We start from the raw sequence: 56,187 nt of genomic DNA, 5'->3' as shown, positions 1-56,187 counted from the left end.
ACCGTCAAGTGTGAAGAAAGTTCGTAAGCGGCGCAAAAGCTGGGTGTTTGCTGGATATGATCGGCGAATGAGTGACCCGTGCGTGACGGCCACCGTGCGGATCGGGGCCCGGCCCGACGAGGTGTACCGGCTCATCACCGACCTGCCCACGCTGGCCGAGCTGGCCGAGGAAGCGGTGGCGATGGAATGGCGCAAAGGCGACGCGGTGCGGCCGGGCGCGGTGTTCGTCGGCCACAACCGCAGCGGCAGCCGGCGCTGGAGCACCAAGTGCACGGTCACCGACGCCGAACCGGGCCGCCGCTTCGCATTCGACGTGAGCCACACCATCTTTCCGGTCGCCCGCTGGCAATACGACATCGTCGCGGCCGACGGCGGATGTGAGGTCACCGAAAGCACCTGGGACCGCAGGCCCGGGTGGTTCCGCAAGGTCGCCGGCAAGGCCACCGGCGTCAGCGATCGGGTGACCGCCAACACTGAGCACATCCGGCTCACGCTGCAGCGCCTCAAGCAGCGCGCCGAAACCGACTAGCCCACGAACCACCGGAGTGTTTCGATGACGCGACGCGACCCAGCCGTAGCCGTCATCGGAGCGGGCATGTCCGGACTGTGCGTCGCAATCACCTTGCTGCGCAACGGTATCAGCGATGTGACCGTTTATGAGAAGGCCGACGAGGTGGGCGGCACCTGGCGGGATAACACCTATCCGGGGCTGGTCTGCGACATCCCCTCGCGCATCTACCAATACAGCTTTGCCCGCAACCCCGACTGGTCGCACCTGTTCTCGCCCGGCGGCGAAATCCAGGCCTATTTCCGTGACATCGCCGACCGTTACGGGTTGCGGAGGCGGATTCGGTTCGGCACCGAGATCGTCCACGCCCGTTTCGACGACGGCCGGTGGGTGGTGCGCACCGCTGCCGGGGAGGGATTCAAGGTCGACTTCTTGATCTCGGCCACCGGCGTGCTGCATCACCCGCGACTGCCAACGATTCCGGGCTTGGATGCCTTCGGCGGCAATGTGTTTCACTCGGCGCGCTGGGATCACGGCGTCGACGTGGGTGGGCGCCGGGTCGCGGTGGTCGGCAACGGGTCGACGGGCGTGCAGCTGGTGTGCGGGCTGGCCGGGGTGGCCGGCCAGGTCACGCTGTTCCAGCGCACGGCGCAATGGGTGCTGCGGCTGGCCAACCCGCGCTACAGCGGCTTCACCGGGATCACCCGGCGCAAGATGCCGTGGCTCGACGGGTTGGCGTACCGCATCTACAGCCTGGGCTACGACTACTTCGCGGTCGGACTGACCAAGCCGGGCCTGCGCCGCAAGATCATGGCGGCGCTGTGCCGCGCCAGCCTCTGGGAAATCCGCGATCCCGAGTTGCGGCGGGCCCTGACCCCCGACTACACGCCGGCCTGCAAACGACTGGTGATGTCGAACGGCTTCTACCGGGCGATGCAGCGCGACGACGTCGAGCTGGTGACGGCGGGCATCGACCATGTCGATGAGCGCGGCATCGTCACCGCCGACGGGGTCCTCCACGAGGTGGACGTCATCGTGCTCGCCACCGGATTCGACACCCACGCGTTCTTCCGGCCGATGGAGCTGATCGGGCGTGACGGCATCCGCGCCGACGACGTCTGGCGCGACGGGCCGCGGGCCTACCAGACCGTGGCGCTGTCCGGCTTCCCCAACTTCTTCATGATGCTGGGGCCGCACAGCCCGGTGGGGAACCTGGCGCTGACGACGGTGGCCGAATCGCAGGCCGACCACATCGTGGGCTGGATCGAGCGCTGGCGCCGCCGTGAATTCGACACGGTGGAGCCGGCGGCCGCGGCGACCGAGCGGTTCAACGCGACGCTGCGCGCCGCGATGCCGGACACCGTGTGGACCACCGGCTGCAACAGCTGGTACCTCAACAACGACGGCGTGCCCGAGGTGTGGCCCCTCACGCCGGCCGAACACCGCCGGATGCTGGCGAACCCCGAACCCGGCCAGTACGACCTGCGCCGGCACGCCGCGGCCCGCTGAGGAACCGCGCCAAAGAACCCAGTACCGGCGGTTTCGCATATCTGGGTCGCGTCCCTATACTTGGGACGCGCCGCAAGGCGGGCGGCGCCCACTGCAAGACCGTGGTCGAGGGCTAAACGCCGAGGTAGGGGGCATGATGCTGACCATCGACGACCAGGCAGCGGGTCCGCACGACGCGTCGCTGGACCACGAGCGACTGGTGCTCGAGGCGCGCGATGTCGACTTCGACTGGTCGCAGCTGCCGTTCCACTACGTGCCGGGTGAGCCGTTCGCCACCCACGTCCTCAACGTGCTGCACCTGCTGCTGCCGGCCGGCGAAGAGTTCTTCGTCGAGGTGTTCAAGCAGACGCTGCCGCTGATCAAGGACGACCAGCTGCGGCTGGATGTGCAGGGCTTCATCGGCCAGGAGGCCGTGCATTCGCAGGCGCACGCGAAGGTGCTCGCCCACTTCGCCGCGCGCGACATCGACCTGACGCCCTACACCGGCCAGATCAAGTGGCTGTTCGACAAGCTGCTGGGGCCCCGGCCGCACTGGAGCGAGCGCCGCCGGCAGAGCTGGCTGCTCGAGCAGGTTTCGCTCGTGTCGGCCATCGAGCACTACACCGCCATCCTGGGGGAGTGGATCCTCGACTCGCCGGCTCACGACCAGATCGGCACCGATCCGGTGATGCTCGACATGCTGCGCTGGCACGGCGCCGAAGAGGTCGAACACAAGGCGGTGGCCTTCGACACCATGAAGCACCTACAGGCCGGCTATTGGCGGCAGGTGCGCGCCCAACTGGTCGTGACGCCCGCCATGCTGCTGCTGTGGATTCGCGGCGTGCGGTTCATGTACTCGCTTGATCCCCAGCTGCCGCCGCGCACCAAGCCGCGCTGGCGCGACTACTTCTCCGCCGCGCGCCGCGGCCTGGTGCCTGGCCCGCTGCGGTTCGTCCGCGCCATCGGCAACTACTACCGGCCCGGCTTCCACCCCTCGCAGCTCGGCGGGCTGGGGCTCGCCGTCGACTACCTGGCCGTCTCACCCGCCGCGCGCGCCTCGCACTGATGACTGTCACCTCGACCATCACTGCCAGCGACGGCGTCACGCTGGCCGTGCACCGGTACACCGACATCGACCCGGCGCGGCCGACCATCCTGGCGATTCACGGATTTCCCGATAACCACCATGTCTGGGACGGCGTGGCGCACGAGCTGGCCGGCAAGCCCTACAACGTCGTGGCCTACGACGTGCGCGGGGCCGGCGAATCCGCCCGTCCCGCAAAGAGATCCGGATACCTTCTCGCGCAACTGGTCTGCGATATCAGTGCGGTGATCGACAGCCTCGGCGTCGGGCCGGTGCACCTGCTGGCCCACGACTGGGGGTCGATCCAAGCATGGGCGGCCGTCACCGACGCCTCGGTGATGGGCAAAGTCGCTTCCTTCACCTCGATCTCGGGCCCGCACCTGACCTATGCCGGCGCGTTCCTGCGCTCGGCGCGCACCCCGCGCGCGGCGGCCCGCGTCATCCGGCAATTGATCTCGTCGGGCTACATCGCTTTCTTTTTGTGCCCGGGCGTGCCGGAGCTGTCCTTTCGCTCCCGGGTCGGCGTGAAAGTCGTTGAGGCTCTTGAGGGTATCGGCCGGTCGAGCACGCTCAGCCAGCGCCACGACACCAGGCGTTCGATCACCGATTATGTGCACGGGCTCGATCTGTACCGGCAGAACATGCCGGCGCCGATGTTGACGCCCGGCCGCCCGCTCCCCGAGACCTCCGTCGCGGTCCAGACGTTGGTTCCGCGCCGGGACGTCTTCGTGACCCCCGCGCTGCAGCGGTTCACCGGCGCAATCCCCAAGGGCGGCAGGGTGGTCGAGATCGAGGGTGGGCACTGGGTGGTGACATCACGCCCCGACGTCATCGCCCGGCTGACGACCGAGTGGGTCGACCGCAGCGTCGCCGGCGCGACCAGCGCCGGTGCGACCGAGGTGCGTGGCGAGCGGCGCGAGGTGCGCGGCAAACTGGCCCTGGTCACCGGCGGCGGGGCCGGGATCGGCCGGGCCACGGCGGTGGAGCTGGCCCGGCACGGTGCCCGCAAGATCGTGCTCGTCGATCGTGATCTGGCCGCGGCCAACGAGACCGCCGACGCGGTGCGCGCCGCGTGCGCCGACGCTCCGGTATACCAGGTCGACGTCAGCGACGAGGCCGCCATGAACGCCCTTGCCGCGCAGGTGCGCAACGAACACGGCGTGGTCGACATCCTGGTGAACAACGCCGGGATCGGCATGGCGGGCCGGTTCCTGGAGACGAGCTCGGCGAATTGGGAAGACATCATGGGCGTCAACGTCCGCGGCGTCATCTCGGGCAGCCGGGCGTTCGGGGCGCAGATGGTCGAGCGTGGCGAGGGCGGAACGATCATCAACGTGGCATCGGCGGCGGCGTTCCTGCCGTCGAAATCCATGGTCGCCTACAGCACCACCAAGGCGGCCGTGCTGGCGCTCAGCGAATCGTTGCGCGCCGACTTCGCCGACGAGGGGATCGGCGTCACCGCGGTGTGCCCGGGATTCGTCAACACCAACATCGCCAAGAACACCATCTACGCCGGGATGACCGCCGACCAGCAGGAGCGGGCGCGGGGCAAGGCCGACGCCGCCTACCGACGCCGCAACTTCACCCCCGAGGCGACCGCCAAGGCGATCGTCAAGGCCGTCAAGACGGGTCCGGCCGTGTTGCCGATCGCCGCGGAGTCACGCATCGGCTACGCGATGCGGCGGATCAGCCCCGGGGCTATCCGATTGTTCGCGCGCTTGGACATTCGGCAGAAGTAGGGACTGTTTCGGTGCCGGAAAGCATTTGGGCCAGCAGGCCCGCCGACCTGTACGGGCGGCGCCAGCACGACCGCTTCGGGTCGCTGTTGTGGGGCGTGCGGGCGGTGTTCGAAGGGTTCGCCTCGGTTTCCCGGTGGTCGCCGTCGCGGGTGCGGCCCGTGCAGCGCAAGATGACTGCGGTGGTGACCAAGCGCGAACTCGCCGCGCCGGACGTCGTCGCGCTGACCCTGGCCGACCCCGACGGGGGGTTGCTTCCGTCCTGGACGCCCGGCGGACACATCGACATTCTGCTGCCCTCGGGCCGGCGCCGGCAGTACTCGTTGTGCGGTCCTCCCGGCCGCCGCACCGATTACCGGATCGCCGTGCGCCGCATCGCCGACGGCGGAGGCGGATCCATCGAGATGCACGAGTCCTTCGACGTGGGCGACACATGCGAGTTCGAAGGGCCGCGCAATGCGTTCTACTTCGGCACCGCCGAGCGCGAGGTGTTGTTCGTCATCGGTGGCATCGGGGTGACGCCCATCCTGCCGATGATCCGGGTGGCTGCGCAGCGCGGCATCGATTGGCGCGCAGTCTATTCCGGCCGCAGCCGCGAGTACATGCCGCTGCTCGACGAGGTCGTGTCGCAGGGGCCGGATCGCGTGACGGTGTGGGCCGACGACGAGCGCGGCCGCTTCGCCACCGTGGTGGAGCTGCTGGCCGGAGCGGGACCGGCGACCGCCGTCTACGTGTGCGGGCCCAGCGCCATGCTGGAGGCCGTCCGGATCGCCCGCAACGAACATGCCGGTGCTCCACTGCATTACGAGCGGTTCAGTCCGGCACCCGTCGTCGACGGGGCCCCGTTCGAATTGGAGCTTGCGCGATCACGGCAGGTGCTCGCGGTGCCGGCGAATCGGACGGCGCTCGATGTCATGCTGGATCGGGATCCGACCACGCCCTACTCGTGCCGACAGGGATTCTGCGGGACCTGCAGGGTCAAAGTGCTTGCCGGACAGGTGGATCACCGCGGCCGTGCCGCGACGGGCTCGGAAGAAATGCAGGGCGGCATGCTGGTGTGCGTCTCGCGGGCCGACGGCGAGCGAATCGTCATCGACGCCTGAGGCGGCGCTGCCTTACGGCCGGGACTGTTCGAGGTAGGCGGCCAGCGCGTTGGTCAGGCCCCGGCGCGCCATGTCGAGGTCGGCATAGGAACCCAGCTGACGTTCCGACACCAGCCCGCGCATCGCGCCGGGGATCAGGGCGGCGACCTCGCGGACCCGATCCGGATCGACGGCCAAATCGGCGAACGCGTGCTGGCAGGTTTCCAGCCAGCTCTTGCCCCAGGAGAACAGCTCGGCGGCCGTGCGCGGGTAAAGCCGCTCGAGCTCGTCGGGATCACGCGGCAGCGCGGCCCGCAGGTTCTCGATCGCGCGTGAATCCGGCGAGGCCAGGCCGCGGTAGAGGGTTTCGATGATGGCGCCGACACGCTCGCGCAGCGGGGCGTCCGGCGAGACCGGTGTCGACAGCGTGGAGAACGTCGCGGCACGCCGTTCGGCGGTGCGGTGCAGCACCGCGGCCCAGAACCCGTCGGTGTCGCCGAACTGGTACTGCACCGCGCCCCAGGTCGCGCCGATGTCCTTGGCGATGCGGTTGGCCGACACCGAGCCGGGTTCACCGGAGGCCAGCGAGCGCAGCGCGGCCTCGAGCATGCTTTCGCGAGTCGCATGGCCCCGCCGATTCGGGCGCCGGCCCGCGACGCCGGCCGCGCTGCTCTGAGGGGTCATCCGCCGATCTTATCCATTGCGGCCGGGTCCGACGAGGAGTTTCATAGAGGGTACTTTGATTTTGGGGACGGGCGGCTTATCATTCGTACGCGAGGGAGGGCAGTTCACATGGCAGGGCTCGATGGCTAAGCCACCGTTGTCGATGAAACCGACCGGCTGGTTCCAGGTCGCCTGGTCCGACGAGATTGGCGTCGGCGACGTGCACACAATGAAGTACTTCGACCAGGAGATGGTGGCCTGGCGCGCCGCATCCGGCGAGCTCACGGTGATGAACGCCTACTGCGAGCACCTGGGCGCGCACCTGGGGTATGGCGGCAAGGTCGTCGGCGAGGTGCTGCAGTGCCCGTTCCACGGTTGGCAGTGGAGCGCCGAGGGTCGCAACGTCTGCATCCCGTACCAGGACCGGCCCAACCGCGGCCGCCGCATTCGGACCTACCCGGTGGTGGAGCGCAACGCGTCGGTGTACATCTGGCACGACCTGGAGCGCCGCGAACCCTACTTCGACGTGCCGGACGTGTTCACCGCGTTCGGCGACGGGAGCAGCGCGGACGACTACTACCCGCAGCAGCGGCTCTATCGCGAAAGCCTGGAACTGCACCCGCAATACGTGCTGGAGAACGGGGTGGACTTCGCGCACTTCAAGTTCGTGCACAACACCCCGATCGTGCCGGTGTTCACCCGCCACGACTTCGCCGAGCCGGTGTCCTACGTCGACTTCACCATCACGTTCGAGGGCGACGACGGGCAGAAGATCGAGGACGTCAACAGCGGCGTGCAAGCCATCAACGGCGGTCTGGGCATCGCGGTGACCAAGAGCTGGGGCATGATCGACAACCGCACCATTTCGGCGATCACGCCGATCGACGAGTTCACCTCCGATGTGCGCTTCATGGTCTACATCGGCCACACACCGCACAAGGACCCGGACCGCGCCGCCACCAAGGCGGACGAATTCGGGCGCGAGGTCATCCGCCAGTTCGAGCAGGACATCGAGATCTGGCGGCACCAGCGGTATTCGGACCCACCCGCGCTGGCCACCGACGAGTACGAGGGCTTCACCGCAATCCGCAAGTGGGCCAAGCAGTTCTATCCCGAGGCGTTCGCAACGCAGGAAGGCTCAAGGCAATGAGTACAGCACCGGTTCGCGTCTTTCAGGTTGGAAGCGGCAACGTCGGCACCGAGATGATCAAGCGGATCGCCACCCAGCCCGACATCGAACTCATTGGCGTGCACTGCTATTCGCCGGAGAAGGTCGGTAAGGACACCGGCGAGTTCGCCGGCTTGGCGCCCAACGGGGTGGCCTTCACCGGGACGGTCGAGGAGATCATCGCCGCCAAGCCGGACGTGCTGACGTTCCACGGGGTGTTCCCGGACGAGGACCTCTACGTCAAGGTGCTCGAGGCCGGCATCAACATCGTCACCACAGCCGACTGGATCACCGGCTGGCATCGCGACAAGAATCACCCGCATCCCTCGGGCAAGCCGGTGACCCAGCTGTTGGCGGAGGCCGCCGAGAAGGGCGGCGCAACCTTTTACGGGACCGGGATGAACCCCGGGCTGAACCAGATCCTGGGCGTGGTGTGCTCGGCCGACGTCGCCGACATCGAGAACGTGACCACCATCGAGTCCGTCGATGTGTCATGCCACCACTCCAGGGACACCTGGATCGAGGTGGGTTACGGCCAGCCGGTCGACGACCCCGAAATTCCGTCGAAGCTCGAGAAGTACACCCGCGTCTTCGCCGACAGCGTGTACATGATGGCCGACTGTTTCGACCTGACGCTCGACGAGGTCAAGTTCAGCTACGAGCTCGGCGCGTGCACCAAGGACGTCGACCTGGGCTGGTACACGCTGCCCAAGGGTTCGCTGGGTGGTAACTACATCAAGTACCAGGGCATGGTCGACGGCGTGCCGCGGGTCGAGACGCACCTGGAATGGCAGATGACCCCGCACACCGACCCGAGCTGGAACATCAAGGGCTGCTACATCACTCAGATCAAGGGCGATCCGTGCATCTACAACAAGCACATGATCTTCCCCAAGCCCGGCGTCGACCTGTCCAACCCGGACAACTTCGCCTCGATCGGGATGACCGTCACCGGCATGCCCGCGCTGGCCTCGATCAAGTCGGTGGTGGCGGCACCGCCGGGACTGATCACCAGCGCCGACCTGCCGCTGCGCGGATTCGCCGGGCGGTTCAAGAAGTAGGCCCGTCACGGCGACGCACCGTCGTCGAAGAGGCGTTCGGGATGGCGAAAGTCGTTGGTGCGCGCGCCGCGGTCCAGCTGCGGCGGCGGGATCCACTGGGTGCGGCCTCGTGGCGTTTTGCTTGTCCGCCAGCCTCTTCCGGCCAGCTTGTGATGCGGCGCGCAGGCGAAAGTGAGGTTGTTCGCGTCCGTCGTGCCGCCGGCCGCCCACTCAGCGCAATGATGCACCTCGCACCAATAGCCGGGGGCGTCGCAGCCGGGGTAACTGCAGCCGCGGTCGTGCGCGTACAAGACGATGCGCTGATCCGGTGTGGCAATGCGCCGCGACCGGCCGAGATACAGTGGGCGGCTAGAGTGCTCGTCGAATACGGCGAGGTAGTGGTAGGCGTGGCGGGCCATCCGGATCACATCGCGCATCGGTAGCAGCGTTCCGCCGCCGGTCACCGCGCGCCCCACGCCCGCCGTCAGTTCCTGCAGGGTGGTCGACACGATGACGGTCACCGGCAATCCGTTGTGCTGACCCAGTTTCGGATCGCCCAGCTGGCCTCGCACCAGGGCGTTGAGTGCGTCGTGTTGGCGCTGGGCGGGACTGCGCATGTCGCGGCGGGCGCGCTCATCATCGGGTTGGCCTGTAACGCAAGGCGTTTCGTCGTCGGGGTTGCACATCCCCGGAGCCGCAAACCTGGACAGCCATGCGTCGAGGTTGGCGCGCAGGTCGGGTGAGGCGACCAGCTTCCCGATGCTCATCCCATCGGGTCGTTGGCCGCACCAGCTGAACCCGCGCTGGCGTGCACGGTCGGCGTCGGAGAACTTTCCATCCGGGTTGATCCGCAGGGCGCACTGGTGTGCGAGCTTCTGCAACTGATCGGGGCGCAGCCGACGGGCCTGATCGGCCAGGAATCGCTCGGCGTCGTCCACCGTGGCAGCGGGGACCGAGTCCGGGAGATCCCGGACGAACGTCTGGATCACGCGCAGGTGCTGACCGTCGAGCAGCCCGTCGCGCCACGCCACGGCCGTAGCCGGCAATTGTGGCGGCAGCTCCGCGCCGGTGAGGGTCAAGTGCGGAGACAGCTCGGTGGCGTCGCGGAGCCGACGGCACGCCTCGGCATAGCTGATCCGCAGCCGGTCGGCGACCACTTTGTGCACCGGGCCGCCGATGTCGGCGGGATCCGCCGCCGCCAAACCGGCGATCAGGTCGTGGCTCACCGCGATCTGTCGCCGGCGCGAGGCCTCCATCCGTTCGAGCACGCGCAGCCGGACTGCGGGGCTCAGCGCGTCGAAGTCCAGGCCGCGGATCGCCGCATCGGCGGCATCCTGGGCATCCAGCGCGGCGGCCACCTCAGCGGGGACCTCGATCGAATGCATGTTCGAATGCTACGGGCGCGGCGCGACGAGGGAGGCGGATCGCGCCGCGGTTGTGGATGAACCTCGAACTGTGCACAGCGCGCCCCGGACTCGGATTGCGCGTGGGCGTCGGAGCGTTTTTCGCGACGGCGCTGCGGGTAACCACCCGTGGTGCGCGCGAGATTCGTCATTGCGCCAGCCGCGGTCGCCACGGCCATCGCCGCCATCGCCGCATGCTCATCTGCCACCGGTTCGGCCGACTCCACGCCAGACAGTGCACCGTTCCCGATCGGTCAGATGGGCGTGCCCGTGCATGTGCAGGCGGCCAGCGGCGCGACCGCCGACATCACCGTCAACAGCGCGACGTGGTTCCCGCCGGGATGCACCTCGCATTTCGCGAGTCCGACGCCTGGCTCCGCATGCAACGTGGTGGAACTGACTATCACCGCGACGTCCCACCGGTTCTTCAAGCTCGACCAGCACTACATGTTCGCCGGATACGGCGGCGGCAATCAGCCATGGACCCATCCCGACGACGCGCCCCAGCCGTCAACGCTTGCGGTCGACTTCCGCAGGCTCGACAAGATGCCCCCGCTGGTCACGGGCGGCCTACACGACGGGCAGACCGCGCACGGATTTGTCGGCTTCGCGATGCCGACGGCCGGCGAGCTGTACCTCACGATCAACGATCCCGAGCAGCCCGCGCCCTACACCGAAGCGGGCTTCATCGTCCACACCTGATCGCGCGAAACGTACGGTCGAGTCGCCACGCAACAACTCGACGCACACCGCGGCGCAGAAAACGTCCCGGTCTAGGGTGAAGGCCATGCGGGTAGGAGTGCTGGGAGCCAAGGGCAAGGTCGGGTCGGCGATGGTGGCGGGCGTGCAGGCCGCCGAGGATCTGAGCTTGTCCGCGGAGGTGGACGCCGGTGATCCGATGAGCCTGCTGACCGGGGGCAACACCGAGGTCGTCATCGACTTCACCCACCCCGACGTGGTGATGGACAATCTGAAGTTCGTCATAGACAACGGAATTCATGCCGTCGTGGGGACCACGGGCTTCACCGCCGAGCGGCTGCAGCAGGTGCAGGATTGGCTCGCCGACAGCCCGGGCACGTCGGTGCTGATCGCGCCGAACTTCGCGATCGGGGCGGTGCTGTCGATGCACTTCGCCAAGCAGGCGGCGCCCTTCTTCGACTCGGCAGAGGTGATCGAGCTGCATCACCCGCACAAGGCCGACGCCCCGTCGGGAACCGCGACGCGCACCGCGAAACTGATCGCCGAGTCGCGAAAAGACTTGCCGCCCAACCCCGATGCCACCAGCACCAGCCTGCCGGGCGCGCGTGGCGCGGACGTCGACGGCATCCCGGTGCACTCGGTGCGGCTGGCCGGGCTGGTCGCCCATCAGGAGATCCTGTTCGGCACCGAGGGGGAGACGCTGAGCATCCGGCACGACAGCATCGACCGGACCTCGTTCGTGCCCGGTGTGCTGCTGGCCGTGCGGCGGATCAAGGAACACCCGGGCCTCACGGTGGGTCTCGAGGCCCTGCTCGATCTGCAATGACCTGAATCTGCCATGACCTCTGCCATGACCAAAGCGCTGCGCACCCAATTGCTCGTCGCCTTCATGTGCGTCGCGCTGTTGGTGTACTTCGTGCTGTTGGGGCGCGTCGCCTTCGCGATGATCGGCTCCGGGCGGGTCGCGGCCGTCGGCCTCGGACTGGCGGTGTTGATCCTGCCGGTGATCGGGCTCTGGGCGATGATCGCCACCCTGCGCGCCGGATTCGCGCACCAGAAGCTGGCCCGGCTGATCGCCGCCGACGGAATGGAACTGGACACCAGCGCGCTGCCGCGCCGGCCGTCGGGCCGCATCCAGCGCGCCGCGGCCGACGAACTGTTCGCCGCGGTGCGCACCGAAGTGCAGGACCACCCCGAGGACTGGCGGCGCTGGTATCGGCTGGCCCGCGCGTACGACTACGCCGGCGACCGCCGCCGCGCGCGCGAGGCGATGAGGACTGCGGTCGAGCTGCAGGGCCGCCAGTGAACGAAACACCGCGCAAGACGCTGCTGATCGTGCACCACACGCCGTCACCGCATACCCACGAGATGTTCGAGGCGGTGGTTTCCGGGGCCACCGACCCCGACATCGAGGGCGTGGACGTGCTGCGGCGCCCGGCGCTGACGGTGTCGCCGGCCGAGATGCTGGCCGCCGACGGTTACCTGCTGGGCACGCCCGCGAACCTCGGATACATCTCGGGCGCCCTCAAGCACGCGTTCGACTGCGCCTATTACCAATTGCTCGACTCCACGCGCGGGCGACCGTTCGGGCTCTACCTGCACGGCAACGAGGGCACCGAGGGCGCCGAGCGTGCCGTCGACACCATCACCACCGGGCTGGGTTGGTCCAAAGCCGCGGCGACCGTGGTGGTTTCGGGCAAGCCGACCAAGGATGAGCTGCAGGCGTGCTGGGAGCTCGGCGCGACCGTCGCCGCACAGTTGATGGAGTGAGTGCCGTCTAAAACCGGTCAGGGCGAGGGTGTCTCACCGTGTTCCCGGAAGCTTGTCGAAGCGCCCGGAGTGGAGAACAGCGACCTCGGGGCGACCTGGGGCGACGCGGAGGGTTCCACGCTGTGCATCGTCCTGAGAAATGCCGAACCGGCCTGTGGCTCGGGGGTTTCCGATAAGACCTGCGAGGCTCTGGGCCGTGCCGATGAGGCGGTCGCGTCCAACCTCTGGATTAGCTCGCGGGGGAGTTCAATTGGTTCGTACTGGGTAGACCAATCTACATCGGGCGGAATCAGCTGCGACGTTTCTGTCCCACCGCCGATGGGGGTCCCCGCCAGTTCGGATCCGACGCCGCTGATTTGGCTCAGGGTGTAGCTGTCGGGCGCTAATCTCTGCATCGGCGGAGGCCAGGTTGAAGACGAGCCGTTGCCGTCGCCGTCCTGTGGACCGCTCTTGCTGCCGGTATCGCTTATGGGCGGAATCGGCGTATCCGGCGGGCGCTTGGTGCCGGCGTTGCCGCCGCCGTTGGGAACGCCGGTCGGCTGCCCGGTGTTCGATGGCTGCGTTGACGGTGCCATTGTGCCCGCCGCCTGCTCGAGGTATTGCCGCCACGCCTGAAGATAGCTGAACAGTTGCTGGGCATAGTCGGCCGGCGCGGGTGGCGCTGGTGACGTCGCAGCGGCGGACGGCGCCGGCGGCATGAACGGCGCGGTCGGCATCAACGGCATGAAGGGCGTGAACGGCGGCGCGAACTGACCTCCCGGCGGCGCGGTGGGAAACACGTTCGGGGCGTTCGGAAATGGTGACGCGGCTGCCATGGCCGTCCACTGGTCGAGAATCTGTCGCCAAGCCTGGAGGTAGTTGAGCAACTGCTGGTTGGAATCGGCTGTGGGCGTGAACATTTTCTGACCTCCCGTGAAGGTGGGAATAGGGGACGGAGGGGCACCGAACGAAAGCGCGGCCGGGATGTCCAGTGGATGCGGCAGTGACTGCTCGCAGAACTTCGAATCGATGTTGCGTAGCAGGCGCGTGTCGGCCGGCTCACGATTTTCGCAGTCGAACACGTAGCAATAGTCACCGGCTGGGGTCGGGAATCGAATCGGGCTCGACAGACCTTGATCGAGGAAGCCGAAGGGAAACTCCCAAGCGAGCGTGGTCTTCTCCCGGCGATCGCGACCACCCGATGCCACCCAGACGTAGTGGTCGAGGATGGCGTTGACGGCGTGACGTCCCGACTCGCACGCGGCCTCCATTGAGGTCATCCGGGTAAAGGTCTTGTTCCAAGTGCCCCCGAAGACCACCGAATTGTTGTGTACCTGATAGCCGCCGTGGCGGGCTTGCCAGACGTTCCGCAGCTCCAGGTCTTCGAGCCACCAGTCCTCGGGCGGTGCGCTACTCCAAGACGATCCGTGCGGGTTCCACGGGTCGCTGCCGGGCCGATTGTCCCAGTCGCCGATGATGGGAACGAGGTACGGCGTCTCGTTTTGAACCACGCGACCCTGGCCCTGACCGGGTCCGGCGGCCATTTTCAGGCCGCGATCCAGCGCGTACCACGCGGGCCACGGCATCGCCTCCGCCGCAAGGGATTCGTTGTTGCTCGTGAGGGCGGCAACGATCTGGCGCCACACTTCCGCGGCGAGTTCATCAGGAGCGCAGTCGCGGGCCGCCTTGCCCAGGTGCCGGGAGAGGGTATTGAAGTCCCCGACGTCGACGGACAGCACCGAAACGTGGCCGTCGCGGTCCAGAATCGGTTCCTTCTCCCAGAATCCATGCTGATTGATCGACGAGAGCGCCCACTCCGTGCCGGCGTAGAGCATGTGTCCTCGGAGCAGCTGGAATTCCGTGTCGAAGTAATACTGGATGCCGCACAGCGTTTGGAACCGATCCCAGGGCACTCGTCCGAGCTCGTCCATGTTGTAAGGATTCCGTCGCCGCGGGACCCGTGCCGAGGCGGGTTGCAGCGGACCGTCGGGTGGGGGTGCAGACGTAGTAAATCCGTCGAGCCTACCTACGGTGCCGCCTGTGCCCGCCGCGCGCAGCGGCGCGGTGATGGATTCGGCTGCGGGGGCATCGACGGCGACGACGGTGTAGTCCGGAGTCACCCGCGTACCGTCGGCGAACGTGATCTGCACGCGAGGTCGGAGATGGGGCGGCTGGCTCGGGTCGAAGGCGAAAGAATCGAGGCGACTCGCCACACCGCGCACGAAACGTACGCCAAGCGCGACGAGGTGGTGGTACCAGTTGTCGAACCACACCTCGGTGGTGGGACCGTTGAGTACCCCGTCGGCCTTATCGTCGTGGCGGTCCATGTTCAGGTACAGCTGAAGATAAGTGGTGATGTTGGTCCGTGCGTCCCCCCAACGCGAGTCGAAAGCGGCCAGGACCCTTGGCATCTCGCGCAAGAGCGCGTCGAAACTCGGCGAATAGGAGAATTGCTTGGTCCCGGTCGAGCTGTCGTACCCGACGAAGAAGTCGTAGGCGGAGAGGTTCTGCAATTCGATGGCGCGTCGCAAGGGGCTGGTGGCCAGATAGCGGAGTATCCGGCTCTGGAAGATTGCGAGATCTTCGGCGGTGAAGCCCAATCCGGCGATCTGGCTGAGGATGCCGAGAAACTCGGCAGGACTGCGGGGGAGTTCACGGGGAAAGACGAGGGAGGGCTTGCCGCCAACCGTCATGCCCTGGGTGATCACCCGCCGGACGTTGTCGTACACGGTGCGGGAAGTCGGCGTCCAGCCGGCCGTACCGCTGTATTGGTAGACCGGAATGCGCTGGAACATGTCCCAGGTGTGTAAGTAGTACGCGGGGAAGAAGCGGAAGCCGTGTTCACCCGCAACCGCTCGGCCGGGAGGACGCGGCTGGCCCCGCCGGCCTGGGAAGGGACGCAGCTGGGCTTGGCTTCCGCCTTGCGGGCCCACCGTCGAGTACTGAGACGCGGCGAGGCCGCCAATCTTGACGGGCGGGTATGTTCCGGCCGGCTGGGCTCCCAGTCCATTCCGTTCGTCGGGTCGGCCCTCGTACACCGTGACGACGAAGCCGCGCTCGGCGAGCTCGTGCGCCGCGGTGAGCCCGGCGATGCCCGCCCCGAGGACCGCCACAGTGGGACGAGGTTCGCCCGATCCCGGGGTGCAGATGCTCTCAGTCATGCTGCCCCCGAACGGAGTTCGGACAGCACGCCGGGCTGCGAGGGCGCCCGCACCGCCGCATGGACGTACGCCAGCAGCGAGTCGTGGGCCCGCTGGACGTCATCGAGCGAACCCCACACGCTCACCGCGCCCGCCTCCACGGCCGCCCCGAGCGCCACCCGGGCATCCAGCACGTCAAGGATGGCGGCGCGCGAGGTGATGATCCGGACGGATGGAGTCTGCGCCGCACCGTCGAACACCTGAAGTCGATCACCACCACGCAGGGAAAACACCTCACCGTCGACGTCGAGCTCGACCACCATCGGGCCGAGCTCTGCGACCAGCGCCCGGTAACTGTCGGGCACCTCGTCCTCGAGGTGCTCGACTGAACGCCGCAGTAGCGACGAAACCCGTTCAGCCATGGAGGAACTCGAATACTCCGGTACCGACGAAGTCGAAGTCTTCGCCATTCACTGTGCCGCTCGCCCGAACGGCGCCGTCGGCTTCGCAGAGCACAGTCGATCGGTCGAGGTGTACCTCGCTCGGTTGGGCCAGGCGGGTATAAGAACGCGAGCGGAACTCGGCGTGCACCTTGTCGCCAGCCCGCGTGGCGGTGATCTCGATCCGTTCCGGCACCCCCGGCACCTCGCCGTCCAGTAGCAGCCGCATCGGGGGCGGCAAGACGCAGTCGGCCGCGCGGTCGAGCAGGCCGTGGGTGCGCGCCTGCACCGCCGCGTGGCGAAATATCGCGGCGGGCTCGTCGTGGTGCCACACGTAGAGCGATCGGGACAGAGAGCGCTGCCGCCTCCCGTCGGTGATATGCACGGATACCATCGACCACGGGTCTCCGGGTCTGGCCGGCAAAATGGTGCCCCACGTCCAACCAAAGTCGTCGCCCCACCGGAACCGACCCCAGTTGTGGTCGTGATAGGCGAGGTCGTCCTCAAAACGGTGTTCTCGTCCGCCGATGCGCAGCCATCCGTCGGCGCGCAGCCTCGGTACGAAGAGCCAGCTGACGCGGCCTTCACCCGCCGGTTCGTTGCGGACCACGAATGGCCGGCTCGCCGAGATGAAGTGCAGTTCGCCCCGAATACCGTTGTCAGGCAAATCGATTGCCACGCGATAGCCGTCGGGCACGATGGTCATTCGGTTACCGCCGATGGTCAGTTCACCCAGATCGGCCGAGACGTTCAGAGCGCGCCCGTCGAACCGCTCGATGGCGCCGGTCCATGTCTCGTCGTGAGCGATGATGATGACGCGTGGTGCGAGCCGGACTTCGTCTCCGGCGAGCAGTTCATTGTTGAGGCTGAAGTTGATCAAAACCCGCACGTCCAGCCCGTGAATCACGAAGTGCTGCCACTCCTTGAAACCCGCGGGCCGGGCGGTGGCCAGCACCGGGGCGCGGAGGAAGTCGCTGCGGGCCAGGAGCGCGCTCATCGGAGCCACCGCGTACTCGGGTCCGGGGGTGGTGGCGTGGCACTCGGATTCGGCTGTGCGACAGCCGAATTGGCGAATCCCTCGATCGTCGCTCCGAGGCTCGCAAACCCGAGCAGAAGGTGCACGAAGTCGTCTGGGGCGCGGGGGTGCCCGGCTCGGCCTTCGCCGTCTGTGGCCAGGCTGTGCACCACCCGGGCGACGCCGGCAAGGCCGACCAGATAGCCGATGAAATCGCTTTGGTCTGCGAGAGCTTCGCGAGGATCGGTGAGCGTCATGCAAACCCCTCGGGCCGCAGGCGATTCAGAATCGAATCGTCGAGGCCACGCCCGACGACGGCGTCTGCCATCAGATCCACCCAGGCGTCGGGAACGGCATCGGGCGCGGCGGGACCGCCGAGAACGTTGAGGCTCACCATCTCCCAGACGCGCCGTAGGTTCTCCACCGCTTCCGAGGCGGCCAACGCGTCGCGTAGCCGTGCCCCGCGGGGTGTGCTTGCGTAACGGCGGCCCTCGGCGACGAGGAGGTCGTGCAGCCGTCGGGCGGCCGCGGGATTGCCGAGGACCGCTCGGCGCGCCCCCAGGAGTAGGTCGAACACCCTGCGCTGCATCTCGGCGGCTTCGTCCGGCGGGGGCGGCTGCAACTGCGGGGCTTGTTGTTCGATGAGGTCAAGAGTGAGCTCGCGGATCCGCTCGAGTTCCGCCAGCATGCCGAGCGTGGCTTCGGGGTTCATCGGGTCCGCCCGTGTACGTAGTCCACCAGGTCGGCCAGCATGTCTCGATGACGACTGTGCGGCAACCAGTCGAGCTTCGCGAGCGCCACGGCAGCCTTCTGGGCATGCCCGGCGGCGACGTCGCGGGCATGCTCGAGCGAGCCCACGCGGTGCATCAATTCATAGAGCCATTGAATGTCCTTGAGGGCCTTGGGCTCCGACGGATGATGCCCCTGCAGCCGGGCCTCGATCTCCGCCCGACCCGACTGGGACAGTTCACCGCGGGCGGTGAGGCGATCGAGCAGGTTGGTCAGCCCCAACTCGCCGTCGGCGCTCGGTCGGCGCTTGGCCAGAATCGCCACCGCCCGAACCTGGTCCTGCGGTTCGGCACTTCGCAAGGTGTGCAGCAGCATCAGGGTCCGCTTGCCCTCCCAGAGGTCGCCGCCGATCTCCTTCCCGTACTCCTGCGGGTCCGCCCGCAAGTTCAGCAGGTCGTCGGTGATCTGGAAGGCCGCTCCCAGGTGGCGGCCGAGGGATTCCAACGGAGGCAACCGCTCTGCTCCGGCGCCAGCGGCGATCGCGCCGGCGTGTAGCGGCGTGATGAAGGAGTACCAGCTCGTCTTGAGTTCCACCATCTTGAGGTAGTCGGCATCCTGGAGCCGCCACGTGTTGGACCGGACCCACTCGAGCTCCAGCGCCTGCCCGTCGACGGTCAGCCGGGTCATCTTGGCGACGGCCCGCAGGATGCGCAGGGCGGGTCCGAGCCCTACCCGCTCGACGTTGTCCAGTAGCGGTTGTAGCGACAGCGAGAGCATGGCGTCGCCGACGTTGACGGCGATCGGCACGCCATGGTCGATGTGCAGCGTGGGCTTGCCTCGCCGCCACCAGGATTCGTCCTCGATGTCGTCGTGGATGAGAAACGCGTTGTGGTACAGCTCGAGGGTCGCGGCGGTGGGCAATATGGCCTCGAGGTGGCCGCCGAGCCCAAGGCACATCGCGATGCTCAGCGCCGGTCGCAGCGCCTTGCCGCCGCGCAGCGGATAATCGAGGATCAGGTCGTAGAGGCCGTTCGACCCGCGTTCACCCGGACCGTAGAGCCGCTCGATCTCGCTGTCGCAGGCCTGCTTGCACAGCTCAAGGTAGTCGTCGAGTGGGTTGCCTGCGGTCGGGTTGATGCTGCCGTCAAGTCGGTTAGCCGTGTGCGACAGCGGCGAGGCCGGTAGCATCCGTGACCCTTGTTGCATAACTGATCCGCGCGTAGAGCTCGATTCCACCCGAGCTGTTTTCGCCGGCGACCGCAAGGCTGGGCAACACGCTGACCGCGAGGTCCACGGGCTCCTCACCGGGCGAGGCCTCCGGCGCCGCGCCCTGGGGGATCCGCCGCCGACGGCCGATGACGAGCAGCCGCTCCCCCGTATCGGGGGCTGAAGGGGGTGCGGTTTGGACGTTGTCGATTCGGTGTAACGCGTTGACATTCGCCACCATCATCAGCTGCTGAAGGATGTTGACGTACCCGCTGACGAATTCGTTGAGCTTGGTGAGCCCGAGCGTATTGGTAACGAGGCAGGAGGGCGCCCGATACCCGGCATCTTCGACGTGCACCCGGGAGGTCAGAAGCGGGGTTTGCAGGTCCTTTGGGTTGATGTTTGCTGCCGCGATGGTCGTCAGATTCGGTGCGGGGACCTTCCCGTAGATCGCTGGGATGACGTCTTGGTCAACCTGCTTGGCCAGGTCGACGGCCGCCGCGGTGGCCGCGGTGAGCAGCGCGTCGGGGGTCGGCGCGATCGCCTGCGCGAGCGATACGTCGATCTTTGAGCTCTTCGGCGTCAATGGCACAACATTTGGAGTTTTGACGATGCCATCGGAGACAAACATCTGACCAGGGTCGCCGGTGTCCCAGTGCGGGATGGCCTGCCAGGCAACGCTGCACTGCCCGAACGTCTCTTTGACTGCTTGATTGGCAAGGGCCAACCGTTCTGCACTCAGGTACATGGCCGCTCCTTGACCGCCCCCGGCTGTCGGTACAAATCATGTGACAAATACCACACGTCGCGCAATCGGTTCGGCAAAGTTCCGAAAGTGGGGTAGTGCGCTACTTGTTCAGGAGTGCGACCTCTTGACCAGGGGTCATTTCACCGCGCGCCATCGCGTCGCAGTGCGCCAGATGCAGCGGAGCGACGGGGTCTTCGGGCAGCAGCGCGCGGCATCGTTCGAAGGCGGCGCGCGCCGCATCGACGTCGCCCGCGTCGAAAAGGGCGAAGGCCTCGTCGAACGCGGGCTGCGCCGCGCGTTTCGCGGCGCGAAGTGCAGCCGAATCCTCGTCGTACACTTCGTAAATCGTCACCGGTCGACGTCGGTTGACCACCATGACGCGCTCCATGCGGCGGACGTTGAACCGCTCGGACGCCCCGAGGCGCTGGTACGTGTGATCAGAGATGAGCAAGGCGGAGCCGTAGCGCTTGTTGGTGCTCTCGATGCGCGCGGCCAGGTTCACCGCGTCGCCAATGATGGTGAGCACCATGCGGTTCACCCCGCCGACCAGCCCGACTCCGACCATCCCGGTGTTGATGCCGATTCCGGCCCGTAGTTCTTCGGATCCGGCTGCTTTTCGCTCTTCGTTGTGCGCGCGCAAGGAGCGCAGCATCGCCAGTCCTGCCCGAACGGCGTCGGGCTCGGATTCGAAGACAGCGACGATCTCGTCCCCGCGGACGTCTTGAATCATGCCGTTATAGCCGATGATTGGGAGCTCGACGGCACGCAGAAAACCCATCGCCAGGTTGCTCGCCTCGCCGACGTTCATGTCCTCGATCATGGTGGTGTAGCCCCGGATGTCGCTGATGAGCACCGTCATCTCGCGCTCGACCCGGTAGCCGTTGCGGACGCGGCGAAGGTCGTCGATGTCGAGGATGCGCAGCAGCTCGTTGGGCACGAATCTCGACTGTGCGTCCATGAGGGACTGTCGGTACTCGTCGGCGGCCCGCAGTCGGGCCTCGAGCTGGAAGTTCCACAGCGGCGCGGCGGCCTGGGCGCACAAGAAGGCGACCGCCTCCTGGTGCTCGGCGACAAAGTTGCCGTCCGGTGCGTCCCGCTCGGCGTAAATCACGCCGATTATTGTGTCGTGCAAGGTGATCGGAACGATGAGGACGGGCGGGGTCCGTGCCTGACGGTCGGCCGCGACGATGGCCGGAGAGCCGCCGTCCAGCACGCGGCGCACGATGTTCCTGTCATAAGACACCTCGGTCCATGGCCCGTCCACGATCGAAATCTCGCCGTGATCGTGGATGGCCCGGACGGCCAAGTTCTCCGCGTCGCCGGTGAGGAGCAGGACGCGGCCCGCACCAGTCGTGTCGGCGACCGAGCCCAAAATGATGTTGGCCAAGGCATCCGAAGTTCGCGCTCCCGACAGCGCGCGCAGTAGCTGATGCGCGCCGACAGGGTCGATCCCCGCCGAGCCTTTCTGGACGAGGTCGCGCCTGAGCAGCCAGGGGTGCTCGCGCGCCAGCCAGTCGGTGCGCACCGCGAAACCCAAAGTCAGCCAGCGCTGGTACGCCGACCCCAGCATGTGGTCCCGAAGCCGCGCCCGCCCCGTGTCGCCATACAGCGCCGCGGCCTCCTCGTGGGCGTAAGCGCTGATCATCGGCAGCTGGCTTTCCTCGGCGAGTTCAATCGCCTGATGCAAGTAGCGCTCCGCCTTGGCGTGTTGCCCGCGCGCCCGGGCCCAGGCTCCCTGGAGCAGCGCGTGCGACGCCGCGTAGTTCTCCGGCGCGCTCGCCGCCCACTTGCGGTGCGATGCCAGAGTCTGGCGCACGAAGTGGGCCGTCGAGCGGTCCCGCGGCGCCTGTCGAATCATGCTTAGCGCGCCTACCAGGTAGATGAGTTCTGAGATCGCAGTGCCGGCCATCCCACCGATGTGCTCGATTGCCTCCGGCGTCGCGGCGACTGTGCCCTCATAGTCGCCACACCAGAAGTGCAGGCCCTGCTTCATGGTCGCGGCCGCACCCAGGGCTACCTCGTCGCCCTCGCTGCGGGCCGCCGGCAGCACTTCCCGCTCGTCGTAGCCGCTCTCGCCGGCGAGGAGGAAGGGATCGGCGCCGCGGCCCATCAGATTGAGGCAAAGCTGCTGCACGGCCTGGCAAAGCGCGCCGGCAACCGGCTGGGAACGGATGTGTGGGATCAGGGAGCTGGCGAGGGCGTCGATCTCAGGGAGGGGACGACCGGCCCAGAATGACTGGGAGAGCAGGACCGCGACCAGAAGCCCGGCGTTTTCCTGGTCGCCTTGGTCGAGCGCCTCCTCGACGGCGTCGCGAAGCTCGGCTAAGCCCTCGCGGAGGGGGTGGCGCCAATGGTGGATGTAGTCCAGGTGCATGAACACCGTCTGCGGCCGGGCCTCGCGGAATTCCGGCCGCTGGGCGAGCAGCATGGCTACCTCGCCGAAGCGCTGGCCGCCCGCGTGGTCACCGAGCAGCACCCGGACGATCCCGTAACCGGCAATGACCAGCGGCGAAGACGGCGTGTGGCCGTGGGCCAGCGTGAGATCGAGCTGCTTTCGCACGAGCAAGGGCAGAAGGTTGGGCCGGACCCGGACCGCCATGTTGCATAGCTCGGCAAGAATCCGGTGCAGTGCGATGACCCGTTGGTCATCGCAGTGCGGCAGCTGAAGCAGCCGTTCATTGCTCCACCCGCGCATTGTCAACCTCATCCGGACGACCGCGTTGGCCATGCGTGGCGTGCCCGCGTCGGTCGGCACCCGTTCGCCGAGCTCGGCGAGCGCTTGCAGCCCGATTTCGAGCGCCTCCTGCAGACGGTTCTGCGCGACGCGCCCTTTGAGTCGCAGATAAGCGATGCGCGCGCGGTCCGGCGGGTCGCGCAGGGTCTCCTCGACCTCGTCGAGTAGCGCATTCAGCGCGGGCACGTCACCCACCAGCAACGCGGCGTCGGCGGCGTCGAGCTGCAGCTGCCGGGTCAGATCGAAGTGTGCGGTCCAACGCTGCCCGCCGAGCAGCGTCAGTGCGTCCCGGCAGTAGTTGAGCGCCAACGGGAATGAAGCCTGGGCCCTCGCCTTCTGTGCCGCCCGCCGCAACACCTCGACGAAACAAACGCGCTCGGCGTCGTCGGTGAGCCCACGTCCGCCGATGCCGAGGTGGCGCGCGGCCTCGAACAACCGGTCGTCCTCCCGCTCGACCAGCCACCGACCGATCCGCAGGTGTGTCGCGCGGATCTCGTCGTCGGACAGGGCCACCCGCGCCGCCTCGGTCACCCGGTCATGGCTGAAGCGGTACCGGGCGTCGCGGCTGATCGCGTTGGCGATCCGTCGCCCGCCGCTGTCGACGGCCTCGAGCAGACGAAGTTCGAGGCACGACCACAGCGCCTGGGCCACCACCTCGGGCGGCTGGGCGGCCGCCGCGGTGGCGTCGTCCAGGTCGAACTCGCCGCCGAAGCACGACAGCGAACCCAACACCTCGCGGTCGATCGGGCGAAGTTGGTCGAGGTAGCGGCCAAGAAACTCGGCGGCCGTGGCGGAAACCTCGATCGAGGTAAGCACGCGCAGGTCCCAGCTCGGGTTGCCGCCGGGGCCGACCGGGGTCAGCGCGCCCTCGCGTTGCGCGCGGTAGAGCAGCTGACGGACCTGCAGCGGATTGCCGCCGGTCCGATGGTGGAACTCGGCGGCCACATCGGCCAGCTCCACGCTCCGGCCGCACACGTCGGCCAGCAGCTCCTCGACGTCCTCGGTGGCCAGCGGTTGCAGTTCGATGGTGGTGAGGTTGTCCGATTTGATGCCCCCGGCGTCCGGGTCGAACTCGCCCGCGCGGTGCCCGCCGACCACCAGGACGTTGCGCAGCGACACCGTCAGCAGTTCGGACAACAGCAGCAACGTGTCGCGGTCCGCCCACTGCAGGTCGTCGATCGCCAGCACCACCGGCCGGTAGGACGCCGTGGTCGAGACCAGCAGGATGGCTGCGCGGTGCAACCGGCGGCGAGCGTCCGCCGCGTCGAGATCGGTGTCGGTCGAGGGCTCACCCAGCACCGGCGCCAATTCAGGCACGAGTGGCGAGAGGACACCCGCAAACCCCGACATCTCGCTGACGAGGTCGGCTCGCCAACGGTCACGCTCGGCCGGACCGGTGGCCTCCATGGTGCGCACGACCGAGCTCAGCGCGTCGGCCAGCGCGGAATACGGAGCCGGGCCGCCGTCGCGGCACCTTCCGTAGGCGAATACGCAGTCGCGCCGGGAGATCTCGACGCCGAACGCCTGGATGAGCGTCGACTTGCCCACCCCGGGAACCCCGCTGAGCAGGACGCACCCTCCGCTGACCCGTTCGGCCGTCGCCACCGCGTTCCGGAGTTCGCTGAGCTCCTGCCGTCGGCCGGCCACCCGGCCGTCGAGATCCAGTACCGGCGTCGTCACGGCCCGGGGCGCTCCGTGCTGAGCGCCGTGCGCCGGATGGCGCCGCAAGGGGATCGCGAGTCCGAGCCCATGCGCATGGCGGTTCCCCTCCAAGGGAAATGTCCACCCACCGGAGTGACGGTCCCGCTGCGGGACTGTGCAGCATCCATTTGGCGGGTCGTGCAGAGCAGCATAGCCCAATACCGGGCGCTGTCCGAGGTTTGCAGAGTCGCCTCCCAGCAAATGGAGTGGCGCACACAGCAACGATGATCGACTAGGCGTGGGTCGGCTTGAACGCGCCGGCGGGCTGGGCCACCGCCAGGGCGGAGCTGGTGCCGATCGGGCCGTGTTGGTCGAACAGCGTTGCGGTGCCGGTGGCGACCCCGGCCGTACCGTAGTGGCTCTGTGCGGCCAGCCCGACGAATTCACCGTCGGGCAGCCGGCTGGCGGTGACGGTGTAGTCGGCGTTGATGTAACGCAATCCGCCTGTGCCCCAATGTGTGAGCGAGCTGGTGATGTCACCGACGAACGCCAGGCGGGTGAACGGCGTCAGGGCGTGGCCATGCACCATCGGCCGAAACACCCGCGCCCACGCGAACTTCTGGGCATGGGACTGCTCCCACTCGCCGGCGGCGATACCGGGGCTGCCCTCGAACGTCGCCCCGTATCCCCAGATGTGGAACGGCATGTCGGTCGGAAAGCCGTCGTGGGCCCTGGGCAGCGGCGGCATCTCGACCGGAAACGACCACACCTGGCCTTCGGGATGCTCACCGCGGCGCAGGAACAACGCGCTGGCGCGCGCGACGGTCGCGTCGCGCTGCATGAGGGCGGCGTCGACCAGCCTGATTCGCCGGCCTTCCCGCTGGACCGAGGTCCGGATCTGTACCGGCAGCAGCAGCGCCGGCCGTATCAGGTCGACGGTCAGCCGGGCGGGCTGGAAGTCGGGGTCGATGCCGGATTGCTCTATGCCCCAACCCAACAGCCCGCCGACGATCTGGCCGCCCATCGCCGCGCCCCACGGGCCCTGGGTCATCGGCCCCGGAACATAGGAGTCGCCGTCTACAGTGAAGAACGCCTCGGGCATGATGGCGGAATCCTGGATCGTCACCGCTATCACGATAGGGCAGCAGGATAGTAAGGACCGGGCATGCCTCCAGTGATTGAAATTCCACGTGGCCCCAACCCGTTCCCGATGGCCGGGGTGTCCCGCGGCCCCGACGGCATACCGCGCTACGAGGGGCTCCCGGCCACCCTGCTCGACATGCTCGCCGAGCACGTCGACGCCAGCCCGGATGCCGAAGCCCTGGTCGAGCTGGGCGGCGACCGCCTGACGTACCGGCAGCTGTGGGACCGCGCCGCGCGCGTCGCCGGCGGGCTGCGCGCCGGCGGTCTGCAGCCCGGCGACCGCGTCGCGCTGCGTTACCCCGCCGGCATCGACTGGGCGCTGGCTTTCTGGGGCACCGTGATGGCCGGTGGCGTTGCGGTGGCGGTCAATACGCGCTCGGCGCGCCCGGAGGTCGAGTTCGTTTTGTCCGACTCCGGGGCGCGGGTGGATCTGGCGCCCGACGCGCCGCTGCCCGACGGTCGGCCGTACGTCACCGAGCGACTGGGCCGCGCCGACACCGCCGCGCTGTTCTACACCTCGGGGACCACCGGCCATCCCAAGGGCGTGCCGACCACGCACGAGGCGTTCTTGACCAACACCGAGAACGGGATCCGCTGTCTGCAACAGCCGCGGGACCTCGGCGAGGCGATGCGCACGCTGATCTCGGTGCCGCTGTTTCACGTGACCGGTTGCAACACCCAGCTTCTGGCCGCGGCCCGGCTCGGCGGAGCGTCGGTGATCATGCCCGCGCTCAACCTGGACACGCTGCTCGCCACGCTGACCGCCGAGCGCATCTCGGTCATGGTCACCGTCCCGGCGATCTACTCGCTGTTGTTGCGCCACAAGGATTTTGCCGCGCTGGATACGTCGGGCGTGCGGTGGGTGGGCTACGGTGGCGCCCCGATCGCCCCGTCGCTGGTGCGGTCGGTGAAGAATGCGTTCGGCCATGCCACGGTGTTCAATGGCTACGGCATGACGGAGACGGCGTCGCTGATGACCGTGCTGCCCGACGCCGAGGCCGTCGAGCACGCCGACTCCGTCGGGTACGCGGTGCCGTCGGTGGACCTCGGGGTGATCCCGTTCGGCGACGACCCCGCCGTGGGCGAGCTGGTGGCGCGCGGCGCCAACGTGACCAACGGCTACTGGAACCGGCCCGAGGCCACCGCCACCACCTTCGCGGACGGTTGGCTGCACACCGGCGACGTGGTGCGCGTCGACGAGGCGGGCCGGGTGCACATCGTCGACCGGCTCAAGGACATCATCAACCGCGGCGGCGAGAACGTCTCCAGCGTCGAGGTGGAGGCCGTGCTGCTGGCCGCACCCCATGTCGCGGACGCCTGCGTGCTCGGGGTTGCCGACGAGGTCATGGGGGAGAAGGTGGGAGCGGTGCTGTTCGGCGGCGGCGACGAGATCGACGTGCCGGCGGTGCTCGACCACTGCCGCGGCCAGCTGGCCGACTACAAAGTGCCGCAATACGTCACGGTGGTGGACACCGCGCTGCCGCGCAACGCCGGCGGCAAGCTGCTCAAGGCCAGGCTCCGCGAACAAGTCCAGTGGGGCGAGCCGCTGCGATGAACGCGAGCCTGCTGGTCGCCAACCGCGGCGAGATCGCACTGCGAATCATCCGCACCGCAACCGAATTGGGCATGCGCACCATCGCGGTGTATGCCGAAGACGACGCCGAGAGCCCGCACGTGCACGCCGCCGACGAGGCGATCGGCCTGCCAGGCACCGGCCCGCGGGCTTATCTGGACCAGCCCGCCATGCTGGCGGCGGCGAAGAGCGCCGGCGCGGAACTGATTCACCCCGGCTACGGATTCCTCAGCGAGAACGCCGAATTCGCCAACGCCTGCGCGGCCGGTGGCTACACGTTTGTCGGTCCCGATACCCGGGTGCTCGAAGTCCTCGGCAACAAGACCGCCGCCCGCGGCGCGGCGATTGCCGCCGGGGTGCCGGTGCTGCCCGCGACCGACGGCCCGAGCGGCGTCGAGGACATCAAGGCGTTCTTCGCCGCCCACGGCGGCGGCATCATGATCAAGGCCCTCGCCGGCGGCGGGGGCCGTGGAATGCGCAAGGTGCACAGCGCCGATCAGATCGACGATGCCTACCAGCGCTGCGCCGCCGAAGCCCAACTGGGATTCGGTGATTCCGCGTTGTTCGCCGAGACGCTGGTCGCCGACGCCCGCCACATCGAGGTGCAGGTGGTCGCCGCACCGGCCGGACACCAGACGCACGCACACGCGGTCGGCGACCGCGACTGCAGCATCCAGCGGCGCTACCAGAAGCTGGTCGAAATCGCCCCCGCCCAAGGCCTTTCGGATGACCTGCGCCGCGCCCTGCACCGGGCGGCGGTGCGGTTGTGCGCCCGCGTGGCGCTGCGCGGGCTGGCCACCGTCGAATTCCTGGTCACCGGCGATGACTTCGTCTTTTTGGAGGTCAACCCGCGAATCCAGGTCGAGCACACCGTCACCGAGGAAACCACCGGGCTCGACCTGGTCGCCCTGCAACTCGCCATCGCCGGGGGTGCGTCGTTCTACCAGCTGGGGTTGCCCTCCGGAATCGCCTCCGACGGACTGGAAGTCATCGGCGAGCCGGCCGCCCGCCGCGGCATCGCCATCCAGCTCAGGGTGAACATGGAGACGTTCGGGCCCGACTTCTCCGTCGTTCCCTCGGCGGGCACCCTCACCGTGTTCGCCCCGCCCAGCGGTCCCGGCGTGCGCGTCGACACCTATGGCCGGGCGGGATTGGCGATAAGCCCGCAGTACGACTCGCTGTTGGCCAAACTCATCGTCTTTGTGCACGCGTCATCCGCCGAGCACGGGTCATCATGGCGGGCCGCGGTGCGCAAGGCCCGCACCGCCCTGGCCGAATTCAGCATCGAGGGCGTTCACACGAATGTCGCCTTCCTGCGCGAGCTGCTGACCGACGACCGGATCGAATCCGGTTGGGTGAGCACCGGTTTCCTCGATGAGAAGCTTCCCGAGCTGGCCCGGGCCGCGCTGTCACACCAGCAAGAACCCCGCGCGGCGACGATCGAACTGTATCCCGGCGAGGATGCGCTGCGCGCCCAGTTGGCCGGCACCGTCATCGAGGTAGCGTCCGAGGACGCCGAATACGCGGCGGGCAGCCAGCTGGTTGTCCTGGAAGCGATGAAGATGCAGCACGTGCTCGTCGCGCCGGACGCGCTGCGGACCGTCCGGATCCTGGTGACACCCGGTCAGGTGGTCGGGACCGGAGATCCGCTGTTGGTCTTCACCCGCACCGCGGCCGCCGGTGACGGCGAATCCGTCTCGGCAACAACGGATCTCGATCGCCCGCGAGCCGATCTCGACGAGGTCGTGCGCCGGCATGCCTTGACCCTCGACGAGGGCCGCGAGGCCGCCGTCGCCAAACGGCACCAGCGGGGACGCCGCACCGCCCGGGAGAACATCGCCGATCTGGTCGATCCCGACAGCTTCGTCGAATACGGTGCGCTGGCGATCGCGGCTCAGCGCAGCCGGCGCTCGGAATCCGACTTGATCGTCAACACCCCGGCCGACGGCCTGGTCGCCGGGCTGGCCACCATCGGCGCGGACCGGTTCGGGCGGGACGCGGCGCAGGCCGTCGTGGTGTCCTACGACTACACGGTGCTGGCCGGCACGCAGGGCATGCGCAACCACGCCAAAACCGACCGCGTGTTCGATCTCGCCGAGCGAAAGCGCTTGCCCGTCGTGCTATTCGCCGAGGGCGGCGGCGGCCGGCCGGGCGACACCGACGTCGGCGGCGCCGCCGGCCTGGACGTGCCGACCTTCCGGATGCTCGCGGCGTTGAGCGGCGAGGTGCCGCTGGTGTCGATCGTCTCGGGCCGTTGCTTCGCCGGCAACGCGGCGCTGGCGGGGGTGTGCGACGTGATCATCGCGACGCCGGACGCCAACATCGGGATGGGCGGTCCGGCGATGATTGAGGGCGGCGGACTGGGCGTGTATCCGCCGGAGGCGATCGGGCCGATCGGCGTGCAGCGCCGCAACGGCGTGGTCAGCCTGGTGGCCCGCGACGAGGCCCATGCGGTCGCGCTGGCCAAGCAATATCTCTCGTACTTCCAGGGCCCGCTGAGTGACTGGTCGGCGCCGGATCCACGGCTGGCCCGGCATGTGGTGCCGCAGAACCGGTTACGCGCATACGACGTGCACCGGGCGATCGAGTCGACCGTCGACATTGGCTCGGTGCTCGAGCTGCGGGCAGATTACGGCGTGGGGATTGTCACCGCCCTGGTTCGCGTGGAGGGGGTACCGTACGGGCTGATCGCCAACAGCACCCACCACCTGGGCGGCGCGATAGACGCCGAGGCGGCCGACAAGGCCGGCGACTTCCTGGCCTTGTGCGAATCGTTCGGGTTGCCGGTGATCTCGCTGTGCGACACACCGGGCTTCATGGTGGGGCCCGACGCGGAGAAGGACGCGGCCGTCCGCCGCTTCGGCCGGATGTTCGTCCTGGGTGCGCGGCTGACGGTACCGCTGGGAATGATCATCCTGCGCAAGGCTTATGGACTCGGCGCGATGGCGATGGCCGGGGGTTCATTCCGGGCGCCGCAGTTCACCATCGCCTGGCCGACCGGCGAGATCGGCGGCATGGGTCTGGAAGGCGCCGTCCGCCTGGGATTCAGCAAGGAGTTGGCGGCGGTCGACGATCCGGCCGAGCGCCAAGTCCTGTTCGACCGCCTGGTGGCCGCGGCCTACGAGCACGGCAAGGCGCTGCGGGCGGCCACCACGTTCGAGTTGGACGACGTCATAGACCCAGCAGCCTCCCGGGCCTGGATCACCAGGCTCTCGGGAGGCTGAGGGGTAGAGCGATCAGGCGTGGCCGGAGCCGCAGCCGACGCCGGGCAGACATCCCTGCCCGCCCGGAATGCCACCGGGTCCCGCGTTCTGCCCGCCGGAGCCGCAGCCGACGCCCGGGACGCAGCCCTGGCCACCAGGTCCGCCGCCCGGACCGTTGAACTGGCCGCCCGAGCCGCAGTTTCCGTTGGCGTCGCAGCCGCCGCCGCCCGGGTCGTCCTTGAAGGTGACGTGGGTCGGGGCAGGGGAGTTGGCGGCCAATCCGGTGACGTACACGTCAGCCGCGGCCACGGGGGCGGCGGCGATAGCCGCAGCAACAGCCCCGGCAACAACCAGCGGTTTCATGAGTGTCAATTTCGATAACATGCGGCTGGCATACCACCTCAACACGTGTCCAAAACATCGCGAATAAAATTCGACAGCACGAAGTTCCCGCTGCCGCACGGCGGCGTCACCGCGACGGAAGGCCTGACCACATGACCTCGCAAGATCTGACCGGCCGCACCGCGATCATCACCGGCGCGTCGCGTGGAATCGGGCTTTCGATCGCCCAGCAGCTGGCGGCCGCGGGGGCCAATGTGGTACTCACCGCGCGCAAGCAGGAGGCCGCCGAGGAGGCCGCCGCCCAGGTGGGCCAGCAGGCCCTCGGCGTCGGCGCGCACGCGGTCGACGAGGACGCCGCGCGGCGCTGCGTGGAGCTCACGCTGGAGCGCTTCGGCAGCGTCGACATCCTGGTCAACAACGCCGGAACCAACCCGGCCTACGGTCCGCTGATCGACCAGGATCACGCCCGTTTCACCAAGATCTTCGATGTCAACCTGTGGGCCCCGCTGTTGTGGACTTCGCTCGTGGTCAAGGCGTGGATGGGCGAGCACGGCGGGGCGATCGTCAACACCGCCTCCATCGGCGGTCTGCATCAATCGCCGGCGATGGGCATGTACAACGCCACCAAGGCCGCGCTGATCCATGTGACCAAGCAACTGGCGCTGGAACTTTCGCCGCGCGTCAGGGTCAACGCCATCGCGCCCGGGGTGGTGCGCACCCGGCTCGCCGAGGCGCTGTGGAAGGACCACGAGGACCCGCTGGCCTCGTCTATCGCGCTGGGGCGCATCGGTGAACCCATCGACGTGGCCGGGGCGGTCGCCTTCCTGGTGTCCGACGCGGCCAGCTGGATCACCGGCGAGACCATGGTGATCGACGGCGGCCTGCTGCTCGGCGCCGCGCAGGGCTTCCAGTCCGCGCCGGGCGGCGGTCAATGACCGCCGTCGATACGGCCGACCTGGACGCACGGGTTCAGGCACTGCTCGACGAGCACGATCCGGCGACCAGCGACCCGCGGGATTTCCTTGGCGCGCAATACGATGCGGGGCTGGCCTGGGTGCACCTGCCGCGCGGCTTCGGCGGGTTGGATCTGCCGCGCACCGCCCAGGAGCGCGTCGATGCCCGGCTGGCCGCCGCCGGTGCGCCGGTGGGCGGCACGCCGAAGAACTACATCGGGATGGGCATGGCCGCGCCGACCATCGCCGCGTTCGGCACCGACGACCAGAAACGAAAGTTTCTGCGCCCCTTGTTCACCGGCGAGCAGATCTACTGCCAACTGTTCAGCGAGCCGGGCGCGGGATCCGACCTTGCCGGGGTGTCGACCCGCGCGGTGCGGGACGCGGATAACCCTCAAGACTGGATTGTCAACGGCCAGAAGGTGTGGACGTCGCAGGCGCAACACGCGCAGATGGCGATCCTGGTGGCCCGCACCGATCCGGCCGTGCCCAAACACGCCGGCCTGACCTACTTTCTCTGCGACATGACGCAGCCCGGCGTCGAGATCCGGCCGTTGCGCCAGATCACCGGCGAGGCCGAATTCAACGAGGTGTTCCTCACCGACGTCCGGGTGCCCGACGCGAATCGGCTGGGCCCGGAGGGCGGCGGCTGGCGGGTCGCGACCACCACCCTGAACAACGAGCGGGTGGCGATCGGTTCCCGCGCCGGGGCGCCGCGGGAAGGCGGCCACATCGGCAAGGTCACCGCCGCATGGCGCGACGAGCCGGCGCTGCGCAACCCCGCCATGCACGATCAACTGATGCGGTTGTGGGTGGAGGCGGAGGTCCTTCGGCTCGCCGGCGAGCGGCTGCGGCAGCAGGCCGCCACCGGTCAGCCGGGCCCGGAGGGCGCCGGCATGAAGGTGGCGTTCGCCAAGCTGGCGCAAGCGATTTCGGGCTTCGAGATCGAGCTGCACGGCGAATCCGGCCTCTACTACGACGACTGGACCATGCGCAGGCCCGAGACGGTCGACCTGACCGGCCGCGGGCCCGGATACCGCTACCTGCGGGCGCGCGGCAACTCGATCGAGGGCGGCACCTCAGAAGTCCTGCGCAACACCATCTCCGAGCGGATCCTGGGCCTGCCGGGCGAACACCGCGTCGACAAGGACGTCGCCTGGAAGGACCTGCCCCGATGAGCGCGCACCCCGCCGACCTGCTGTACTCCGACACCGAGGAGGCGTTGCGGGCCGGCGTGCGCCAGCTGTTCGCCGAGCGGTGTCCGCCCGAAGGCGTGGCAAGCCTGTATAACGCCGAACCGCAGAACTTTTCGGGCGTGTGGCGCACGCTGGCCACCGAGCTGGGCGTTGCCGGCCTGCTGGTTCCGGAGTCGCTGGGCGGCGCCGGCGCGAGCGCCCGCGAGGCCGCGGTGGTCATGGAGGAGATCGGCCGGGCCGTCGCGCCGGTGCCGTTTTTGTCCAGCGCGGTGCTCGCCACCATCGCGCTGCTGCGGGCCGGTGACACCGAGACGGTGTCGGCGCTGGCGCAGGGCGAGCTGACGGCGGCGCTGGTGGTGCCGCTGTCGAGCGCGCCGGGCGACCCGGTCCCGCTGGTCAGCGGCGACTCGGACGGCCTGAGCGGATCGGTTACCGGCGTGACCGGCGCCGACGCCGCCGACGTGCTGGTGGTCCCGGTCGCCGCGCCCGCCGGGCTCGAGCTGCACACCGTCGCCCGCGGCGCGGCGGGGCTGCGGGTTTCCCCGCTGCTCGCGCTGGATATGACCAGACCCCTTGCCGCCGTGTCGTTTTCGGGGACACCGTCGTCGCGCGCCGGCGCGGGCGACGAGCCCGTCATCGAAGCCATCCGAACCGGGGCTGCGCTGCTCGCGTCCGAGCAACTCGGGGTCGCCCAATGGTGCTTCGAGACCACGCTGGAATACGTCCGGCAACGCCGGCAGTTCGGCCGCACGATCGGCTCCTACCAGGCGATCAAGCACCGGTTGGCGGACCTGTGGTTCGAAATCGGCGCGGCGACCGCAGCGGCCCGCTACGCCGCCGACACCTGCGCCCGGGACGGCGCGGACGCGGACGCCGCGGCGGCCATCGCCCAGGCCTACTGCAGCGACGTCGCCGTGCGTGCCGCCGAGGAGTGCATCCAGCTGCACGGCGGCATCGGCATGACCTGGGAATATCCCGCACACCTGTACCTCAAGCGCGCCAAGAGCGACCAGTTGGCATTCGGCACCGCATACCGTCACCGCGCCCGCCTGGCCGAATTGGTGGACCTGCCGGCGTTCTGACGTTGCCACCCGCGGCGCGGGCGCGCGCCGTGCCTGGGCTCGCGGTGATTCTTACCTGCGGGCCCGCCAATGACGGCAAACGGCCCCTCGTTGCGCGGCCGGACGGCGCGCCGAGGATAGAGTTTTGCGACCACCCGGGTGGAAGTGGGAGCGGTGCGATGCGAGTGTTGCTGTCGGCGTACGACTCGCGCGGGGGCGTCGAGCCGCTTGCCGCGCTCGCGCTGCAGCTGCGGACGCTCGGCGTCGACGCGGGGGTGAGCGCGCCGCCGGACGCGGAATTCGTCGAGCTGCTGGCCCGGGTGGACATGCCGGTGCTGCCCTTCGGCGAATCGCTGCGGGCGATGAAGACCGGGACGCTGCCGTCGGAGGAGGACCTCCGCCGGCACCTGGACGCGCTGATCGCCGTGCAGTTCGACACCGTGGCCGCCGCGGCCGAAGGGTGCGACGCGCTGGTGGTGGCCGGTTTCCCGCCGGCGGCGGCCGCCGCCCGCTCGGTGGCCGAACGGCTGGGCATCCACTACGTCTATGTCACCTACCAGCCCACCATCCTGCCGTCGCCGCACCACCCGCCGCCCGCCTACGCCAACGGGCCCTTCCCCCCGGGCATGGTCGACAACCGGGTGCTGTGGCAACTGGATGGCCGGCACATGCAGGAGCTGTTCGGCGCGACGCTCAACGCTCACCGGACCGCCATCGGGCTGGCGCCGCTGGACAACCTGCGCGACTACGCGCTGACCGAATCGCCCTGGCTGGCGACGGACCCGATCCTGGACCCCTGGCGCCAGCCCAGCGACCTCGACGTGGTCCAGACCGGCGCGTGGCTGCTGCCCGACGAACGGCCCCTGCCGGCCGAACTGGTGGCATTCCTGGACGCGGGAACGCCGCCGGTCTATGTGGGCTTCGGCAGCATGCCCATGCGCGCCTCCCACGACGTCGCCGGGGTCGCCATCGACGCGATCCGCGCGCAGGGCCACCGCGTCCTGGTGTCCCGCGGCTGGGCGGAGCTGACCCCGATCGACGACGGGGCCGATTGCATGGGCGTCGGCGACGTCAACCACCAGGCGCTGTTCACCCAGGTCGCCGCCGTTGTACACCACGGCGGGGCGGGAACCACCACGACGGCCGCCCGGGCCGGCGCGCCGCAGGTGGTGGTGCCGCAGGGGGCCGATCAGCCCTACTGGGCGGGCCGGGTGCGCGACCTGGCCATCGGCGCCGCCCACGACGGTCCGGCCCCGACCACCGAGTCGCTGTCGGCCGCACTCAAGGCGGTGCTGACCGAGCGGACCCGCGAGCGGGCGCGCTCCGTGGCGGCGACGATCCGCACGGACGGGGCGGCCGTGGCCGCGACCGTGCTGCGGGCGGCGCTAACGCGGTAGCGCCGAGGCGAACACCTGCGTCATCGCGTCCCAATGCCGCTCGGCCGCCGCGGCGTCATAGGGCCCGTTGTCCGGGACCGCGAAACCGTGGCCGGCCGAATACCACTCGATCGTGTGCTCGACGCCGGCCGCCGTCAGCGCCTTGTCGAGTTGCTCGGCGTGATCGGCGGTGAACGACGCGTCGTTCTGGGCGCCGCCCACGTACACCGTGGCGGTCATCCGGTCGGCAAGCAGGTGTGGGCTGTCCTCGGTGTCGGTCACCAGGCCGCCGCCGTGGAAGGACGCCGCGGCGGCCACCCGCTCGGGCACCCGGCCGGCCACCATGAGCGACGTCCGGCCGCCCATGCAATAACCGCACACCCCGAACCGCTCGCCCAGCACCTCGGGGCGGGCGGCCAGGTAGTCGAAGAACGCGGTCGCGTCGGCGGCCATCCGGTCCGGGGTGACGCTGCCGATCATCGAGAACAGGCGCCCGCGTTCCTTCTTGTCGCTGAAGACCGTCGCCATGTCGAACGGCGCCCAGTCCGGGGTGCGGTAGTAGACATCCGGCAGCAGCACGGCGTAACCGAACCCGGCCAGCTTGGCGGCCATCTGCTCGAACGTGTCACGCACGCCGCCGGCGTCGGGATACATGACCACCCCGGGCCAGGGGACTTGCGATTCGGGGCCGTCGGGGGTGAACAGGTGCACCGTGCAGGTGCCATCGGGTGTGGTGACGACGTCGATGATGTTCGGCATGGCACCCGTTCTACTCCGCGGGCCTAGACGTATTCTGACGGCGTGCCGATCCCGACTCCCTACGAGGACCTGCTTCGCCTGGTGCTCGAGCAGGGAACGGCCAAATCCGACCGCACCGGCACCGGGACCCGCAGCCTGTTCGGTCAGCAGCTGCGCTATGACCTCTCGGCCGGCTTCCCGCTGCTCACCACCAAAAAGGTGCACCTGAAATCGGTGATCTACGAGCTGCTGTGGTTTTTGCGCGGCGACTCCAACGTCGGCTGGCTGCACCAGCACGGGGTCACCATCTGGGACGAATGGGCAAGCGACACAGGCGATCTCGGGCCGATCTACGGCGTGCAGTGGCGATCCTGGCCGACGCCTTCGGGCGAGCACATCGACCAGATCAGCGCCGCCCTCGAGCTGCTGCGCACCGACCCCGACTCGCGGCGCATCATCGTGTCGGCGTGGAACGTCGGCCAGATCCCGCAGATGGCGCTGCCGCCGTGTCACGCGTTCTTCCAGTTCTACGTGGCCGACGGGCGGCTGAGCTGCCAGCTCTACCAGCGCAGCGCCGACCTGTTCTTGGGCGTGCCGTTCAACATCGCCAGCTACGCGCTGCTGACGCACATGATGGCCGCCCAGGCCGGCCTGGCCGTCGGCGATTTCGTGTGGACGGGTGGGGACTGCCACATCTACGACAACCATGTCGAACAGGTGCGCCTGCAGCTGAGCCGCGATCCCCGGCCCTACCCGGAACTCGTTCTGGCGCAGCGGGACTCGATCTTCGACTACGTCTACGAGGACGTCGTCGTGCAGAACTACGACCCGCACCCGGCGATCAAAGCCCCCGTCGCCGTATGACCGCCGCATGACCGAGGTGGGCCTGGTGTGGGCTCAGTCGAGCTCCGGCGTGATCGGGCGCGGTGGTGACATCCCCTGGAACGTGCCGGAAGATCTGTTGCGGTTCAAAGAGGTGACGATGGGTCACCCGGTGATCATGGGCCGGCGGACGTGGGAGTCGTTACCGGCGAGGGTGCGCCCCCTGCCCGGGCGCCGCAACGTCGTGCTATCCCGCGACACCGGCTTCGTCGCCGACGGGGCGCAGGTGGTCGGATCCCTGGAGGCGGCGCTGGCCCAAGCCGAGGACGAGCCGCGGACCTGGGTCATCGGCGGCGAGCAGATCTATTTGCTGGCCCTGCCGCACGCCACCCGCTGCGAGGTCACCGAGATCGAAATCGATCTGCGCCGCGATGACGACGACGCCCTGGCGCCGACGCTGGACGACACCTGGGTCGGTGAGACGGGGGAGTGGCAGGCCAGCCGCTCGGGGCTGCGGTATCGCTTCCACAGCTACCGGCGGCCCGCCGCGCACCCGGGCGCGCGCCCGGGCTGACCTGACATACTCGGACGCGGGGGTCGGTCGCACAGGGTCAACCAGGCGTTCGAAGAGAGAAGGGGGAATTGGCAGTGATAACCGAACCCGTGAAGACGTTCTCTCGAAAATTCATGGGCTACGACACCGCCGCGGTTGATGCCCACATCGAGATGCTGACCACCAAGCAGCAACTGCTGCTTGACGACGTCGAGAGCCTCCGGGCCCGGCTGCAGGAATCCGCCGATCAGACGGCCGCGCTGCGCAAAGAGGTGGCCGTGCTCACGGATACCTCGCCCTCGCCCCACGCGGTGCAGCAGCGGATGGCGAAAATGCTGAGCCGCGCGGTCGACGAGGTGGCCGAGATGCAGGCCGAGGCGCGCGCCGAAGCGGATGCGGTGATCGCGGCGGCCGAGGCCGAGGCTGAAGCCGCGGAACGAAAGCGCGACGAGGTGCTGGCCGACATGGCCGCGCAGCAAAAAGCCCTGGAAGCCGAGTACGCGGAGACCAAGGAGCGGCTCGACGCGGAACTGGCCGAGATGCGCGCCGAGACCGAATCGGCGATCAAGAAGGCGCGCCAGGAGGCCGAACGCGAGTGCGAGCAGCTGCTCGGCGACGCGAAGAAGGGCGCCGACCATTACCGGGAGAAGGCGCAGCGCGCGGTGGACGAGGCGACGGCGCGGCGCATCAAGATCCTCGAGCAGCTGATGGGCGTCTACCACGACCTCGACGAGGTGCCGAAGGCCCTCGAGGCGGCCTACGCCGAACAAAACGACTCGGGCGACGAGGCCGTGCTGAAACCGCTGGACCGCAAGGTCCGCGCGGGCTGAGTCGCGCTGGCGTGGCCTGCCGGGGTTGTCGCACCCAAGAGGTATTCTCTGCGCCGTGCCAACCCGCAGGCTATCGGCCGACCAAGCCCGCCGGATAGCCGTTGCAGCCCAAGGTTTTACCGAGCCCCGGCCCGGCGGTGAGATCACCCGGGCACACCTGAAGCGGCTGATCTCCAGAATCCAAGTGCTGCAACTGGATTCGGTCTCGGTAGCGGTGCGGGCGCATTACGCCCCGGTGTTCAGCCGGCTCGGCCCCTACGACCGCGACGTGCTCGACCGCGCCGCCTGGGGTCCGCGGTCCGCACGGCTGCTGGCCGAATACTGGGTCCACGAGGCCGCGCTGATGGCCGTCGAGGACTGGCCGCTGTTGCGCTGGCGGATGCGCCAGTATTCCCACGGCCGCTGGGGCACCCACATCGTCAAGGCCAACCCGCAACTCGCCGATAAGATCGTCGCCGCCGTCGCCGAGCTCGGACCGAGCACCGCCGGACAGATCGAGGCCCACCTCGAGGCCGGACCGCGTGGGCCCAAAGGAAGCTGGTGGGGCAACCGCAGCGACACCAAATGGGTGGCCGAGGCCCTGTTCTCCGCCGGGGTGCTCACCACCGCCACGCGGGTGGGCTTCGCCCGCCACTACGACCTGGTGGAGCGGGTGTTGCCGGCCCGCGTGCTGGCCCGCGAGGTCGACGACGACGAGGCGATCCGCGAGCTCACGCTGCGGGCCGCCACCGCGCTGGGCGTGGGCACCGAGGCCGATATCCGCGACTACTTCCGGCTGTCGGCCGCCCAGGTCAAGCCGGCGATCGCCGCGCTGGTGGCCACCGGTGACCTCGAGCCCGTCGACGTCGACGGCTGGTCGGCGCCGGCCTATCTGCGGGCGGGCCGCGCGGTGCCCCGCACCGACCGCGGCACCGCGCTGCTGTGTCCGTTCGACCCGCTGATCTTCTTCCGTCCGCGCGTCGAGCGCCTGTTCGAATTCCATTACCGCATAGAGATTTACACGCCGGCCGCCAAGCGGCAGTACGGCTATTACGTGTGGCCGCTGCTCATGGACGGGCGACTGGTGGCGCGCGTCGACCTCAAGGCCGACCGCGCCGCCGGCACACTGCGGGTCCTCGGCGCGTTCGGGGAACCGGATGCGCCCAGGGATCGCGTCGCCGCGGCGCTGGCCGGTGAGCTTCAATCCATGGCGGCGTGGCTGGGCCTGGGCGGATTCAGCGTCGCCGGGAACGGTGATCTGTCCGGTGAGCTGCGCGCGGCGGCCAAGCGGGCCGGCTGATGGCGGCGTCGACGTCCAGGGAACTCAACGCCACACTGTGGAAGGCGGCCGAGAAGCTGCGCGGCTCCCTGTCGGCCGGCCAGTACAAGGACGTGATCCTGGGGCTGGTGTTCCTGAAGCATGCCTCCGCCTCACACTGGAAAGTGTTGGCGGACAACGTAACCTCCGAAGGCATCGGCCGGCTGGCCGATGAGGCGATGGACGCCGTGATGACGGCGACACCGGCGCTGGCCGGGATGCTGCCCCGGCTGTACGGCAACCTCGACCGGCGTCGCCTCGGTGAGCTGGTGACCGTGCTCGACGGCGCCCGGATCGGTGACCGCGACAGCCGGGCCGGCGACCTGATGGGCGAGGTCTACGAGTACTTCCTGGGCAATTTCGCGCGCGCGGAAGGGCGGCGGGGCGGCGAATTCTTCACCCCGCCCAGCGTCGTGCGGCTGCTCGTCGAGGTGCTCGAACCGACCGGCGGGCGGGTGTATGACCCGTGCTGCGGCTCGGGCGGGATGTTCGTGCAGACCGAGCACTTCGTCGCCGAACGCGACGGTGACCCCGCGAACGTCACCGTCTACGGCCAGGAAAGCGTCGAGCAGACCTGGCGGATGGCGAAACTGAACCTCGCCGTGCACGGCATCGACGGCTCAGATCTGGGCGCCCGGTGCGCCGACACGTTCGTCACCGACCTGCACGCCGGCGTGCAGATGGACTACGTGATGGCCAATCCGCCGTTCAACATCAAGGATTGGGCCCGCGACGAGGAGGACCCGCGCTGGCGCTTCGGCGTTCCGCCCGCCACCAACGCGAATTACGCCTGGATCCAACACATCCTGTCCAAGCTGGCGCCCGGCGGCACGGCCGGTGTGGTGATGGCCAACGGTTCGATGTCGTCGAACGCCATGGGGGAGGGCGACATTCGGGCCCGCATCGTCGAGGCGGATTTGGTGTCGTGTGTGGTCGCATTGCCCGCGCAACTGTTCCGCAGCACCGCGATACCGGTGTGCCTGTGGTTCTTCGCCATGGACAAGGCGCACCGATCCGGGCAGGTGCTGTTCGTCGACGCGCGGGGCATGGGCCAGCTGGTGGATCGCGCCGAGCGCGCACTGACCCGCGACGAGATCGTCCGGATCGCCGATGCCTACCACGGGTGGTCCGGCGCGGCGTCGGCCCTCGCCAAAGGCCTTGCGTATGAGGATGTTCCGGGATTCTGTCGGTCCGTGCCGGTGGACGACATCAGGGCGGCGGGCTACCCGCTGACCCCCGGGCGCTATGTGGATGCGCCGGCCGTGCCGGATGACGGCGAGCCGGCCGCCGACAAGATCGCGCGATTGACCGGCGAGCTGCTGGCCGCGCTGGACGAATCGGCGCGCGCGGACCAAGCGGTGCGCCGTCAGGTGGAGCGGCTGCGGTGAACACCGTCCTGGGCGATCACCTCGATTTTCGCAGCGGAAGCAGCGCGCCCCGGCGGGCGTCCGGCGGAGGGGTCCCCATCTATGGGGCCAACGGCGCGATCGGTTACGCCGCCGAGCACAACGCCAGCGGGCCCGTGATCGTGCTGGGCCGCGTCGGGTCGTACTGCGGCAGCCTGCGCTACTGCGACTCCGATGTCTGGGTCACCGAGAACGCGCTGGTGTGCCGCGCCAAGGACCCCCGAGAGACCCGGTATTGGTACTACGCCCTGCACACCTGCCGGCTGGCCGACCACCGATCCGGGTCGGGGCAGGCCCTGCTCAACCAGAGGATCCTGAACGACGTGTCGGTGCCGACGGTCGCCGCGGGCGAACGGCGTCGGATCGCGGAGGTGCTGGGCGCCCTCGACGACAAGATCGCCGCCAACGACCGGGTGACCGGGGCGGCCGAACGCCTGATGATCGCCCTCGCCGAAGCGGCGCCGGGTCGGGTGCGGCTGTCCAGTTTGGCGAGCCGGTCGACGGTGATCTGCCACGTCAGCGAATTCGACGAGCGCCTCGCCCACTTCAGCCTTCCGGCGTTCGACGACGGCGCGAGACCCCGCCTGGTCGACGCCGCGGCGGTGCGCAGCGCCAAGCTGCTCCTGACGGAGCCCTGTGTGTTGTTCGCCAAGCTGAACCCGAGGATCCCGCGGATCTGGAACGTGCCGAGCCTGCCGTCGCACATGGCGGTGGCCAGCACCGAGTTCGTGGTGCTGCACCCACAGGGCTGCGATTCCTCGGCGCTGTGGTCGGCGCTGCGGCAGCCGGACGTCTCACTGCGGCTGCAGCGGCGGGCCGCGGGGACCTCGGGCAGCCATCAACGGATCCGGCCCGGCGACCTGCTGGACGTGTCGGTCCCCGACGTGCGCCTGCTGAGCCCGGCGGCGTTGCGGACGATCAGCGATCTGGGTGCGCTGTGTCACGCCGGGCGCGCCGAGAGCGCGCGGTTGTCGGCCTTGCGCGATGCGCTGCTGCCGTTGCTGGTCTGCGGGAAGGTGCGGGTCTCCTCGCGCCACTCCGTGGCGCGCATCGTCGCCCGGCTAAGGTGAGCGCCGTGGCCGAGATCGCGCCGCTGCGCGTGCAACTGATCGCCAAGACCGACTTCTTGGCGCCCCCGGACGTGCCATGGGACACCGACGCCGACGGCGGTCCCGCGCTGGTCGAGTTCGCGGGCCGGGCCTGCTACCAGAGCTGGTCGAAGCCCAACCCCAAGACCGCGACCAACGCCGGCTACATCAAACACATCATCGACGTCGGGCACTTTTCGGTGCTCGAGCACGCGAGCGTGTCGTTCTACATCACCGGCATCTCCCGATCGTGCACCCACGAGCTGATCCGGCATCGGCACTTCTCGTATTCGCAGCTGTCGCAGCGCTACGTCCCCGAGAAGGACTCGCACGTGGTCGTGCCCCCGGGACTGCAGGACGACCCGGAACTGCAGCAGATCCTGGCCGCGGCCGCCGACGCCAGCCGTGCCACCTACACCGAGCTGCTGACCAAACTGGAAGCCAAGTTCGCCGATCAACCCAGCGCCGTCTTGCGGCGCAAGCAGGCCCGCCAGGCCGCCCGCGCCGTGCTGCCCAACGCAACCGAGACCCGCATCGTGGTGACCGGCAACTACCGGGCGTGGCGCCACTTCATCGCGATGCGCGCCAGCGAGCACGCCGACGTGGAAATCCGCCGGCTGGCCATCAAATGCCTGCGCCAGCTCTCGGGTGTGGCGCCCGCGGTGTTCGCCGACTTCGAGATCTCCACCCTGGCCGACGGCACGGAGGTCGCGACCAGCCCGCTGGCGACCGAAGCCTGACGCGAAGTCGCGCGACGGCGCGTCTACGCGGGTGCTAAATACCTTGCTGGGGCCAGGTAACCTGAACACCGTGAGCACCGCCGGATTCGACGCCCCAGCGCGGCTGGGAACCGTGCTGACCGCGATGGTCACACCGTTTCGGCCCGACGGCTCCGTCGACACCGCCGCGGCCGCCCAGCTGGCCAATCACCTGATCGACGCGGGCTGCGACGGCCTGGTGATCTCCGGCACCACCGGCGAGTCCCCGACCACCACCGACGACGAGAAGCGAGAGCTGCTGCGCGTCGTGCTGGACGCCGTCGGCGACCGGGCCCGCGTCATCGCCGGCGCCGGCACCTACGACACCGCCCACAGCGTCCGGCTGGCCAAGGCCTGCGCGGCCGAGGGCGCCCACGGGCTGCTGGTGGTCACGCCGTACTACTCCAAGCCGCCGCAGAGCGGGTTGATCGCCCACTTCACCACCGTCGCCGACGCGACCGACCTGCCGGTGCTGCTCTACGACATCCCGCCGCGCTCGGTGATACCGATCCAGCCCGACACCATCCGCGCGCTGGCCGCCCACCCGAACATCGTCGGGATCAAGGACGCGAAGGCCGACCTGCACAGCGGGGGCCAGATCATCGCCGAGACCGGACTGGCCTACTACTCCGGCGACGACGCGCTGAACCTGCCGTGGCTGGCCATGGGTGCGACCGGCTTCATCAGCGTGATCTCGCACGTGGCCGCGGGGCAGCTGCGGGAGATGTTGTCCGCCTTCAGCTCCGGGGACATCGCCACCGCCCGCAAGATCAACGCCACCGTCGCCCCGCTGTGCGACGCGATGGCCCGGCTGGGCGGGGTGACCATGTCCAAGGCCGGCCTGCGCCTGCAGGGCATCGACGTCGGCGATCCGCGGTTGCCCCAAATGCCCGCCACGCCAGAACAACTCGAGGCGTTGGCCGCCGATATGCGTGCGGCGTCAGTGCTGCGGTGACCCGAGGAGTTTCCGAGAAGTGGATGTAGACCTCGCCCCGCCAGGCCCCTTGGCCACGGGAGGGTTGCGGGTCACCGCTCTTGGCGGCATCAGCGAAATCGGCCGCAACATGACGGTTTTCGAGCACCTGGGCCGGCTGCTGATCATCGACTGCGGGGTGATGTTCCCCACCCACGACGAGCCCGGGGTCGATCTGATCCTGCCGGATCTGCGCCACATCGAAGACCGGCTCGACGACATCGAGGCGCTGGTGCTCACCCACGCCCACGAGGACCACATCGGCGGCATTCCCTTCCTGCTCAAGCTGCGCCCCGACATCCCGGTCGTCGGTTCGAAGTTCACGCTGGCGCTGGTCGCGGCGAAATGCCGCGAGCACCGCCTCAAGCCGGTGTTCGTCGAGGTGGCCGAGGGCCAGAAGAGCAGTCACGGCGTGTTCGAATGCCAGTACTTCGCCGTCAACCACTCCATCCCCGACGCGCTGGCGATCGCCGTACACACCGGTGCCGGAACGGTTCTGCACACCGGTGACATCAAGCTCGACCAGCTTCCCCTGGACGGCCGCCCCACCGACCTGCCCGGCATGTCCCGGCTCGGTGACGCAGGGGTGGACCTGTTCCTGTGTGATTCGACCAATGCCGAGCACCCGGGCGTCGGCCCGTCGGAAAGCGAAGTGGGCCCGACGCTGCACCGGCTGATCCGCGGCGCCGAAGGCCGCGTCATCGTGGCATGCTTTGCCTCCAACGTCGACCGCGTGCAGCAAATCATCGACGCCGCAGTCGCATTGGGCCGGCGGGTCTCGTTCGTCGGCCGATCCATGGTGCGCAACATGGGCATCGCCCGCGAACTCGGGTTCCTGCGGGTGGCCGACTCGGACGTGATCGACATCGGCGCCGCCGAGATGATGCCGCCCGAGCAGGTGGTGCTGATCACCACCGGCACGCAGGGCGAACCGATGTCGGCGTTGTCGCGGATGTCGCGCGGCGAGCACCGCAGCATCACCCTGACCGCCGGTGACCTGGTGGTGCTGGCGTCGTCGCTGATCCCGGGCAACGAGGAGGCGGTCTACGGCGTCATCGACGAGCTCGCCAAGATCGGTGCCCGCGTCGTCACCAATGCCCAAGCGCGCGTGCATGTTTCGGGGCACGCCTACGCCGGGGAATTGTTGTTCCTGTACAACGGGATTCGGCCGCGCCACGTCATGCCCGTGCACGGGACCTGGCGCATGCTGCGCGCCAACTCCAAACTCGCGGCCCGCACCGGCGTGCCGGAGGAGTCGATCCTGCTGGCCGAGAACGGCGTGAGCGTCGACCTGGTGGCGGGCAAGGCCTCCATCGCCGGCGCGGTGCCGGTGGGCAAGATGTTCGTCGACGGCCTGATCAACGGCGACGTCGGCGACATCACCCTGGGCGAGCGGCTCATCCTGTCGTCGGGCTTCGTGGCGGTGACCGTCATCGTCACCCGCGGCACCGGTCGCCCGGTCGCCCCGCCGCACCTGCAATCGCGCGGATTCTCCGAGGACCCCAAGGCGCTCGAACCCGCCGTGCGCCGGGTCGAGGCCGAACTGGAAGCGCTTGCGGCCGAGAACATCACCGATCCGGGCCGCATCGCTCAGGGCGTGCGGCGCACCGTCGGCAAGTGGGTGGGCGAGACCTACCGCCGCCAGCCGATGATCGTGCCGACCGTCATCGAGGTCTGAACTCGGCGTCTGGGCCGCGAAACTTAACTCATTGCGGTGATGACCGGCGTGTCATCGCAGATGTTTAAGTGTCGCGGAGGATCGCTGCACTCAGATCTTCTCGGCGTAGGCCGACCACTCCAGTTGCGAGGCCTTGAGTTTGCGGCCGGTGGGCTCGACGTAGCGCTGTACGAGCTCGTCGGGACCGGCCTGCTCCACCAGCTGCCAGCCGTATTCGCCGAGGAACGCGGCCACCTCGTCGGGCTGCAGACCGAAATGCCACAGTTGCCGCCGCTGGCGCACGGTGCGGTACAGGGTGCGGGTGCCATACCGGTTGGTGCCGTCGATGAAATCCCTACGCACATAGGTGAACACCAACCGGCTGCCGGGCGCGGTCGCTCGCAGCCCGTCCAGGGTGCGCCGCACGGTCGCCTCGGTGAGGTACTGGGTGACGCCCTCGCAGATGAAGAACACCCGGTAATCGGTGCGATAACCGTGCTCGGCCAGCGCGGTGAGCAGGTCGTCATGCTCGAGGTTCAACGCCACCAACCGAACCGACAGCGGCAGCTCGCCGAGCACCCGGCGGACCGTCTTGAACTTGCGCGCGACGTTCACCGGCAGATCGACCTCGAACACCGGGATGCGGACCCGCCGCGTCAGCAGGTAGGCGCGGGTGTCCAGGCCCGCGCCGAGGATGACGACGGCGTTGATGTCGTCGAGCGACTCCTTGAGCTTGTCGGCGATAAAACGCTTGCGGCAGGCCAGGTTTGCCCACAAGCCCGGACCGGTGAACTCCGAGCCGCGGATCAGCGCCCGGCGCACCGGGGCGAACCGGGTGGCTCCGACCAGCCACCGCAGCGGGGCGGGCAAGAACAGCTCCGCGAAGTCGTCGTCGACCAGGCGGCGGCCGGGCGCCTCGTTCTGCTCGACGGCGGCCAGCACCATCGGACCAAATGCCGTCTGCGCAACCAGGTTTCGGGCCATGGCGGCTACTTGTTCAGGAATCCCGCGTCGACGGGCAGGGTCACGCCGGTGATGTAGCGAGCTTGGTCGGACACCAGCCACGCCACCGCGTTGGCGACGTCCTCGACGTCGAGCACCTCCACCGGCATGGCGTTGCCCATGGCGCCCGGCGTGTCGGTCGCGGCGGCCATCTTCGCCAGCCACTCGCGGGTGAACTCGTTGTTGATCATCGGCGTCTCGACCCCGGACGGATGGATCGAGTTGACCCGAATCATCTGTCCAGCAAGCAGATTCGCATAGACCCGCATCAGCCCGACCACCCCGTGCTTGGCGGCGGCATAGCCGACGGAACCGGCATCGGGGCTGCCGACCCCGGCCAGCCCCGCGCTCGAGCTGATCAGCACGATCGACCCGCCGGTGCCCTGCTTGACCATCGTGGGTATCGCGACCTTGATGGTGTGGTAGACGCCGGTCAGGTTGACGTTGATGACGTCGTGCCAGCCGTCGTCACCGGACTGCATGGGGGCGATGCCGGCGTTGGCCACCACGATGTCCAGCCGGCCGAACTCGTCCAGGCCGGCCTGCAGTGCCGCCGACAGCGATTCGCGGTCGCGGACGTCGCCACGAGAGGCCACGATCCGGGAGCCGGTGTCTTCCACCAGCTTCACGGTGGCCGCCAGGTCTTCGGGCGTGGCCAGGGCGTAGGGCACGCTGGCGATCTGGTCGCACAGGTCGACGGCGATGATGTCCGCGCCGTCGGCGGCCAGCCGCACCGCGTGCGCGCGGCCCTGCCCGCGCGCCGCGCCGGTGATGAAGGCGACCTTGCCCGTCAGGGGCCCTTCGGACGACCTGGCCATCAGGGCCGCAACTGTCCTTTGGCCGGATCGCCCGCCGGGACCGGCTGCAGCATCTTGATGTCGGGCGCCCCGTCCAGGTGCTCGCCAGCCGCGGTGAACATCTTGGTGACCGCCGGTGCGGTGCTGTGCGCCTTGAGCGCCTCGGCGTCGGCCCACTGCTCGACGAAGACGAAGGTCTCGCCCGATTCGTGCACGGCATACAGCTGGCAGCCCGGCTCCTCGTGCACCTCCACGGCCGCGGTTTTGAGGATGTCGCGAACGGTGTCGACCGACTCGGGTTTGACGGTCAAGGTGGCGACGACGACGACGGGCATTGATGGCCTCCTGGGCGCTCCGGGTGGGTGACGAGCACGACTTCTCGCAACCGGATGTCACCCTACTCACGCGATGTGAGGGCCGATTCGGGCCATGCCGGACAAGCCGGGCCGTTACCAGTGTGGCGGGTGGTGTAGATGATGCCGTTGCGACTACGCTTGCCGGCATGCCCAGTAAGACCGCCGCCCGCTCCGGAAGCCGAACGAGCAGGTCAAAGGCCACATCGCGGCCCAGCCGGTCCCGGGGAGCGCGCCCGGCGGCGCCCCGCAAGAAGTCCGGCAAGCCCGCCAGGCGGCGTAACCAGGCCCCGCTGGTTTCCGCCGGGCTGACCTGCGGTCGCGCCATGCGCGCCATCTGGATGATGGCCGCGCGGGGAACGGGCGGCGCGGCCCGGTCGATCGGGCGCGCCCACGACATCGACCCGGGGCATCGCCGCGATGGCATCGCGCTGCTGCTGCTGGGCTTTTCGGTGGTGGTCGCCGCCAGTTCGTGGTTCCACGCCGCCGGGCCGGTCGGGACGTGGGTCGACACGGCGCTGCGGACCTTCATCGGCGCGGGTGTGCTCGCGCTGCCGGTCGTCACCGCCGCGGTGGCGGTGACGCTGATGCGCACCGAGCCGAACCCCGACGTGCGGCCCCGGCTGATCCTGGGCGCCAGCCTGATCACCCTGTCGGTGCTCGGGTTGCGCCACCTGTGGTCCGGTTCGCCGGGCGACCCCGAGGCGCGCCGCCGCGCGGCCGGTTTCATCGGCTTCGCCATCGGCGGGCCGCTCTCGGACGGGCTCACCCCGTGGATCGCGGCGCCGCTGCTGTTCATCGGCTTCATGTTCGGCCTGTTGCTGCTGACCGGCACCACGATCCGCGAGGTGCCCGTGGTGATGCGCAACCTGTTCCACACCCGGTTCGTCGACGAGGGCTACGACGACGAGCCGTACGACTACGCCGACGAGTTCGACGACTTTGAGGACGCTGCCGCGGCGGACCGCGACGACTACCACGACGAGGCGCCTGCCGTCCCCGACGAGGCGCCGCCGCCGGCCTGGTCACCCGACGACGACGCCCAGGCCGCGCTGCAGGACGACATTCCCACCGTGCCCGAGCCCGCCGTCCAGCCCACGTCGCGGGGCCGCAAGCGCGGGCGGTCGGCGGACAAGCACGACACCGTCGAGCTGGACCGGGTCGTCGAGGGCCCCTACACGCTGCCCTCGCTGAACCTGCTGGTCGCGGGGGACCCACCCAAGAAGCGCAGCGCCGCCAACAACGTCATGGCCGACGCCATCACCGAGGTGCTGACCCAGTTCAAGGTGGACGCCGCCGTCACCGGCTGCACCCGCGGGCCGACCGTCACCCGCTACGAGGTCGAGCTGGGGCCGGGCGTGAAGGTCGAGAAGATCACCGCGCTGCAGAAGAACATCGCCTATGCGGTGGCCACCGAGAGCGTGCGCATGCTGGCCCCGATCCCGGGCAAGTCCGCGGTCGGCATCGAGGTGCCCAACACCGACCGAGAGATGGTGCGGCTGGCCGACGTGCTCACCGCGCCGTCGACCCGGCGCGACCACCACCCGCTGGTGATCGGGCTGGGCAAGGACATCGAGGGCGACTTCATCTCGGCCAACCTGGCCAAGATGCCGCACCTGCTGGTCGCCGGTTCCACGGGATCCGGTAAGTCCAGCTTCGTCAACTCGATGCTGATCTCGCTGCTGGCGCGGGCCACCCCCGAGGAGGTCAGGATGATCCTGATCGACCCGAAGATGGTGGAACTTACGCCTTACGAAGGCATTCCGCACCTGATCACCCCGATCATCACCCAGCCCAAGAAGGCGGCGGCCGCGCTGGCGTGGCTGGTCGAGGAGATGGAGCAGCGCTACCAGGACATGCAGGCCTCCCGGGTGCGCCACATCGACGACTTCAACGAGAAGGTGCGCTCCGGCGCCATCACCGCGCCACTGGGCAGTCAGCGCGAGTACCGGCCCTACCCGTATGTGGTGGCGATCGTCGACGAGCTGGCCGACCTGATGATGACCGCCCCCCGCGACGTCGAGGACGCCATCGTGCGGATCACCCAGAAGGCCCGCGCCGCCGGCATTCACCTGGTGCTGGCCACCCAGCGGCCGTCGGTGGACGTGGTCACCGGGCTGATCAAGACCAACGTGCCGTCGCGGCTGGCGTTCGCCACGTCGTCGCTGACCGACAGCCGCGTCATCCTGGACCAGGCCGGCGCGGAAAAGCTGATCGGCATGGGCGACGGCCTGTTCCTGCCGATGGGCGCGGGCAAGCCGATCCGGCTGCAGGGCGCCTACATCACCGACGAGGAGATCCACGCCGTCGTCACCGCCTGCAAGGACCAGGCCGAACCGGAGTACACCGAGGGCGTCACCGCCGCCAAGCCCACCGGCGAACGCACCGACGTCGACCCCGACATCGGCGACGACATGGACGTGTTCCTGCAGGCAGTCGAGCTGGTGGTATCCAGCCAGTTCGGTTCGACGTCGATGCTGCAGCGCAAGCTGCGCGTCGGCTTCGCCAAGGCCGGCCGGCTGATGGACCTGATGGAGACCCGCGGGATCGTCGGGCCGTCGGAGGGCTCCAAGGCGCGTGAGGTGCTGATCAAGCCCGACGAACTGGCCGGAACGCTGGCGCTGATCCGCGGTGGCAGCGATGCCGACGGATCCGACGAGGACGAGTAGCGGCGATCGCGAGGGCGGCGCAGCCGGGCGATGCGGGTCGCCGCCATCGAGCTAGAGCACCAGCAGCATCCGGGAGTTGCCGAGGATGTTGGGCTTGACGTAGCTGAGGTCCAGGAACTCGGCGACACCGATGTCATACGACCGGCACATCTCCTCGAACACCTCGGCGGTCACGGGCGTGCCCTCGATCTCGGTGAACCCGTGCCGGGCGAAGAACTCGGTTTCGAACGTCAACACGAACAGCCGCTTCAGGGCCAGCTCGCGAGCGACCTCGAGCAGCCGGTCGACGATCGCGTGGCCGATGCCGTGGCCGGTCATCGCCGGATCCACCGCGACGGTGCGGATCTCGCCGAGGTCGGACCACATCACGTGCAGGGCGCCGCAACCGACCACCCGGCCCTCGTGCTCGGCCACCCAGAACTCCTGCACGGCCTCGTACAGCGTCACCAAATTCTTCTCGAGCAGGATCTTTCCGGCGTAGGTGTCGACCAGGTGCTTGATGGCCGGAACATCGGATGTTCGCGCGCGCCGAACCAGCGGCCGATAACGCTCTGGACTTCTGCTCACGGCTAACAGTATCGACATCTCGGACGGCTGTGCTGGTCAACCGTTATTCTGTTGCCGTGTCGGGGCAGCCGCAGACGGGTCCGTTAACCGGACCGCCGGGCCGCGCAAACATCGCCAATCTCGCCAATACGCTGACCCTGTTGCGGCTGGTGCTGGTGCCGGTCTTCCTGCTCGCCCTGTTCGCCGGCGACGGCCGCGAAAGCGGCTTCCGCGTAATCGCTTTCGTCATCTTCGCGATCGCCTGCATCACCGATCGGCTGGACGGCCTGCTGGCCCGCAACTACGGCATGGCGACCGAATTCGGCGCGTTCGTCGATCCGATCGCCGACAAGACGCTGGTGGGCTCGGCGCTGATCGGGCTTTCGATGCTCGGGGAGCTGCCCTGGTGGGTCACGGTGCTGATCCTGACGCGCGAATTCGGGGTGACCGTGCTGCGGCTGGCCGTGATTCGCCGCGGCGTCATCCCGGCCAGCTGGGGCGGCAAACTCAAGACCGTCGTGCAGGTGCTGGCCATCGGCTTGTTCGTGCTGCCCTGGACGGGAACCCCGGGGCCGTTCCGGGTGGTCGCGGCGGTGGTGATGGGCGCGGCGATCGTGCTGACGGTGATCACCGGCATCGACTACGTCGTGTCGACGGTGCGGGAAGTCCGCCGCACGCCCGGTTGATTCTCCGGCCCCGACCGGGAACCAGACCACCGCTCTCGGCGTTCACCTAGTGAGCACCTGCCGCAGCAGTGCGTGCCGCGCAGGGCCGACCGGACGAAGGAGGGCGGGATGGCGCCATTGGTGCGCGAGGTCATCGGCGACGTGCTGCGCGAGGCCCGCACGACACAGGGCCGCACGTTGCGCGAGGTCTCCGATTCGGCGCGGGTGAGCCTCGGCTACCTGTCCGAGGTGGAGCGCGGCCGCAAGGAGCCCTCCAGCGAGCTGCTGAACGCGATCTGCGACGCGCTGGACGTGCCGTTGTCGTCGGTTCTCATCCACGCCGGCGAGCGGATGGCCAGCGAGGAGCGCACGGCCGTCGGCGCGCCCGCGGACGGCGCGAGCGGCACCAGCATCAAGGTCGTCATCCCACCGGTGGCCTCGTTGGCGTTGGCCTGAGCGCCGGGCACCGATCCCGCGTAAGGGGTGGGGCGATCGGCGCCGACCCACTAAATTGAGCGACAGGCGCAGAGCCCTCAGGCCCACCCGGGGATCCTCAAGAAGCGAAGGCGGAGCTAACTCATGGCCAATCCGTTCGTCAAGGCGTGGAAGTACCTCACGGCGCTGTTCAACGCCAAGATCGACGAGCACGCCGACCCCAAAGTGCAGATCCAGCAGGCCATCGAGGAAGCGCAACGCACGCACCAGGCGCTGACCCAGCAGGCCGCGCAGGTCATCGGCAACCAGCGGCAGCTGGAGATGCGGCTCAACCGTCAGCTGGCGGACGTGGAGAAGCTGCAGGTCAACGTGCGTCAGGCGTTGACGCTGGCCGACCAGGCCACCGCCGCCGGGGACGCCGCCAAGGCGACCGAGTACAACAACGCCGCCGAGGCGTTCGCCGCCCAGCTGGTGACCGCCGAGCAGAGCGTCGAAGACCTCAAGACGCTGCACGACCAGGCGCTGGGCGCGGCCGCGCAGGCCAAGAAGGCCGTCGAGCAGAACGCCATGGTGCTGCAGCAGAAGATCGCCGAGCGCACCAAGCTGCTGAGCCAGCTCGAGCAGGCCAAGATGCAGGAGCAGGTGAGCGCCTCGCTGCAGTCGATGAGCGATCTCGCCGCCCCCGGCAACGTGCCCAGCCTCGACGAGGTGCGCGACAAGATCGAGCGACGGTACGCCAACGCGATCGGGGCCGCCGAGCTCGCGCAGGGGTCGGTGCAGGGCCGGATGCTCGAGGTCGAGCAGGCCGGGGTGCAGATGGCCGGTCATTCCCGGCTCGAGCAGATTCGCGCCTCGATGCGCGGGGAGGCCCTGCCGACCGGCGGGACGCCGGCCGCGGGGACGACGCCCGCGCCCGCGGAGAGCGCTGGCGGCTCGGTGACCGAGAAGCCACTTGGCCAGTAGCCGAAGCGTCATGGCGGTGAAGGCGTCGCGGCCCGGTCCGTGGCGCGCGTTCCTGCACCGCGGACTGGCCACCGCCGCCGACCTGTCCGACCTGGTGGCCCGCAAGCTCAGCGCGGCCGCGGACCCGCGCGCACGCCAGTTGCGGCGCCGTCGTCGCGCGCTGCGCTGGGGCCTGATCTTCAGCGCGGGCTGTGTGTTCTGGGCGGCGGTGACGATGCTGCTGGCGGCCTGGGGCTGGTTCGCGCTGCTGCTCGAAATCACCGGCGGCGTCGCGGTGTTCATGGCGATCCCGGCGACGCTGTTGCTGCTTCGCTATCGCTGGCTGCGCTCCGAGCCGCTGCCGGTGCCGCGGGCCACCACCGGGCGCCGGCTGCCGCCGCCGGGTTCGGCGGCGCGCCCGGCGATGTACGCGCTGGGCGCCTCCGAGCGTGGATTTTCCTCCCTGGTGGCGGTGATCGAGCGGGGCGCGATGTTGCCGGCCGCCGAGATCCGCGACCTGACCGCCGCCGCCACCAGAACCTCGGCCGCCATGGCGTCCACCGCCGCGCAGGTGGTGTCGATGGAGCGGGCGGCCGAAGCCAGCGCGGAATCGCGGACGTATCTGGTGCCCACCATCAACGCGTTCACCGCCCAGCTGTCTGCGGGCGTTCGCCAATACAACGAAATGGTCACCGCGGCAGCGCAATTGGTGTCCTCGGCGAACGGCGACGGATCGGCCGCGTCGCAGCACTACCGCGCGGAGCTGGCCGGGGCGACGGACCGGCTGCTCGGTTGGGCGCAGGCCTTCGACGAACTCGGCGGGCTGCGGGGAACCGGCTAGTCGCCGAGAAGCGTTGTCAGAACGTCGCTTTCAGCGACGGCACCAACAGCGCCGCCAGGCCGCGCGCGGTGGCCTTGAGCATGTCGAAGAAGTCAAAGTAATCCCGCCACAACGTGATTCGCCCGTTCTGGACCTCGAACACGCCGCACACCCAGAACTGCAGACGCAGCGGGCCGAAGATCAGCGCGTCGGTGCGTTCGGTCAGCACCGCGCCGCCGTCGGCCGCGATGCGGTGGATCTTCACCTCGAAGGCCGCGCGGCCCTCCATCTGGCGAAACAGTTTGATGGCCCTGGCCCGGCCATGGATGGTGGGCAGGCCGACGTTCTCGTAGACGAGGTCGTCGGCCAGCGCGGCGCCCGCGGCGTCGTAATCCGCCTCCTGCAGCGCGTTCAGGAAGCCTTCGACCGTACGGGTGTTCGCAACGGTTGTCCCAGTCAGCTCGGTCATCTTGTCAGCGTAGGCGCGTGGCCGCGGGGCGCTATGGCAGGGTGAGCACGATGCGCGTCGCCGTGGTCGCCGGGCCGGATCCCGGGCATTCGTTCCCGGCGATTGCGCTGTGCCAACGCTTCGCCGAAGCCGGTGACGAACCCACGATCTTCACCGGCGCCGAATGGCTCGACGCCGCCCGCGGCGCCGGCATCGACGCCGTCGCGCTGGACGGGCTGGCCGCCACCGACGACGAAGTCGACGCCGGCGCCAGGATTCACCGGCGCGCCGCGCGGATGGCGGTACTCAACGTGCCCGCGCTGCGCGAACTCGCGCCCGACCTGGTGGTGTCCGACGTCATCACCGCCGGCGGCGGCATGGCCGCCGAACTGCTCGGCATCCCGTGGATCGAGCTCAACCCGCACCCGCTGTACCTGCCGTCGAAAGGCCTGCCGCCGATAGGCAGTGGGCTGGCGCCGGGCACCGGCATCCGGGGCCGGCTGCGCGACGCCACCATGCGCGCGCTGACGGCGCGGTCCTGGCGGGCCGGGCTGCGGCAACGGTCGGCTTCCCGCGTCGAGATCGGCCTGCCGGCCCGCGATCCCGGGCCGCTGCGGCGGCTGATCGCGACGCTGCCCGCGCTGGAGGTCCCCCGCCCGGACTGGCCGGCCGAGGCCGTCCTGGTCGGGCCGTTGCACTTCGAACCGACCGACCGCGTCCTCGAGGTTCCGGCCGGCTCCGGGCCGGTGGTGGTCATCGCGCCGTCGACCGCACTGATCGGGACGGAAGGCCTGGCCGAAGTCGCGTTGGAGTGCTTGACGCCGGGGGAGACGATGCCGGCGGGCTCGCGCCTGCTGGTGTCGCGGCTGGACGGACCGGAGCTCGCGGTGCCGCCGTGGGCGGCGGTCGGGCTGGGGCGTCAGGACGAGCTGCTCGCGCACGCCGACCTGGTGATCTGCGGCGGCGGCCACGGCATGGTGGCCAAGACGCTGCTGGCCGGCGTGCCGCTGGTGGTGGTGCCCGGCGGCGGCGACCAGTGGGAGATCGCCAACCGGGTGCTGCGCCAGGGCAGCGCGCGGCTGATCCGCCCGCTGACCGCCGACGCGTTGGTGGCCGCGGTCAACGAGGTGCTGTCGTCGCCCCGCTACCGGGCCGCGGCGCAGGCCGCGGCCGCCGGCATCGCCGACGTCGCCGATCCGGTCCGGGTGTGCCGCGACGCGCTTGCGGTGGCCGGATGAACCGCGGCGCCCCGGGCCGGTGGCCCTATGCTTCGGCGGGAGGCACTCGATGAGGATCATCACGACAATCGCCGCCGGCACCCTGCTGGCCGGCTCGCTGGGCGGCGCCGCCGTCGCGCACGCCGACAGTCCCGAGGAACAGCAGGCCTGCCAGTTGCTGGACGATCCGGCCGCCGCGCAACAGGGACTCGCTCCGGCCGAATACACCTTCATGCAATTGCGGGCCACCATGTCGGCCCAACGCGCGCGCGACATCATGTCGATTGCGGTCCAGGAGGACTGCCCGAATCACATCGTCGATCTGCCGGCCAGCTGGAGGTAGGCGGGCCGCCCGCTCAGGTGTCCGATCCATGTGCGCTGGGTATGTTGACTGGCGTGCGGCTAACGGAGTTTCACGAGCGGGTGGTGCTGCGCTTCGGCACCACGTACGGGTCTTCGGTCCTGGTGGATCACGTGCTGAGCGGCTTCGGCGGGCGCACCGCCGCCCAGGCCATCGAGGCCGGCATCGAGCCGCGCGACGTGTGGCGGGCGTTGTGCGTCGACTTCGACGTGCCGCGCGAACAGTGGTGATCGCCGCGCGCTATTCGTAGTTATTCGTAGTTATTCGTAGGCCGGGTAGCCGTTCTGCCGCAGCACGGTGGCCAGGTGCACGGCGTTGCGCGCCGCATTTCCGGTGGCCGACGCGACCGGCTCGGGGACGCCGTCGAGGTCGGTGTAGTCGGTGCCCTGCATCGCCTCGCCGTTCCAGTAGGTGCAGCCCTGCGCGGCGATCGAGAACCCGATGTCGTTGAGCGCCTGAAACAGGTCGGCCACGATCTTGTGCGCCCCGTCCTCGTTGCCCACGACCGCGGCCAGCGCCACCTTGCCCACCATCGCCGGTCGGCCCGCGTCGTCGGTGTCGGACAGCTCGGCATCGAGGCGCTCCAGGACGCGCTGGGCGACGCTGGACATGTGGCCGACCCAGGTGGGCGTCGACACGATGACGATGTCCGCCGATTTGATCTTGTCCAGCAGCGCCGGCCACTCGTCG

The 56,187-nt window shown here is 69.0% G+C and carries 53 protein-coding genes; 34 read left to right on the top strand and 19 right to left on the bottom strand.

The annotated features are described in order from the left end of the window. The first annotated feature begins 67 nt into the window (after positions 1–67). The 5 genes from A5622_RS15640 (at position 68) to A5622_RS15620 (ending at position 5,919) form a co-directional block, all read left to right on the top strand. Entirely contained in the window at positions 68–529 is a 462-nt protein-coding gene (locus tag A5622_RS15640; protein WP_066860903.1) for an SRPBCC family protein, read from the top strand. A gap of 24 nt (positions 530–553) precedes the next feature. Next, positions 554–2,017 (top strand): NAD(P)/FAD-dependent oxidoreductase, encoded by a 1,464-nt coding sequence (locus tag A5622_RS15635; RefSeq protein WP_066879711.1) that lies wholly within the window; start codon positions 554–556, stop codon positions 2,015–2,017. 136 nt (positions 2,018–2,153) lie between these two features. Next, positions 2,154–3,062 carry a metal-dependent hydrolase gene (locus tag A5622_RS15630; RefSeq protein ID WP_066879730.1) on the top strand — a complete coding sequence of 303 codons (909 nt, stop codon included), beginning with the start codon at positions 2,154–2,156 and terminating at the stop codon, positions 3,060–3,062. After that, positions 3,062–4,819, top strand: coding sequence for an SDR family oxidoreductase (locus tag A5622_RS15625; protein ID WP_066879708.1), 1,758 nt, complete (start codon positions 3,062–3,064; stop codon positions 4,817–4,819). The genes A5622_RS15630 and A5622_RS15625 overlap by 1 nt, the downstream gene beginning before the upstream one ends. 11 nt (positions 4,820–4,830) lie before the next feature. Continuing rightward, the gene (locus tag A5622_RS15620; protein WP_066879705.1) at positions 4,831–5,919 is read left to right on the top strand and encodes a PDR/VanB family oxidoreductase; all 1,089 of its coding nucleotides are present in this window, start codon (positions 4,831–4,833) and stop codon (positions 5,917–5,919) included. 12 nt (positions 5,920–5,931) lie between these two features. On the opposite strand, the gene A5622_RS15615 is transcribed toward A5622_RS15620, so the two are convergent. After that, positions 5,932–6,582, bottom strand: coding sequence for a TetR/AcrR family transcriptional regulator (locus A5622_RS15615; RefSeq protein WP_066879702.1), 651 nt, complete (start codon positions 6,580–6,582; stop codon positions 5,932–5,934). A 121-nt stretch (positions 6,583–6,703) separates the two neighbouring features. Here A5622_RS15615 and A5622_RS15610 point away from each other — a divergent pair, with 121 nt between their 5' ends. Then, positions 6,704–7,711, top strand: a complete 1,008-nt coding sequence (locus A5622_RS15610) for a Rieske 2Fe-2S domain-containing protein (RefSeq protein WP_066860890.1) — start codon at positions 6,704–6,706, stop codon at positions 7,709–7,711. Further along, complete coding sequence (locus tag A5622_RS15605) at positions 7,708–8,790, top strand: dihydrodipicolinate reductase (RefSeq protein ID WP_066879700.1); 1,083 nt, start codon at positions 7,708–7,710, stop codon at positions 8,788–8,790. The genes A5622_RS15610 and A5622_RS15605 overlap by 4 nt, the downstream gene beginning before the upstream one ends. Positions 8,791–8,795: 5 nt before the next feature. On the opposite strand, the gene A5622_RS15600 is transcribed toward A5622_RS15605, so the two are convergent. Next, positions 8,796–10,154, bottom strand: a complete 1,359-nt coding sequence (locus A5622_RS15600; RefSeq protein ID WP_066879697.1) for an HNH endonuclease signature motif containing protein — start codon at positions 10,152–10,154, stop codon at positions 8,796–8,798. A gap of 150 nt (positions 10,155–10,304) precedes the next feature. Between A5622_RS15600 and A5622_RS15595 the strand changes: the two genes are divergently transcribed. The 4 genes from A5622_RS15595 to A5622_RS15580 all read left to right on the top strand — a co-directional run bounded on the left by A5622_RS15595 (position 10,305) and on the right by A5622_RS15580 (position 12,641). Continuing rightward, entirely contained in the window at positions 10,305–10,874 is a 570-nt protein-coding gene (locus A5622_RS15595; RefSeq protein ID WP_066860970.1) for a hypothetical protein, read from the top strand. Between the two features lie 85 nt (positions 10,875–10,959). Next, complete coding sequence (gene dapB / locus A5622_RS15590) at positions 10,960–11,697, top strand: 4-hydroxy-tetrahydrodipicolinate reductase (RefSeq protein WP_066860967.1); 738 nt, start codon at positions 10,960–10,962, stop codon at positions 11,695–11,697. Positions 11,698–11,721: 24 nt separating this feature from the next. Next, a complete protein-coding gene (locus A5622_RS15585; RefSeq protein ID WP_066879694.1) occupies positions 11,722–12,177 on the top strand; it encodes a hypothetical protein in 456 nt (151 codons plus the stop codon). Between the two features lie 62 nt (positions 12,178–12,239). After that, complete coding sequence (locus A5622_RS15580) at positions 12,240–12,641, top strand: flavodoxin family protein (protein WP_066860964.1); 402 nt, start codon at positions 12,240–12,242, stop codon at positions 12,639–12,641. A gap of 17 nt (positions 12,642–12,658) precedes the next feature. On the opposite strand, the gene A5622_RS15575 is transcribed toward A5622_RS15580, so the two are convergent. From A5622_RS15575 to A5622_RS15535, 9 genes are all read right to left on the bottom strand, one after another. Further along, the gene (locus tag A5622_RS15575) at positions 12,659–15,781 is read right to left on the bottom strand and encodes an NAD(P)-binding protein (protein ID WP_066879691.1); all 3,123 of its coding nucleotides are present in this window, start codon (positions 15,779–15,781) and stop codon (positions 12,659–12,661) included. Then, a complete protein-coding gene (locus tag A5622_RS15570; protein ID WP_066879688.1) occupies positions 15,778–16,182 on the bottom strand; it encodes an SCP-2 sterol transfer family protein in 405 nt (134 codons plus the stop codon). Before A5622_RS15570 ends, A5622_RS15575 begins: the two co-directional genes overlap by 4 nt. Next, positions 16,175–17,197 (bottom strand): hypothetical protein, encoded by a 1,023-nt coding sequence (locus A5622_RS15565; RefSeq protein ID WP_066860872.1) that lies wholly within the window; start codon positions 17,195–17,197, stop codon positions 16,175–16,177. Before A5622_RS15565 ends, A5622_RS15570 begins: the two co-directional genes overlap by 8 nt. Continuing rightward, positions 17,194–17,472 (bottom strand): hypothetical protein, encoded by a 279-nt coding sequence (locus tag A5622_RS30185; protein WP_066879685.1) that lies wholly within the window; start codon positions 17,470–17,472, stop codon positions 17,194–17,196. Before A5622_RS30185 ends, A5622_RS15565 begins: the two co-directional genes overlap by 4 nt. Continuing rightward, complete coding sequence (locus A5622_RS15555; protein WP_066860866.1) at positions 17,469–17,927, bottom strand: hypothetical protein; 459 nt, start codon at positions 17,925–17,927, stop codon at positions 17,469–17,471. The genes A5622_RS30185 and A5622_RS15555 overlap by 4 nt, the downstream gene beginning before the upstream one ends. Further along, positions 17,924–19,132, bottom strand: a complete 1,209-nt coding sequence (locus A5622_RS15550) for a polyprenyl synthetase family protein (protein ID WP_082972233.1) — start codon at positions 19,130–19,132, stop codon at positions 17,924–17,926. The genes A5622_RS15555 and A5622_RS15550 overlap by 4 nt, the downstream gene beginning before the upstream one ends. After that, positions 19,098–19,898 carry a hypothetical protein gene (locus A5622_RS15545; RefSeq protein ID WP_066879682.1) on the bottom strand — a complete coding sequence of 267 codons (801 nt, stop codon included), beginning with the start codon at positions 19,896–19,898 and terminating at the stop codon, positions 19,098–19,100. Before A5622_RS15545 ends, A5622_RS15550 begins: the two co-directional genes overlap by 35 nt. Positions 19,899–19,998: 100 nt before the next feature. Continuing rightward, complete coding sequence (locus A5622_RS15540) at positions 19,999–24,312, bottom strand: AAA family ATPase (RefSeq protein WP_197508026.1); 4,314 nt, start codon at positions 24,310–24,312, stop codon at positions 19,999–20,001. Between the two features lie 253 nt (positions 24,313–24,565). Further along, positions 24,566–25,399 carry a thioesterase family protein gene (locus tag A5622_RS15535; protein WP_197508025.1) on the bottom strand — a complete coding sequence of 278 codons (834 nt, stop codon included), beginning with the start codon at positions 25,397–25,399 and terminating at the stop codon, positions 24,566–24,568. Positions 25,400–25,438: 39 nt separating this feature from the next. Here A5622_RS15535 and A5622_RS15530 point away from each other — a divergent pair, with 39 nt between their 5' ends. Both A5622_RS15530 and A5622_RS15525 read left to right on the top strand, forming a co-directional pair. Further along, entirely contained in the window at positions 25,439–26,971 is a 1,533-nt protein-coding gene (locus A5622_RS15530; RefSeq protein ID WP_197508024.1) for a class I adenylate-forming enzyme family protein, read from the top strand. After that, positions 26,968–30,213 carry a carboxyl transferase domain-containing protein gene (locus A5622_RS15525; RefSeq protein WP_066879674.1) on the top strand — a complete coding sequence of 1,082 codons (3,246 nt, stop codon included), beginning with the start codon at positions 26,968–26,970 and terminating at the stop codon, positions 30,211–30,213. The genes A5622_RS15530 and A5622_RS15525 overlap by 4 nt, the downstream gene beginning before the upstream one ends. 12 nt (positions 30,214–30,225) lie before the next feature. Here A5622_RS15525 and A5622_RS15520 read toward each other — a convergent pair whose 3' ends face one another. After that, a complete protein-coding gene (locus A5622_RS15520; RefSeq protein ID WP_066860851.1) occupies positions 30,226–30,555 on the bottom strand; it encodes a PE-PGRS family protein in 330 nt (109 codons plus the stop codon). A gap of 131 nt (positions 30,556–30,686) precedes the next feature. Between A5622_RS15520 and A5622_RS15515 the strand changes: the two genes are divergently transcribed. The 4 genes from A5622_RS15515 (at position 30,687) to A5622_RS15500 (ending at position 35,141) form a co-directional block, all read left to right on the top strand. Then, positions 30,687–31,469, top strand: coding sequence for an SDR family oxidoreductase (locus tag A5622_RS15515; protein ID WP_066879671.1), 783 nt, complete (start codon positions 30,687–30,689; stop codon positions 31,467–31,469). Further along, positions 31,466–32,665: an acyl-CoA dehydrogenase family protein gene (locus tag A5622_RS15510; RefSeq protein ID WP_066860844.1), complete on the top strand. Its 1,200-nt coding sequence runs from the start codon at positions 31,466–31,468 to the stop codon at positions 32,663–32,665. Before A5622_RS15515 ends, A5622_RS15510 begins: the two co-directional genes overlap by 4 nt. Next, positions 32,662–33,765 carry an acyl-CoA dehydrogenase family protein gene (locus A5622_RS15505; RefSeq protein ID WP_066879668.1) on the top strand — a complete coding sequence of 368 codons (1,104 nt, stop codon included), beginning with the start codon at positions 32,662–32,664 and terminating at the stop codon, positions 33,763–33,765. The genes A5622_RS15510 and A5622_RS15505 overlap by 4 nt, the downstream gene beginning before the upstream one ends. A gap of 158 nt (positions 33,766–33,923) precedes the next feature. Beyond that, positions 33,924–35,141 (top strand): glycosyltransferase, encoded by a 1,218-nt coding sequence (locus tag A5622_RS15500; RefSeq protein ID WP_066879665.1) that lies wholly within the window; start codon positions 33,924–33,926, stop codon positions 35,139–35,141. Here A5622_RS15500 and A5622_RS15495 read toward each other — a convergent pair. Continuing rightward, positions 35,130–35,879 (bottom strand): dienelactone hydrolase family protein, encoded by a 750-nt coding sequence (locus A5622_RS15495; protein ID WP_066879662.1) that lies wholly within the window; start codon positions 35,877–35,879, stop codon positions 35,130–35,132. The genes A5622_RS15500 and A5622_RS15495 overlap by 12 nt on opposite strands. 42 nt (positions 35,880–35,921) lie before the next feature. Between A5622_RS15495 and A5622_RS15490 the strand changes: the two genes are divergently transcribed. The 9 genes from A5622_RS15490 to A5622_RS15450 all read left to right on the top strand — a co-directional run bounded on the left by A5622_RS15490 (position 35,922) and on the right by A5622_RS15450 (position 45,263). Further along, on the top strand, positions 35,922–36,722 hold the full coding sequence (locus tag A5622_RS15490; RefSeq protein ID WP_066879659.1) for a thymidylate synthase: 801 nt from the start codon (positions 35,922–35,924) through the stop codon (positions 36,720–36,722). Between the two features lie 7 nt (positions 36,723–36,729). Continuing rightward, entirely contained in the window at positions 36,730–37,254 is a 525-nt protein-coding gene (locus tag A5622_RS15485; protein WP_066879657.1) for a dihydrofolate reductase, read from the top strand. A 74-nt stretch (positions 37,255–37,328) separates the two neighbouring features. Next, positions 37,329–38,063: a cell division protein DivIVA gene (locus tag A5622_RS15480; protein ID WP_066860823.1), complete on the top strand. Its 735-nt coding sequence runs from the start codon at positions 37,329–37,331 to the stop codon at positions 38,061–38,063. Positions 38,064–38,118: 55 nt separating this feature from the next. Next, on the top strand, positions 38,119–39,342 hold the full coding sequence (locus A5622_RS15475) for a winged helix-turn-helix domain-containing protein (protein WP_066879654.1): 1,224 nt from the start codon (positions 38,119–38,121) through the stop codon (positions 39,340–39,342). Next, complete coding sequence (locus A5622_RS15470; protein WP_066879651.1) at positions 39,342–40,748, top strand: type I restriction-modification system subunit M; 1,407 nt, start codon at positions 39,342–39,344, stop codon at positions 40,746–40,748. The genes A5622_RS15475 and A5622_RS15470 overlap by 1 nt, the downstream gene beginning before the upstream one ends. Then, the gene (locus A5622_RS15465) at positions 40,745–41,836 is read left to right on the top strand and encodes a restriction endonuclease subunit S (RefSeq protein ID WP_066860814.1); all 1,092 of its coding nucleotides are present in this window, start codon (positions 40,745–40,747) and stop codon (positions 41,834–41,836) included. Before A5622_RS15470 ends, A5622_RS15465 begins: the two co-directional genes overlap by 4 nt. Positions 41,837–41,841: 5 nt before the next feature. Next, the gene (gene thyX, locus A5622_RS15460; protein ID WP_066879724.1) at positions 41,842–42,594 is read left to right on the top strand and encodes an FAD-dependent thymidylate synthase; all 753 of its coding nucleotides are present in this window, start codon (positions 41,842–41,844) and stop codon (positions 42,592–42,594) included. Positions 42,595–42,664: 70 nt separating this feature from the next. Then, on the top strand, positions 42,665–43,567 hold the full coding sequence (dapA, locus tag A5622_RS15455) for a 4-hydroxy-tetrahydrodipicolinate synthase (RefSeq protein ID WP_066879648.1): 903 nt from the start codon (positions 42,665–42,667) through the stop codon (positions 43,565–43,567). 19 nt (positions 43,568–43,586) lie between these two features. Beyond that, positions 43,587–45,263: a ribonuclease J gene (locus tag A5622_RS15450; RefSeq protein WP_066879645.1), complete on the top strand. Its 1,677-nt coding sequence runs from the start codon at positions 43,587–43,589 to the stop codon at positions 45,261–45,263. Positions 45,264–45,353: 90 nt separating this feature from the next. On the opposite strand, the gene A5622_RS15445 is transcribed toward A5622_RS15450, so the two are convergent. Genes A5622_RS15445 through A5622_RS15435 form a run of 3 tightly spaced genes read right to left on the bottom strand, consistent with a single transcriptional unit; the run spans position 45,354 to position 47,376 of the window. Continuing rightward, positions 45,354–46,226, bottom strand: coding sequence for an SAM-dependent methyltransferase (locus A5622_RS15445; RefSeq protein ID WP_082994603.1), 873 nt, complete (start codon positions 46,224–46,226; stop codon positions 45,354–45,356). Between the two features lie 5 nt (positions 46,227–46,231). Next, complete coding sequence (locus A5622_RS15440) at positions 46,232–47,062, bottom strand: mycofactocin-coupled SDR family oxidoreductase (protein ID WP_066879642.1); 831 nt, start codon at positions 47,060–47,062, stop codon at positions 46,232–46,234. Next, positions 47,062–47,376 carry a putative quinol monooxygenase gene (locus tag A5622_RS15435; RefSeq protein ID WP_066860802.1) on the bottom strand — a complete coding sequence of 105 codons (315 nt, stop codon included), beginning with the start codon at positions 47,374–47,376 and terminating at the stop codon, positions 47,062–47,064. Before A5622_RS15435 ends, A5622_RS15440 begins: the two co-directional genes overlap by 1 nt. Before the next feature lie 2 nt (positions 47,377–47,378). Between A5622_RS15435 and A5622_RS15430 the strand changes: the two genes are divergently transcribed. Further along, positions 47,379–50,063: a DNA translocase FtsK gene (locus tag A5622_RS15430; RefSeq protein ID WP_156752971.1), complete on the top strand. Its 2,685-nt coding sequence runs from the start codon at positions 47,379–47,381 to the stop codon at positions 50,061–50,063. Positions 50,064–50,114: 51 nt separating this feature from the next. On the opposite strand, the gene A5622_RS15425 is transcribed toward A5622_RS15430, so the two are convergent. Beyond that, positions 50,115–50,648 carry an amino-acid N-acetyltransferase gene (locus tag A5622_RS15425; protein ID WP_066860799.1) on the bottom strand — a complete coding sequence of 178 codons (534 nt, stop codon included), beginning with the start codon at positions 50,646–50,648 and terminating at the stop codon, positions 50,115–50,117. 38 nt (positions 50,649–50,686) lie between these two features. Here A5622_RS15425 and pgsA point away from each other — a divergent pair, with 38 nt between their 5' ends. From pgsA to A5622_RS15405, 4 genes are all read left to right on the top strand, one after another. Further along, positions 50,687–51,295, top strand: coding sequence for a CDP-diacylglycerol--glycerol-3-phosphate 3-phosphatidyltransferase (gene pgsA / locus A5622_RS15420; protein WP_066860946.1), 609 nt, complete (start codon positions 50,687–50,689; stop codon positions 51,293–51,295). Positions 51,296–51,403: 108 nt separating this feature from the next. Then, entirely contained in the window at positions 51,404–51,730 is a 327-nt protein-coding gene (gene clgR, locus A5622_RS15415; RefSeq protein ID WP_066860796.1) for a transcriptional regulator ClgR, read from the top strand. Positions 51,731–51,853: 123 nt separating this feature from the next. Further along, a complete protein-coding gene (pspA, locus tag A5622_RS15410) occupies positions 51,854–52,672 on the top strand; it encodes a phage shock protein PspA (protein WP_066860793.1) in 819 nt (272 codons plus the stop codon). 10 nt (positions 52,673–52,682) lie between these two features. Further along, the gene (locus A5622_RS15405) at positions 52,683–53,492 is read left to right on the top strand and encodes a hypothetical protein (protein ID WP_066879639.1); all 810 of its coding nucleotides are present in this window, start codon (positions 52,683–52,685) and stop codon (positions 53,490–53,492) included. A 16-nt stretch (positions 53,493–53,508) separates the two neighbouring features. On the opposite strand, the gene A5622_RS15400 is transcribed toward A5622_RS15405, so the two are convergent. Next, positions 53,509–53,940 (bottom strand): limonene-1,2-epoxide hydrolase, encoded by a 432-nt coding sequence (locus A5622_RS15400; RefSeq protein ID WP_066860787.1) that lies wholly within the window; start codon positions 53,938–53,940, stop codon positions 53,509–53,511. 50 nt (positions 53,941–53,990) lie between these two features. Between A5622_RS15400 and A5622_RS15395 the strand changes: the two genes are divergently transcribed. The 3 genes from A5622_RS15395 to A5622_RS15385 are packed head-to-tail and all read left to right on the top strand — an operon-like array spanning position 53,991 to position 55,727. Continuing rightward, positions 53,991–55,157, top strand: a complete 1,167-nt coding sequence (locus A5622_RS15395; RefSeq protein ID WP_066879636.1) for a glycosyltransferase — start codon at positions 53,991–53,993, stop codon at positions 55,155–55,157. A gap of 49 nt (positions 55,158–55,206) precedes the next feature. Next, positions 55,207–55,479: a hypothetical protein gene (locus A5622_RS15390; RefSeq protein WP_066879634.1), complete on the top strand. Its 273-nt coding sequence runs from the start codon at positions 55,207–55,209 to the stop codon at positions 55,477–55,479. Positions 55,480–55,520: 41 nt separating this feature from the next. After that, the gene (locus A5622_RS15385) at positions 55,521–55,727 is read left to right on the top strand and encodes a DUF3046 domain-containing protein (RefSeq protein WP_067023057.1); all 207 of its coding nucleotides are present in this window, start codon (positions 55,521–55,523) and stop codon (positions 55,725–55,727) included. A 30-nt stretch (positions 55,728–55,757) separates the two neighbouring features. Here A5622_RS15385 and A5622_RS15380 read toward each other — a convergent pair. Beyond that, the coding region (locus A5622_RS15380) for a flavodoxin family protein (protein WP_066879631.1) at positions 55,758–56,187 on the bottom strand (430 nt) is incomplete at its 5' end.

It is taken from the genome of Mycobacterium sp. 1245801.1 (assembly GCF_001673055.1).
In the GTDB taxonomy this organism is placed as follows: domain Bacteria; phylum Actinomycetota; class Actinomycetes; order Mycobacteriales; family Mycobacteriaceae; genus Mycobacterium; species Mycobacterium europaeum_A.
This window is presented reverse-complemented; position numbering and strand designations above follow the sequence as displayed.

What these genes read in the sequence shown, in the direction of transcription:
- A5622_RS15635 (WP_066879711.1), top strand. Translation starts at nt 554, where the DNA reads ATGACGCGACGCGACCCAGCCGTAGCCGTCATCGGAGCGGGCATGTCC.
- A5622_RS15435 (WP_066860802.1), bottom strand. Translation starts at nt 47,376, where the DNA reads ATGCCCGTCGTCGTCGTCGCCACCTTGACCGTCAAACCCGAGTCGGTC.
- A5622_RS15430 (WP_156752971.1), top strand. Translation starts at nt 47,379, where the DNA reads ATGGCCTCCTGGGCGCTCCGGGTGGGTGACGAGCACGACTTCTCGCAA.
- A5622_RS15425 (WP_066860799.1), bottom strand. Translation starts at nt 50,648, where the DNA reads ATGTCGATACTGTTAGCCGTGAGCAGAAGTCCAGAGCGTTATCGGCCG.
- A5622_RS15575 (WP_066879691.1), bottom strand. Translation starts at nt 15,781, where the DNA reads ATGACTGAGAGCATCTGCACCCCGGGATCGGGCGAACCTCGTCCCACT.
- A5622_RS15600 (WP_066879697.1), bottom strand. Translation starts at nt 10,154, where the DNA reads ATGCATTCGATCGAGGTCCCCGCTGAGGTGGCCGCCGCGCTGGATGCC.
- A5622_RS15445 (WP_082994603.1), bottom strand. Translation starts at nt 46,226, where the DNA reads ATGGCCCGAAACCTGGTTGCGCAGACGGCATTTGGTCCGATGGTGCTG.
- A5622_RS15615 (WP_066879702.1), bottom strand. Translation starts at nt 6,582, where the DNA reads ATGACCCCTCAGAGCAGCGCGGCCGGCGTCGCGGGCCGGCGCCCGAAT.
- A5622_RS15500 (WP_066879665.1), top strand. Translation starts at nt 33,924, where the DNA reads ATGCGAGTGTTGCTGTCGGCGTACGACTCGCGCGGGGGCGTCGAGCCG.
- A5622_RS15545 (WP_066879682.1), bottom strand. Translation starts at nt 19,898, where the DNA reads ATGTACCTGAGTGCAGAACGGTTGGCCCTTGCCAATCAAGCAGTCAAA.
- A5622_RS30185 (WP_066879685.1), bottom strand. Translation starts at nt 17,472, where the DNA reads ATGACGCTCACCGATCCTCGCGAAGCTCTCGCAGACCAAAGCGATTTC.
- A5622_RS15510 (WP_066860844.1), top strand. Translation starts at nt 31,466, where the DNA reads ATGACCGCCGTCGATACGGCCGACCTGGACGCACGGGTTCAGGCACTG.
- A5622_RS15440 (WP_066879642.1), bottom strand. Translation starts at nt 47,062, where the DNA reads ATGGCCAGGTCGTCCGAAGGGCCCCTGACGGGCAAGGTCGCCTTCATC.
- A5622_RS15580 (WP_066860964.1), top strand. Translation starts at nt 12,240, where the DNA reads ATGTTCGAGGCGGTGGTTTCCGGGGCCACCGACCCCGACATCGAGGGC.
- A5622_RS15550 (WP_082972233.1), bottom strand. Translation starts at nt 19,132, where the DNA reads ATGCTACCGGCCTCGCCGCTGTCGCACACGGCTAACCGACTTGACGGC.
- A5622_RS15630 (WP_066879730.1), top strand. Translation starts at nt 2,154, where the DNA reads ATGCTGACCATCGACGACCAGGCAGCGGGTCCGCACGACGCGTCGCTG.
- A5622_RS15485 (WP_066879657.1), top strand. Translation starts at nt 36,730, where the DNA reads ATGACCGAGGTGGGCCTGGTGTGGGCTCAGTCGAGCTCCGGCGTGATC.
- A5622_RS15565 (WP_066860872.1), bottom strand. Translation starts at nt 17,197, where the DNA reads ATGAGCGCGCTCCTGGCCCGCAGCGACTTCCTCCGCGCCCCGGTGCTG.
- A5622_RS15530 (WP_197508024.1), top strand. Translation starts at nt 25,439, where the DNA reads ATGCCTCCAGTGATTGAAATTCCACGTGGCCCCAACCCGTTCCCGATG.
- A5622_RS15555 (WP_066860866.1), bottom strand. Translation starts at nt 17,927, where the DNA reads ATGAACCCCGAAGCCACGCTCGGCATGCTGGCGGAACTCGAGCGGATC.
- A5622_RS15395 (WP_066879636.1), top strand. Translation starts at nt 53,991, where the DNA reads ATGCGCGTCGCCGTGGTCGCCGGGCCGGATCCCGGGCATTCGTTCCCG.
- dapB (WP_066860967.1), top strand. Translation starts at nt 10,960, where the DNA reads ATGCGGGTAGGAGTGCTGGGAGCCAAGGGCAAGGTCGGGTCGGCGATG.
- A5622_RS15570 (WP_066879688.1), bottom strand. Translation starts at nt 16,182, where the DNA reads ATGGCTGAACGGGTTTCGTCGCTACTGCGGCGTTCAGTCGAGCACCTC.
- A5622_RS15625 (WP_066879708.1), top strand. Translation starts at nt 3,062, where the DNA reads ATGACTGTCACCTCGACCATCACTGCCAGCGACGGCGTCACGCTGGCC.
- A5622_RS15640 (WP_066860903.1), top strand. Translation starts at nt 68, where the DNA reads ATGAGTGACCCGTGCGTGACGGCCACCGTGCGGATCGGGGCCCGGCCC.
- A5622_RS15400 (WP_066860787.1), bottom strand. Translation starts at nt 53,940, where the DNA reads ATGACCGAGCTGACTGGGACAACCGTTGCGAACACCCGTACGGTCGAA.
- A5622_RS15525 (WP_066879674.1), top strand. Translation starts at nt 26,968, where the DNA reads ATGAACGCGAGCCTGCTGGTCGCCAACCGCGGCGAGATCGCACTGCGA.
- pspA (WP_066860793.1), top strand. Translation starts at nt 51,854, where the DNA reads ATGGCCAATCCGTTCGTCAAGGCGTGGAAGTACCTCACGGCGCTGTTC.
- A5622_RS15495 (WP_066879662.1), bottom strand. Translation starts at nt 35,879, where the DNA reads ATGCCGAACATCATCGACGTCGTCACCACACCCGATGGCACCTGCACG.
- A5622_RS15390 (WP_066879634.1), top strand. Translation starts at nt 55,207, where the DNA reads ATGAGGATCATCACGACAATCGCCGCCGGCACCCTGCTGGCCGGCTCG.
- A5622_RS15585 (WP_066879694.1), top strand. Translation starts at nt 11,722, where the DNA reads ATGACCAAAGCGCTGCGCACCCAATTGCTCGTCGCCTTCATGTGCGTC.
- A5622_RS15520 (WP_066860851.1), bottom strand. Translation starts at nt 30,555, where the DNA reads ATGAAACCGCTGGTTGTTGCCGGGGCTGTTGCTGCGGCTATCGCCGCC.
- A5622_RS15505 (WP_066879668.1), top strand. Translation starts at nt 32,662, where the DNA reads ATGAGCGCGCACCCCGCCGACCTGCTGTACTCCGACACCGAGGAGGCG.
- A5622_RS15605 (WP_066879700.1), top strand. Translation starts at nt 7,708, where the DNA reads ATGAGTACAGCACCGGTTCGCGTCTTTCAGGTTGGAAGCGGCAACGTC.
- A5622_RS15385 (WP_067023057.1), top strand. Translation starts at nt 55,521, where the DNA reads ATGTTGACTGGCGTGCGGCTAACGGAGTTTCACGAGCGGGTGGTGCTG.
- A5622_RS15610 (WP_066860890.1), top strand. Translation starts at nt 6,704, where the DNA reads ATGGCTAAGCCACCGTTGTCGATGAAACCGACCGGCTGGTTCCAGGTC.
- clgR (WP_066860796.1), top strand. Translation starts at nt 51,404, where the DNA reads ATGGCGCCATTGGTGCGCGAGGTCATCGGCGACGTGCTGCGCGAGGCC.
- A5622_RS15470 (WP_066879651.1), top strand. Translation starts at nt 39,342, where the DNA reads ATGGCGGCGTCGACGTCCAGGGAACTCAACGCCACACTGTGGAAGGCG.
- A5622_RS15405 (WP_066879639.1), top strand. Translation starts at nt 52,683, where the DNA reads ATGGCGGTGAAGGCGTCGCGGCCCGGTCCGTGGCGCGCGTTCCTGCAC.
- A5622_RS15515 (WP_066879671.1), top strand. Translation starts at nt 30,687, where the DNA reads ATGACCTCGCAAGATCTGACCGGCCGCACCGCGATCATCACCGGCGCG.